This window comes from Streptomyces sp. NPDC050610 (assembly GCF_040654875.1).
GTDB lineage: Bacteria > Actinomycetota > Actinomycetes > Streptomycetales > Streptomycetaceae > Streptomyces.
The window spans coordinates 1-48,200 of record NZ_JBFAIV010000048.1; the positions used below are offsets into that span (position 1 = coordinate 1).

Genomic DNA, 48,200 nt, shown 5'->3' on the forward strand with positions numbered 1-48,200 from the left:
GCGCACGTCGGGGACGCCGGTGAGCAGCGGGCTGGGGCGGGCGGAGGTGAAGACGGCGGTGAACCGCTCCCAGTCGACGTCGGCGACGGCGACGGTGGTCTCGTCGTCGTCGAGGGCCTGCTGGAGGGCGGTGACGGCGCGGCCGGGGTCGATGCGGGGCAGGCCGTGCTCCTCCATTTTGAACAGGCCGGCGTCCTGTCCGGCGGCCCGGTCCTGCCAGGGGTTCTCGGCCTGCCAGACGCCCCAGTCCACGGTGGTGGCCCGCAGGCCGCGGGCGCGGCGGTGCTGGGCGAGGGCGCCGAGGTAGGCGTTGCCCGCGGCGTACGCGCCGTGGTCGCCGCTGCCCCAGACCCCGGCGATGGAGGAGAACAGCACGAAGGCGTCGAGGTCGCGGTCGAGGAGGGCGTCGAGGTGGGCGGCTCCGGCGGCCTTGGCGGCGACGATCTGCTCGAAGGCGGACAGCGGGTGGGTCTCCAGCGGGGCGAGCGCGATGAAGGCCGCCGCGTGCACGACGGCGGTGACCGGGTCGCCCTGGGCGTCGAGCGCGGCCAGCATCCCCTGGACGGCGTCACGGTCCGTCAGGTCACAGCTGGGCAGGGAGGCCCTGGTGCCGAACTCGGCGAGTTCCGCCGCGAGTTCGGCAGCTCCTGGGGCGTTCGGGCCGCGTCGTCCGGGCAGGACGACGTGTTCGGCGCCGCCCCGGGCCAGCCAGCGGGCGAGGTGGGGGCCGACCGCGCCGGTGCCGCCGGTGAGCAGGACCGTGCCGCGGGGCCGCCAGGGCTGCCCTCCGCCCGCGGCCCGGGGGGCCCGGGTGAGGCGGCGGGCGAGGAGGCCGCCGGCGCGGAGCGCGAGCTGGTCCTCGCCCTCGCCCGCGGCACCGGCCAGCGCGGCGCCGAGCCGGGTCCGGTCGCGGTCGTCGAGGCGGGGCGGCAGGTCGATGAGGCCGCCCCAGCGCGCGGGGAGCTCCAGGGCGGCCACCAGGCCGGTGCCCCAGACGAGGGCCTGGTGCGGGTCGGTGACGGGGTCGTGCGGGCCGGTCGACACGGCGCCGTGCGTGGCGCACCACAGGGGCGCGGTGACCTGGAGGTCGCCGAGGGCCTGTACGAGCGCGACGGTCAGGGCCGCGCCGCCGGGCAGCGCGGGGTGTTCGGGGTGCGGCCGCCCGTCGGCGGCGAGCAGGGACAGCACTCCCGCCGGGGCGCGCCCGGCCAGGGTCGCGGTCAGCTTGGCCGCGAGGGCGTCGCGCCGCACGTCGGCGGCGGCCAGTTCGACGGGCAGCACGTCGACGCCGAGCGCGGTCAGCGCCTGGAGGGGCCCTCGTACCCGCTCGTCCTCCTCATGGCCCGCCGGGAGGACCGCCAGCCAGCTGCCGTCCGGTGTCCGCCCGGGGGGTTCCGACAGGGGCTGCCAGTCGGTGCGATAGCGCCAGGAGTCGATGGCGGCCGCCTCGGTCCGTCGCTGCCGCCAGGTGCGCAGGGCGGGCAGCACCCGGTCCAGGGGTTCGGGGTCGACGGCGAGGCGGTCGGCGGTGCCGGCGAGGTCGCCGTCCTCGACCATCCGCCAGAAGTCGGTGTCGGCCGGGTCGGCGGCCGCCGTGCCGTGCCCGGGCTCCGCGCCGTCGTCCGGTTCGAGCCAGTAGCGCCGGGTCTGGAAGGGGTAGCCGGGCAGGCCGACCGTACGCGCGCCGGTGCGGGCGTAGACGGCGGCCCAGTCCACGGCGACGCCCGCGACCCACAGTTCGGCGGCCGAGGCGAGCGCCCGGCGCGGCCCGCCCTCGCCGCGCCGCAGGGTCCCGGCGACCACCGCGCCGCACGCGGGGGCCGAGGCGTCCGCGTCCTTCGCGACGTTCGCCGTGTCTGCGGGGGATGCGGTGGCTGCCGGGGCCGCGGCGCCTGCGGCGCTTTCGACGGTGTCCTGGATCGCCATGGTCAGCACGGGGTGCGGGGACGATTCGAGGAAGACGTCGAAGCCCTGCTCGGCGAGGGCGCGGACGGCGGTCTCGAAGCGCACGGTCTGCCGCAGGTTGCGGTACCAGTACCCGGCGTCCATGGCGGTGGTGTCCAGCCAGTCGCCGGTGACGGTGGAGAAGAGCGGCACCCGGCCGGGCAGCGGCCGTACGCCGGCCAGTTCGGTCATCAGCCGGTCCTCGATGCGCGCCACCTGGGCCGAGTGCGAGGCGTAGTCCACGGGGACGGCCCTGGCCCGTACGCCCCGCTGCTCGCAGTGGGCGAGGAGTTCGGTCAGGGCCGCGGCCTCGCCGGAGACGACGACGGCCGCGGGGCCGTTGACGGCGGCGACGGACAGCCGCTCGCCCCACGGCGCGATCTCGGCGCGGACCCGGTCCTGGGGCAGGGACACGGAGGCCATGCCGCCGTGGCCGGCGAGGGCGCGCAGCGCCCGGCTGCGCAGGGCGACCACTTTCGCGCCGTCGTCGAGGGTGAGGGCGCCGGAGACGACGGCGGCGGCGATCTCACCCTGGCTGTGGCCGACCACGGCGTCGGGCCGCACGCCCCAGGAGTCCCAGAGGGCGGCCAGGGACACCATCACCGCGAACAGCGCGGGCTGCACCACGTCGACCCGCTCCAGGGACGGCGCGCCGGGCTCCTCGCGCAGTACGGGCAGGAGCGGCCAGTCGGTGTGCGGGGCGAGGGCGGCGGCGCAGGCGTCGACGCGGTCGCGGAACGCCTGGTTGGAGTCGAGGAGTTCGCGGGCCATGCCCGCCCACTGGGAGCCCTGGCCGGGGAAGACCAGGGCGGTGCGCCCTTCGGCGGTCGGGCCGGCGCCGAGTACGAGGCCGGGTGCGGCGGCGGGGCCGGGGCGGGCGAGTGCGTCGAGCGCGTCGCGGATTTCGGGGAGGCCGTCGCCGAGCAGTACCGCCCGGTGCTCGAAGGCGGCGCGGGTGGTGGCGAGGGAGAGTCCGATGTCGGCGGGTTCCGGGTCATCGTCGGCGTCGAGGCGGCCGGCGAGCGCGGCCGCCTGGTCGCGGAGGGCGGCGGGGGTACGGCCGGAGAGCACCCAGGGCGTCGTCGGCAGCGGCGCGGCGGGCGCCTCGGGACCGGCAGCAGGGGCTTCGTCTAGCGCGGGCGCCTCTTCGTATACGGGCGCCTCTTCGAGGACGAGGTGGGCGTTGGTGCCGCTCATGCCGAAGGAGGAGACTCCGGCGCGGCGCGGGCGGCCGGTCTCCGGCCACGGCCGGGCGTCGGTGAGCAGTTCCACCCCGCCCGCGGACCAGTCGGCGTGCGGCGTCGGCGTGTCGACGTGCAGGGTGCGCGGCAGCACGCCGTGGCGCAGCGCGAGCACCGTCTTGATGACGCCCGCGACGCCCGCCGCGGCCTGGGTGTGGCCGATGTTGGACTTCAGCGATCCGAGCCACAACGGCCGCTCGGCGGACCGTTCCTGACCGTACGTCGCCAGCAGCGCGTCGACTTCGATCGGGTCGCCGAGGGTGGTGCCGGTGCCGTGCGCCTCGACGGCGTCGACGTCCGCCGCGGTGAGGCGGGCGTCGGCGAGCGCGGCGCGGATGACGCGCTGCTGGGAGGGGCCGTTGGGCGCGGTGAGACCGTTGCTCGCGCCGTCCTGGTTCATGGCGGAGCCGCGGAGGACGGCGAGTACGGGGTGGCCGTTGGTACGGGCGTCCGTCAGCCGTTCCAGTACCAGCATCCCGACGCCTTCGCCCCAGCCCGTGCCGTCGGCGGCGGCCGCGAAGGGCTTGCACCGGCCGTCGGGGGCCATGGCGCCCTGCCGGTTGAACTCCACGAACACGGCGGGCAGCGACATCACGCTGACGCCGCCGGCCAGGGCGAGGGAGCATTCGCCGGCGCGCAGGGCGCGGGCGGCGAGGTGCAGGGCGACCAGCGACGCCGAACAGGCGGTGTCGACCGTGACGGCCGGGCCTTCCAGGCCCAGCGCGTAGGAGACGCGTCCGGACATCACGCTCATCGAGTTGCCGGTCATCAGGAAGCCCTGGACGGCTTCGGACGCGTCGGCGCCGAGGGTCGCGTATCCCTGGTCGATGGCGGCGGCGAACACCCCGGTCCGGCTGCCGCGCAGCGACAGCGGGTCGATGCCGGCCTGTTCGACGGCTTCCCAGGCCGTCGTCAGCAGCAGCCGCTGCTGGGGGTCCATCGCCACGGCCTCGCGGGGCGAGATACCGAAGAACTCCGCGTCGAAGTCGGCGGCGTCCGCCAGGAACGCGCCCTGCGCGGGCACGCCGCCGGCCGCGAGGTCGGTGGTCGGCCAGCCCCGGTCGGCGGGCAGTCCGGTCACGGTGTCGCGCCCGGCGGCGAGGAGTTCCCACAGGTCGTCGGGGGTGCGGACGCCGCCGGGGAAGCGGCAGCTCATCGAGACGACCGCGATCGGCTCGTGGGCCCTGGACTCGGCGTCCTGGAGTCGCTGCCGCGTGTTCTGGAGGTCGATCGTCACACGGTTGAGGTAGTCGCGGAGCCTCTGATCGCTCACCGGGAACCGCCGCTTTCGTCGTTGATGCCGTCTCGCGGAGTCCGCGGAGCAGGGGAATGAGGGCGCTTACAGGGCGTAGAGGGGGCCGGGGGTCGAGAGGTGCGCGCGGGGCTCATGAGGCGCCCAGCTGCCGGTCGATGTACGCGAAGATCTCGTCGTCGCTCGCCGACTCGATCCGGTCGGCGAGCACCTCGGCGGCCGGTTCCGCCTCGATACCGGCGTCCGGCGCCAGCCGGGCCAGCGTCTCGCGGAGCCGCTCCGCCAGCTCATCCCGTACGGCCTCGTCCGGCGGCAGGCCGGTCATCAGCGCCTCCAGGCGGTCGAGTTCGGCAAGGACGGCCGCCGCCGGGGACGGGCGTTCCGCCGCTGTCCGCTCGGTCAGGTGGCGGGCCAGCGCCTCCGGGGTGGGGTGGTCGAAGACCAGGGCGGCCGGGAGCCGCAGCCCGGTGGACGAGGCCAGCCGGTTGCGCAGTTCGACTCCGGTGAGGGAGTCGAAGCCGATCTCCTTGAAGGGGCGGGCGGGCCGTACCAGGTCCGGCGAGGTGTGGCCGAGTACGGCCGCCGCGCTGCCGCGTACCAGGTCGAGCAGGACGCGGTGCGCCTCCGCCTCGGACAGCGCGGCGAGCTGCTCCGCCATGGACGCGACGTGCCGGGCCTGCGGCGCGGCGGCGGTCGCCGCCGTGCGCGGGGTACGGACCAGGCCGCGCAGCACGGGCGGCACCGGCTGCGCGCCGCGCAGGGCGGCGGGGTCGATCCTGGCGGCCAGCAGGTAGGGGTGCGCCGAGCCTAGGGCGGCGTCGAACAGGGCCAGGCCCTCGGCCGTGGTGAGCGCTCCCGCGCCGCCGCCCGCGACGCGCTGGAGACCGGCGGAGTTCAGCCCGGCCGTCATCGCGCTGCGCTCTTCCCACAGGCCCCAGCCGATGGACAGGCCGGGCAGCCCCTCGGCGCGGCGCTCGGCGGCGAGGGCGTCGAGCACGGCGTTGGCGGCGGCGTAGTTGCCCTGCCCAGCTCCGCCGAAGAGCGCGGCACCGGACGAGAACAGGACGAAGGCCGCCAGGTCGGCGTCCCGCGTCAGCTCGTCCAGCGCGAGCGCCGCGTCCGTCTTCGGCCTTAGTACAGCGTCGAGTTGATCGCTCGTCAGGTTGCCGGCCAGGGCGTCGTCGAGCGTCCCGGCGGCATGGACGACCCCGGTCAACGGGTGCGCCTCGGGAACCTGCGCCAGCAGCGCGGCGAGGGCTTCGCGGTCGGCGGCGTCGCAGGCGACGGCCCGCGCGTCGGCCCCCAGCCCGGCCAGCTCCGCCAGCAGCTCGGAAACCCCGTCGGCGGCCGGGCCCCGGCGGCCGGCCAGCAGCAGGTGGCGCACCCCGTGCTCGGCGACCAGATGGCGGGCCAGGAGCCGCCCCAGGGTGCCGGTGCCGCCGGTGATCAGTACGGTGCCGTCCGGGTCCAGCGGCGCGGGCAGCGTCAGCACGTTCTTGCCGACTCCGCTCGCCTGGCTGAGGAACCGTACGGCTTCGGGAGCGCGCCGCACGTCCCAGCCGCGGACCGGCAGCGGGGCGAGCGCCCCCTGCTCGAAGAGGCCGAGGACTTCGGCGAGCATTTCGCCGATGCGCCGCGGTCCGGCCTCCATCAGGTCGAACGCCCGGTAGCGGACGCCGGGGCAGCGCGCGGCGACCTCGTCGGCGTCGCGGACGTCCGTCTTGCCCATCTCCACGAACCGGCCGCCGCGCGGCAGTAGCCGGAGCGACGCGTCCACGAACTCACGGGCCAGGCTGTCGAGTACGAGATCCACGCCACGGCCCCCGGTGGCGGCGAGGAACCGGTCGGCGAACTCGACGGTCCGGGTGGACGCGATGTGCTCGTCGTCCAGTCCCCCGGCCCGCAGGACGTCCCACTTGCCGGGACTGGCCGTGCCGAACACCGTCGCCCCCGCGTGCCGGGCGAGCTGCGCCGCCGCCATGCCGACGCCCCCGGCGGCGGCGTGGACCAGCACGGACTCACCGGCCCGCAGGCCGCCGAGGTCGAACAGGCCGTAGTAGGCGGTGAGATACACGACGGGCACGGACGCGGCGCGGGCGAAGGACCAGCCGGCGGGGATGCACGCGACGGTCCGCCGGTCGGCGACGGCGATGGGTCCGAAGGAGCCGCCGAAGATCCCCATGACGCGGTCGCCGGGGGCCAGGTCGTCCACCCCCGGGCCGACCTCCAGGACGGTGCCCGCGCCCTCGCTGCCCAGCGTCTGCTGGTCCGGGTCGAGCCCGAGGGTGACCACGACGTCATGGAAGTTCAGCCCGGCGGCGCGCACCGCGATACGCACCTCGCCGTCGCCCAGCGGCGCCATGGCCTCGGGGGCGGGGACGAGCGCGAGGTCTTCCAGGGTGCCGGTGCCGGCGGTGCCGATCCGCCAGGCGCTCTCGCCCGGCGGGGGGCTCAGCACACCGTCCGCATGGTTGGCAGCGGCGAGTTGAGGTGTCATCAGCACCCCGGCCCGCACGGCGATTTGCGGCTCGTCGGCGGTCAGCGCGGCGTGGAGCGCGGGGTCGTCCGGTGCGGTGACCGGCTGGTCGAGGTCGATCAGGGCGAAGCGGTCCGGGTGCTCGGTCTGCACAGTGCGCAGCAGGCCCCACAGGGCTGCCTGCGCGAGGTCGGCGGGGCGGTCACCGCTGCCGGTGCGCACGGCGGACCTGGTGAGCAGCGCCAGCCGCGCCTCGGCCAGCCGCTCGTCGGCCAGCCAGCTCCGCACCAGGTCCAGGCAGGCTCGGGCGGTGGCGTGCACCCGGTCGGCCGGGTCGGCGAGGTCGGCGGTCGGGCAGGCCGCGACGATCAGACCGGGGAGCGGGGCCCCTGCGTCCAGGGCGGTGCGTAGTGCATCGACGTCCGGCCAGGAGGTGAGCCCGGGGACGGCGTCCCCGAGAGCGGCCCAGTCGAGGGGCGGGGCGCCGGTTTCGGAGATCGAGGTGGAGGCGCGGTCCCGTGACGCGCTGGTCTCGGAGTCCGTGGCGGACGCCCGGTCCGGTGGCGCACCGGTTTCGGAACCCGCGCTGGACGCCCGGTCCAGGGACGTACTGGTCTCGGCTCCGGCGACGGGTGTCCAGTCGAGGTGGAACAGCAGGTCCCGGGCGGCGCTCGTGGCGGCGGGCAGCGCGTCCGCCGTCAGGGGCCTGAGCGCCAACTGGTCGACGGACAGCACCTCTTGACCCGTCAGGTCGTAGACCGTCAGGCCGATGGCGTCGGGGCCGTCGGCGGTGAGGCGCACCCGGAGCGCGGTGGCTCCCGTGGCACGGCTGGTGACTCCGGTCCAGCTGAACGGCAGCCGGGCCTGTCCGTCCTGCCCCGGCAGCAGCGCCGCCGTCTGGAGGGCCGCGTCCAGCAGTGCCGGGTGCACGGCGCAGGCCGCCGCGTCGGCCTGCTGCCGTCCGTCGAGGACGACCTCGGCGAGGATCTCGCCCTCCCGCGACCAGGCGGCGCGGATGCCTTGGAACGCCGGGCCGTAGCCGTAGCCCGCTTCGGCGAAGCGGCCGTAGAGATCGCCCACCGGGATGGGCGCGGCGTCGGCCGGGGGCCACATCAGGAGGCCCGGACCGCTCGGCGCGGCGGCCGAGGCCGGCGCGAGGACGCCGGTGGCGTACGGGGCCCAGGGCCGGCCCTCGCCCCGGTGGGGCCGGGCGAACACGCTCAGCGCCCGGCGTCCGTCGTCGCCCGCTTCGGCCACGCGTACTTGCAGCAGTACCGCGCCTTCCTCGGGCAGCGCGAGGCGCGCCTGAAGGGTCAGCTCCTCGACCACGGGGCAATCGGCCTCGACGGCGGCCCGGAGGGCGAGTTCCAGCAGCGCCGTGCCGGGGAGCAGGGCGGTGCCGGACACCCGGTGGTCGCCGAGCCAGGGGTGGGTGCGCAACGAAAGCCGGCCGCTGAGCACCAGTTCCCCCGAGTCGGCGGCCTCCAAGGCCGCGCCGAGCAGCGGGTGCCCGGTGGCGCCGAGCCCGGCGGAGGCGACGTCCCAGCTCGTGGTCGGGACGTCGAGCCAGAAGCGTTCGCGCTGGAAGGGATAGGTCGGCAGGTCCACGCGGCGCGCACCCGGGTACGTGCCGGAGAAGTCCACCGGCAGCCCGCTCGCCCACGCCTGCCCGAGCGAGAGCAGCAGCCGGTCCCGGCCGCCGTCATCACGGCGCAGCGTCCCCAGCACCACCGCCTCGACCCCGGCGGCCTCCGCCGACTCCTGCACCCCCACCGCCAGCACCGGATGCGCACTCGGCTCCACAAAGAACCGGAACCCCTCCGCCAACAGCGCCCGCGTCGCCTCCTCGAAACGCACGGTCTGCCGCAGATTGCGGTACCAGTACTCGGCGTCGAGCATGGCGGGGTCGGCCCACGCCGCATCGACGGTCGAGAAGAACGGCACCTCGCCGGGCAGCGGGGCGACGACGGCCAGTTCCTTCGCCAGCCGCTCCTGGATCTCTTCCACGTGCGCGGAGTGCGAGGCGTAGTCGACAGGTACGCGCCGGGCCCGCACCTCCCGCGCCTCGGCCCGCTCCAGCAGCTCGTCCAACGCGCCCGCGTCACCCGACACGACAGTTGAGGCCGGGCCGTTCACGGCGGCGACCGACAGCTCGCCGTCCCAGTCGGCCAGCCACTCCCCCACCTCAGCGGCAGGCAGGGCTACAGACACCATGCCGCCACGCCCCGACAAGGCGCGCAGCGCCTTGCTGCGCAGCGCCACCACCCGCGCCGCGTCATCGAGCGACAGCGCCCCGGCAACGCAGGCGGCAGCGATCTCGCCCTGGGAGTGTCCGACGACAGCGGCCGGTTCCACGCCGTACGAACGCCACACCGCTGCCAGCGACACCATCACCGCGAACAACACCGGCTGCACCACGTCAACCCGATCCATTGACGGAGCGTCAACCCGCGCCCGTAGAACATCTTCCAACGACCAGTCGACGAAGGGCGACAGAGCCCGCTCGCACTCTGCGATGCGATCCGCGAACACCGGCTCTGTGTCAAGAAGTTGAGCGGCCATTCCTACCCACTGCGATCCCTGGCCGGGGAAGACGAACACCGCGCGGCCCGCGCCGGAGGCCGATCCTGTCGCCACGTTGCCCGCAGGGGTCCCTTGCGCCAGGGCGGCCAGCCCGGCGGCCAGGTCGTCCGGCGCGCCCACGACCACCGCGCGATGTCCGTGCGCGGCGCGTGTCGCGGCGAGTGAGTACCCGATGTCGAGCGGGTCTCCGCTGCCGGGCCCGTCCGCGTCGGGCTCCAGCGCGGCCAGCAGCGCCGCCGCCTGGGCCCGCAGGGCTTCCGGGCTCCTCGCCGACAGCGGCCAGGCCACGGGGCCGACCGCCGAAGGGCGACCGGAATCGGAGGCGGGCGCGGAATCGGAGGCAGGCGCGGGCTCGGGGGTGGCCGTGGGATCTGGAGCCTCTTCCAGCACGACGTGCGCGTTGGTGCCGCTCACGCCGAACGACGACACTCCCGCCCGGCGCGGGCGACCCGCGATATCCCACGGGCGGGACTCCGTCAGCAGTTCGACCGCACCCGCCGACCAGTCCACCTCCGGCGTCGGCCCGTCCACATGCAGCGTCTTCGGCATCACCGCGTGACGCATCGCCAGCACCGCCTTGATCACACCGCCCACACCGGCGGCGGCGCTGGTGTGCCCGATGTTCGACTTCAGCGACCCGATACGCAACGGACTGCCGTCTGGGCGTTCCTGACCGTACGTCGCGAGGAGCGCCTGCGCCTCGATCGGGTCGCCCAGTCGCGTCCCCGTGCCGTGCGCCTCCACCAGGTCGACATCCGCCGCACGCAACCCGGAATCCGCCAACGCCGCACGAATGACTCGCTGTTGCGATGGGCCATTGGGGGCCGTCAGACCATTGCTCGCACCGTCCTGGTTGACCGCGCTCCCCCGCACCACCGCCAGCACCGGATGCCCCAGCCGCCGTGCGTCCGACAGCCGCTCCAGCAGCAGCATCCCGACGCCCTCGCCGAATCCGGTGCCGTCGGCGCCGGCGGCGAAGGGCTTGCAGCGGCCGTCGGGTGCGAGGCCGCCCTGGCGGCTGAACTCGACGAACAGTTCGGGGCTGCACATCACGTTGACGCCGCCGGCCAGCGCCATGGAGCACTCGCCGGAGCGCAGGGCGCGGGCCGCGAGGTGCAGCGTCACCAGCGACGAGGAGCAGGCCGTGTCGACGGTGACGGCGGGGCCTTCGAGCCCGAAGACGTAGGCCAGGCGGCCGGAGACGATGCTGCCGGAGTTGCCCGTGCCGAGGAACCCTTCGACGTCGTCGGGGATGTACGGGAGCAGCCGGGCCGCGTAGTCCTGCTGCATCAGGCCGACGAAGACGCCCGCCGGGGCGCCGCGCAGCGACGCGGGGTCGATACCGGCCCGCTCGAAGACCTCCCAGCCCGTCTCCAGCAGCAGCCGCTGCTGCGGGTCCATGGCCAGGGCCTCGCGCGGGGAGATTCCGAAGAACTCGGCGTCGAACTCGGCCGCGTCGTAGAGGAATCCCCCCTGTCGGGTGATGGAGGTGCCGGTGCGGTCCGGGTCGGGGTCGTACAGCTCGTCGAGCGGCCACCCCCGGTCGGCCGGGAACTCCGAGACGCCGTCCCCGCCCGAGGCGACGAGCCGCCACAGGTCCTCGGGCGAGCGGACTCCGCCGGGGAACCGGCAGGCCATGGAGACGATCGCGATCGGGTCGTCGTCCTCCACCGCCGGCTTGAGCACGGGCGTTGCCGACGCGGCCGCTTGAGTCTCCGTCAGTTCCGCGATCAGGTAGCGCGCCAGCACCTCGGGGGTGGGGTGGTCGAACACCAGGCTCGCGGGGAGCCGCAGGCCGGTCACCGCGTTGAGCCGGTTGCGCAGCTCGACGGAGGCCAGCGAGTCGAAGCCGAGTTCGCGGAAGGCCCGGCTCGCGTCGAGCGCGTCGGGCGAGGGGTGGCCGAGGACGGCGGCGGCCTGGGTACGGACCTGGTCGAGCAGCAGGCGGGTCCGCCCCTGGCCGTCGAGAGCGGCGAGCCGCTGCTGGAAGGCTCCGCCGTCGGCCGTCTCGCCGCCGGACGCCACGGCCCGCCGGGTCCGTACGGGCACCAAGTGGCGCAGCAGCGGCGGCAGTTCCTCGGTCGCCGCCCGGGCCCGTACGGCGGCGGTGTCGAGCCGCATCAGCACCATGGTCGCCCGGTCGGCGGTGCGGGCGGTGTCGAAGAGGGACAGGCCCTGTTCGGTGGTCAGCGGCGGCATGCCGGAGCGGGCCAGGCGGCGTACGTCGGCGTCGGCGAGGTGGCCGGTCAGGGCGGACCGCTGGTCCCACAGGGTCCAGGCGAGGGACTGGGCGGGCAGCCCGGTGGCGCGGCGGCGCTGGGCGAGGGCGTCGAGGAAGGCGTTGGCCGCCGCGTAGTTGGCCTGGCCGGGGCCACCGAAGGTGCCGGCGGCGGAGGAGAAGAGCACGAAGGCCGACAGGTTCAAATGGCGGGTCAGTTCATGCAGGTTGAGGGCGGCGTCGGCCTTGGGGCGCAGGACGGTGTCCAGGCGCTCGGGGGTCAGCGCGGAGACGATCCCGTCGTCCAGTGCGCCCGCCGTGTGCACCACGGCGGTCAGGGGGTGTTCGGCGGGCAGATTGGCGAGTTGGGCGGCGAGCGCGTCGCGGTCGGCGGCGTCGCAGGCGGCGATGTCGGCCTCGGCGCCGAGCGCGGCCAGTTCGGCGCGCAGCTCGTCGACGCCCTCGGCCGCCGGGCCGCTGCGGGAGAGCAGCAGGAGGTGCCGGACGCCGTGCTCGGCCGCCAGGTGCCGGGCGATGTGCGAGCCGAGCAGCCCGGTGCCGCCGGTGATCAGCACCGTGCCGTCCGGGTCGAGGGCGGCGGGCCGCGAAGGTTCGTCGGCCGGCACCTTGGCGAGTCGGGGCGCGAGGATCTGGCCGTCGCGTACGGCGAGTTGGGGTTCTGCGGAGGCGAGCGCCGCAGCGATCGCCGCGGAGGTCTCGGGTTCCTCGTCGTCCAGGTCGAGGAGGACGAAGCGGCCGGGGTGCTCGGTCTGGGCGGAGCGCACCAGGCCCCACACGGCGCTGTGCGCGAGGTCCGGTACGTGCTCGTCGTCGGTCACGGCGACGGCGCCCCTGGTGAGGAAGGCGAGGCGCGAGTCCGCGAGCCGGTCGTCGGCGAGCCACGTCTGCACGGCCTGGAGCGCCCGGCACACGGCCGCCCGTACGGTGGCGGGCGTCTCGTCGCCGCAGCCGTCGCCTTCGGTGGGTGCGGCGAGAGAGCCCGGCCCACGGGAGAGCAGTACGACGTCCGGTACGGGCGCTCCGCCGTCGAGGGCCGCGATCAGCGACTCCAGATCCGTCCGGACAGCGGGCGGCGGCCCCGCGAGGGCGGTGGGGGCCGGGCGCGCGGGAGCCCATTCGACCTGGAACAGGTTTTCGTGGAAGCCCGTACGGCCGGTGGCGAGCTGCCCGGCGGCGGCCGGCCTGAGCGCCAGGGACTCGACCGTCGCGACGGGCCGCCCGGTCGGGTCGGCGGCCGTGAGCGAGACCGCGTCGCGCCCGTCCGGCGCGAGCCGGACCCGCAGGGCGGTGGCCCCCGAGGCGTGCAGCGTCACGCCCGTCCAGGAGAACGGCAACCGCCCCTCGGGGTGCTCTTGGGCGCCGGGCGAGCCGGGCAGGCCGGTGGCGTGCAGCGCCGCGTCCAGCAGCGCCGGGTGCAGCCCGAAGCGGTCGGCGTCCGGGCGCGGCCCGTCCGGCAGGGCCACCTCGGCGAACATCTCGTCACCGCGCCGCCAGGCGGCCCGCAGCCCCTGGAACGCCGGTCCGTAGACGAACCCGCCCTCGGCGAAGCGCTCGTACGTGCCGGCCACGCCGATCGGCTCCGCGCCGGCCGGCGGCCAGGAGCCCGGCTCGAAGCCGTCGAACACGTCGGCCGACTCCGCCGCCTCCGGAGCCAGGATGCCGGAGGCGTGGCGCACCCACTCGCCGTCGTCGCCGTCCGGCCCGTCCGGACGGGCGTGCAGGCTCAGCGGCCGGCGGCCCCGAACGTCCGGCGCGCCGACGGTCAGCCGCAGTACCGCCGCGCCGTGTTCGGGCAGCACCAGGGGCGCTTCCAGGGTGAGTTCATCGACGCGGGCGCAGCCGACGCGGTCGCCGGCCTGTACCGCGAGCTCCAGGAACGCGGTGCCCGGCAGCAGGATCGCGCCCCGCACTGCGTGTTCGGCCAGCCACGGGTGGCTCTGTACGGACAGCCGGCCGGTGAGGAGCAGACCGTCGGCGTCGGCCAGGGCGATGACGGCGCCGAGCAGCGGGTGGCCGGCGGGGGTCAGCCCCGCCGAGGTCACGTCGGCGGCCTCGGCCGCACCGTCCTCCAGCCAGTACCGCTCGCGCTGGAAGGGATACGTGGGGAGGTCCACGCGGCGGGGCGAGTGCCCGGCGAAGACGGTTTCCCAGTCCACCCGGACGCCGCGCAGGTGCAGTTCGGCCAGCGACTCCATCAGCCGGCGCCGCCCGCCGTCGTCGCGGCGCAGGGTGCCCACGGCCGTCGCGGCGCTCCCCGCGCCGTCGGCGGTCTCCTGCACGCCGACGGTGAGCACAGGGTGCGGGCTGGATTCGAGGAAGACCTGGTAGCCGTCGGCCAGCAGCGCGCGGGTGGCCTCTTCGAAGCGCACCGTCTGCCGCAGGTTGCGGTACCAGTACTCGGCGTCCAGGACCGTGGTGGACTCCAGCAGTTCTCCGGTGACCGTGGAGTAGAACGGCACGTCGGCCTGTCGGGGCGTCACATCCGCCAACTCGGAAAGGAGTTGTTCGCGAATGTCCTCGACATGGGAGGAGTGCGAGGCGTAGTCGACAGGTACGCGCCGGGCCCGTACTTCCCGCGCCTCGGCCCGCTCCAGCAACTCGTCCAACGCGCCCGCGCCACCCGACACCACAGTGGAAGCGGGACCGTTCACGGCGGCGACCGACAACTTGCCGTCCCAGTCGGCCAGCCACTCCCCCACTTCCCCCGCAGGCAGGGCGACGGACACCATCCCGCCACGCCCCGACAAGGCACGCAGCGCCTTGCTCCGCAGCGCCACCACCCGCGCCGCGTCATCGAGCGACAGCGCCCCGGCAACGCAGGCGGCAGCGATCTCACCCTGAGAGTGACCGACGACAGCGGCCGGTTCCACGCCGTACGAACGCCACACCGCTGCCAGCGACACCATCACCGCGAACAACACCGGCTGCACCACGTCAACCCGATCCATTGACGGAGCGTCAACCCGCGCCCGTAGAACATCTTCCAACGACCAGTCGACGAACGGCGACAGAGCCGACTCACACTCCGCCACCCGCGCCGCGAACACCGGCTCCGCGTCCAGCAGTTCGGCCGCCATCCCTGCCCACTGCGACCCCTGACCGGGGAAGATGAAAGCCACCTCGCCGGTTGCCGCGACCGTCCCCTGCACCAGGCCGGGGGCGGCCGAGGCCGTCGCAAGGGCCGCCAGGCCGTGCCGGAAGTCGTCCGGTTCCGCGCCGATCAGCACTGCCCGGTGCTCGTGCGCCGCCCGCCCCGTCGCCAGGGAGTAGCCCACGTCCGCCACGCGCGACCCGGCGTGGGCGTCGAGGTGGGCCCGGAGGCGTACGGCCTGGGCGCGCAGGGCTTCGGCGGTGCGGCCGGAGAGCACCCAGGGGAGTACGCCCTCGCCGTCGTCGCGTCCGTCCTCTACCAGCGCCTCGGCAGCTGGCGCCTCCTCCAGTACGACGTGGCCGTTGGTGCCGCTCACGCCGAACGAGGAGACGGCGGCGCGGCGCGGGCGGCCGGTCTTCGGCCAGGGCGCCTCCTCCGTCACGAGCCGCACCTGGCCCGTGGACCAGTCGATCTGGGGCGAGGGGTCCTCGGCGTGCAGGGTCGGCGGCACCACGCCGTGCCGCATGGCGAGCACGGTCTTGATCACACCGCCCACGCCGGCCGCCGCCTGCGTGTGGCCGATGTTCGACTTCAGCGAGCCGAGCAGCAGCGGCTGCCCGTCGGGCCGGTCGCGGCCGTACGTCGCCAGCAGCGCCTGCGCCTCGATCGGGTCGCCGAGCGGTGTGCCGGTGCCGTGCGCCTCGACGACGTCGACCTCGGACGGTGCGAGGCCCGCGTTGTCCAGCGCCTGGCGGATCACGCGCTGCTGGGCGGGGCCGTTCGGCGCGGTGAGCCTGCTGCTCGCGCCGTCCTGGTTGACGGCGGTGCCGCGGACCACGGCCAGCACGGGGTGGCCGTTGCGGCGGGCGTCCGAGAGCCGCTCCAGCAGCAGCATCCCCACGCCCTCGCCCCAGCCGGTGCCGTCCGCGCGGGCGGAGAAGGACTTGCAGCGGCCGTCCCGGGCGAGGCCGCCCTGGCGGCTCATCTCCACGAACGGCACCGGCGTGGACATCACCATCGCGCCGCCGGCCAGGGCCAGCGCGCAGTCGCCGAGGCGCAGCGCCTGGCAGGCGAAGTGCAGGGCGACCAGGGAGGAGGAGCAGGCGGTGTCCACGCTGACCGCGGGGCCCTCCAGGCCGAAGGTGTAGGCGACGCGGCCGGAGGCGACGCTGTCGGAGCTGCCGCTGCCGAGGTAGCCCGCGACGTCGTCGGGCGCGTGGCGCAGCCGCACGGCGTAGTCCTGGTACATGACGCCGGCGAAGACGCCGGTCCGGCTGCCGCGCAGTGTGGCGGGGTCGATGCCGGCCCGTTCGAACGACTCCCAGGTGGTCTCCAGCAGCAGCCGCTGCTGCGGGTCCATGGCCAGCGCCTCGCGGGGCGAGATGCCGAAGAAGCCGGGGTCGAACCGGCCGACGCCGTCGAGGAAGCCGCCGAGCGAGGCGTAGCTGGTGCCGGGGCGTTCCTGCCGGGGGTCGTCGAGCGCGTCCAGGTCCCAGCCGCGGTCGGCGGGGAAGGCGGTGATCGCGTCGGTGCCGGCGGCGACCAGCCGCCACAGGTCCTCGGGGCTCTCCACGCCGCCGGGGTAGCGGCAGCTCATCGCGACGATCGCGATGGGTTCGCGGTCCTTGGCCTCCGCGTCGCTGAGGCGCTGCCTGGTGCGGTGCAGGTCGGCGGTGACCCGCTTGAGGTAGTCGCGCAGCCGGTCGTCATTCACCATCGTCAGTCACCTTGCTCCGCTTGCTGGGCCGGGGTGGGGTCTGGTGCCTGGTCCGCGTCATGACGAGCCGAGTTCGTTGTCGATGAGGTCGAAGAGCTCGTCGTCCGTCGCGCCGTCCATCCGGTCCTCGATCGTCGTGCCCTTCTCGTTGTCGTTGCCGTTGCCGTTGCCGCCGTTCTCGCCATCACCGCTGCGTCCGTTGCTGCCGCCGCCGTCGCCGTAGGCGCCGCCGTCCGGGTCGAGCCCGCCGAGCAGCTTCCGCAGCCGTTCCGTGAGCGTGGCGCGGGCGGTGCCGTTGAGGTCGCCGCCGTCGATCGCGCGCTCCAGCTGGTCCAGTTCGGAGAGGCCGGGAACCGGGCCGGGTCCGGCGGCGGGGTCGGGTACGAACTCGGTGGCGAGGTGTCCGGCGATGGCCGTAGACGTCGGGTAGTCGAACAGCAGGGTGGCCGGGAGCCGGAGGCCGGTGGCGGCGCGGAGGCGGTTGCGCAGTTCGACGGCGGTCAGTGAGTCGAAGCCCATCTCCAGGAGGCCGCGGCCGGGTTCCACGGCGGCGGCGCCGGTGAAGCCGAGGACCATCGAGGCGTGCGAGCGGACGAGTTCGAGCAGGACGCGGTTGCGCTGCGCCTCGTTGAGCCCGCCGAGCCGCTTGCGGAGCGCCGCCGCCGTGTCGGGGCCGGTCTCGCCCTCGCCGCCGCTCGCGGCGCCGCGCCGGGCCGACGCCCTGACGAGGCCGCTCAGCAGCGGGGGCACGCCCTGGGTGTCGGCCTGGGCGCGTACGGCCCTGGTGTCGAGGCGCAGGGGCAGCAGTACCGGTTCGGCGACCGCGCCCGCCGCGTCGAACAGGGCCAGGCCCTCGGCGGGCGTGAACGCGACGATGCCGCCGCGGGCGATCCGCCGGAGGTCGGCCTCGCTCAGCCCGCCGGTCATGCCGCCGCCGTTGGCCCACAGGCCCCAGGCCAGGGAGGCGCCGGGGAGCCCTTGGGCCCGCCGCCGGTGGGCGAGGGCGTCGAGGAAGGAGTTGGCCGCCGCGTAGTTGCCCTGGCCCATGCCCCCGAAGACGCCGGCGATCGAGGAGAACAGGACGAACTCGGAGAGGTCGAGGCCGGCGGTGAGTTCGTGGAGGTTGATCGCGGCGTCCACCTTGGGGCGCAGCGCGGTGTCGAGCTGTGCGGGCGTCATGGTGGCGAGGACCGAGTCGGCGAGGGCGCCCGCCGCGTGCACCACGCCGGTGAGGGGGTGGTTCGGGTCGATGCCGGCCAGCAGTGCGGCGAGCGCGTCGCGGTCGGCGGCGTCGCAGGCGGCGACCTCGGCCTCGGCGCCGAGTGCGGCCAGTTCGGTCAGGAGGTCGGCCGCGCCCTCGGCGGTCGGGCCGGTGCGGCTGGTGAGCAGAAGGTGCCGCACGCCGTGTTCGGTGACGAGGTGGCGGGCGAGGTGGGAGCCGATGGCGCCGGTGCCGCCGGTGATCAGTACGGTGCCCTGCGGATCCCAGCCGGGGCGGCGTTCGGGCGCGGACAGCGGTACGCGCGCCAGCCGGGCGGCGTGCGCGGTCCCGGCGCGTACGGCGAGCTGCGGTTCGCCCGAGGCCAGGGCCCCGGCGAGGGCGGCCGGCGAGGCGTCGTGGGCGTCGACGTCCACCAGCACGAACCGGTCGGGATGCTCGGTCTGCGCGGTGCGCACCAGTCCCCATACGGCCGCCTGCGCGAGGTCGCGGACGTCGTCCCCGGCGTCGACGGCGACCGCTCCGCAGGTGACCACGGCGAGCTTGGCGGTGGCGAACCGTTCGTCGGCGAGCCACTCCTGGAGCAGCGCGAGGACGTCGGCGACGGCGGTCCGTACGGCGTCCGCGCTGTCGGCCGCCGACGGCGGGGAGGTCGCCAGGACGAGGCGGGGCGCGGGTTCACCGGCGTCGGTCTGCGCCGCGAGTGCGGCGAGGCCGGCGGCGGTACGGACCGGGGTGTGCTGCCACCAGGGGGCGCGGGCGCCGAGCGCGGTCCAGTCGGCGGTGGACTCGGACGCGTCGGGCCGCTGGGGCAGGGCGTGCCATTCGGGGCGGAACAGTTCCTCGTGGTGGCCGCTGCGGGCCGCCTTGACCTGGTCGGCGGAGACGGGCCGCAGGACGAGGGAGGCGGCGGAGAGGACGGGGCGGCCGGTGGGGTCGGCCGCCGTCACGGCGACGGTGTCGCGGCCCGCCGGGGTCAGCCGGATCCGGAGGGTGTTCGCGCCCGAGGCGTGCAGCCGCGCTCCGTTCCAGGAGAACGGCAGCCAGCCCTTGGCCGGGCCTTCGAGCACGTCGAATACGAGCGCGTGGAGGGCCGCGTCGAGGAGCGCGGGGTGCAGTCCGAACCGTCCGGCGTCCGGTTGCTGCGCGGCGGGCAGGGCCGCCTCGGCGAAGACCTCGTCGCCGCGCCGCCAGGCGGCGCGCAGCCCCTGGAACGCGGGTCCGTAGGCGAATCCGCCCTCGGCGAACCGTGCGTAGAGCCCGTCCGCGTCCAGCGGCACGGCGTCGGCCGGCGGCCAGAGCGCGAAGTCCTCGGCGCGGTCGGCTGTGCGGTCCGGTGCGTTGTCCGGTGCGCCGTCCGGTGCGTGCTTGTCCGTCGCGGGCTCGTCCGCTTCGGCCAGCAGGCCGCTGGCGTGGCGGGTCCAGGGGTCGTCGGGCAGGGCGTCGTCGGGCCTGGCGTGGACGGTGACCGGGCGGGTTCCGGAGCCGTCGGGCGGGCCCACGGCGAGTTGCAGCGCGATGGCGCCGGTCTCGGGGAGCAGCAGCGGCGCTTCGAGGGTGAGTTCCTCCACGACGGCGCCGCCGACCTGGTCGGCGGCGTGCAGGGCGAGTTCCAGGAAGGCGGTGGCGGGGAAGAGGACGCCTTCGTAGACGCCGTGGTCGGCGAGCCAGGGGTGGCTGCGGACCGAGAGCCGGGTGGTGAACAGGGAGGTGCCGGAGTCGGCGAGCCGGCAGGCCGCGCCGAGCAGCGGGTGTTCGGCGGGGCGCAGTCCGGCGGCCGGCAGGTCGGCGGTCGCGGCCGTGGCGGCGAGCCAGTAGGGCAGGCGCTGGAAGGCGTAGGTGGGCAGCGCGGTGGGGCGGGCGCCGCTGTCCGCGAAGACGGCGGGCCAGTCGACGGCTGCGCCGTGTACGTGCAGCCGGGCGAGGGCGGTGGTGAGGGCGGCGGGCTCGGGGCGGTCCTTGCGGAGCAGCGGCACCAGCACCGTGCCGTCGGAGGCGTCGCCCAGGCAGTCCTGGCCCATGCTGCTCAGCGCGCCGTCGGGGCCGAGTTCCAGGTAGCTCGTGACGCCTCGGCGCTCCAGGTGGCGCAGGCCGTCGAGGAACCGGACGGTGCCGCGTACGTGGTCGGCCCAGTACTGCGGGGAGCCGAGCTGTTCGTCGGTGGCCGTGGTTCCGGTCAGGTCGGAGACGATGGGGACGGCCGCCCGCCCGTACTCGACGCGGGCGGCGACCTCGCGGAACTCGGCGAGCATCGGTTCCATGCGCGGGGAGTGGAAGGCGTGGCTGACGCGCAGCCGCTTGGTCTTGCGGCCGAGCGCCTCCGCCTGCGCGGCGATCTCCATGACGGCCTGCTCGTCCCCTGAGATCACGGTGGAGGCGGGGCCGTTGACGGCGGCGACGCTGACCTCTTCCTCCCGGCCGGCCAGCAGCGGCAGCAGGTCCGCTTCGGAGGCGGTGAGGGAGACCATCGCGCCGCCGGGCGGCAGCGCCTCCATCAGCCGGCCCCGGGCCGCTACGAGCGCGGCGGCGTCGGGCAGCGTGAGGACCCCGGCGACGTGGGCCGCGGCCAGCTCGCCGACGGAGTGGCCGAGGAGCTGGTCGGGGGTGATGCCCCAGTGCTCGACCAGCCGGTAGAGGGCGACTCCGAGGGCGAACAGGGCGGGCTGGGTGTAGGCCGTACGGTCCAGCAGTCCGGCGTCGGGGCTGTCCGGGGCCGCGTTGATCACGTCGCGGAGGGGGCGGTCGAGCAGCGGGTCGAGTTCCGCGCAGACCGCGTCGAAGGCGTCGGCGAACACCGGGTGGCGCGCGTACAGCCCGGCGCCCATACCGGTGCGCTGGCTGCCCTGCCCGGGGAAGAGGAAGGCCGTCTTGCCCGCGCCGCCGGTGACGCCCCGCACCAGGTCAGGCGACGGCTCGCCGGCGGCGAGCGCGGCCAGGGCGGCGAGCAGCGCGGGCCGGCTCTCGCCGGTGAGGACCGCGCGGTGCTCGAAGGCGCTGCGGTGCGCGGCGAGAGAGTAGCCGAGATCGGCGGGGTCGGCGGAGTGCGTGCGGGTGTGCTGGAGGAGGCGTCCGGCCTGGGCCTGGAGGGCTTCGGCGCTCCGGCCGGACAGCAGCCAGGGCAGGACGGCGCGCTGCGGGTCCCCGCCCTCGGGGCCGTCGGCTGGGGAATCGGGGGCGGCGGCCGGTTCCGGGGCCGGGACGTGTTCGAGGATGGTGTGGGCGTTGGTGCCGCTGACGCCGAAGGAGGAGACGCCCGCCCGGCGCGGGCGGCCGGTCTCGGGCCACGCGGTGCGTTCGGTCAGCAGGTGTACGGACCCGGCCGACCAGTCCACGTAGGGCGTCGGCTCGTCGATGTGCAGGGTGTGCGGCAGTTCGCCGTGCTGCATCGCGAGGACCATCTTGATGATGCCCGCGACCCCGGCGGCGGCCTGACTGTGACCGATGTTGGATTTCAGCGAGCCGAGGAGCAACGGCCGTTCCGTGGGCCGGTTCTGACCGTATGTCGCCAAGAGCGCCTGCGCCTCGATGGGGTCGCCGAGCTTGGTGCCGGTGCCGTGCGCCTCGACGGCGTCCACGTCGGCGGCGGACAGCCCCGAGCCTGCGAGGGCCTGGCGGATCACGCGTTGTTGGGAGGGCCCGTTGGGCGCGGTGAGGCCGTTGCTGGCGCCGTCCTGGTTGACGGCGGAGCCGCGCACCAGCGCAAGCACGGGGTGGCCGTTGCGGCGGGCGTCCGAGAGCCGCTCCAGGACCAGCAGTCCGGCGCCCTCGGCCCAGGAAGTGCCATCGGCGGCGGCCGCGAAGGGCTTGCAGCGCCCGTCCGCGGCCAGCACCCGCTGCCTGCTGAACTCGACGAACGCGCCGGGCGTCGACATCACGGTCACGCCCCCGGCCAGGGCCAGCACGCACTCGCCCGCGCGCAGCGCCTGCGCGGCGAGGTGCACCGCGACCAGCGACGAGGAGCACGCCGTGTCGACGGTGACGGCGGGGCCCTCCAAGCCGAGGCTGTAGGAGATGCGGCCGGAGGCCACGCTGCCCGCGCTGCCGATGCCGAGGTAGCCCTCGGACTCCTCGGAGGGTTCGGCGACCCGTGAGCCGTAGTCGTGGTGGCTGCATCCGACGAAGACGCCGCTCGCACTGCCCTTGAGGGCCAGCGGGTCGATGCCCGCGCGCTCGACGGCCTCCCAGGAGAGTTCCAGGAGCAGCCGCTGCTGGGGGTCGATGGTCAGGGCCTCGCGCGGGGAGATCCCGAAGAAGGCCGGGTCGAAGTGGTCGGCGTCGTGCAGGAAGCCGCCCTCCTGCGCGTAGGTGCTGCCGACCCGGTCCGGGTCGGGGTCGTAGAGCCCTTCGAGGTCCCAGCCCCGGCCGGTGGGGAAGCCGGTGATGGCGTCACCGCCGGAGGTGAGGAGCGTCCACAGCTCCTCGGGGGTGGCGACGCCGCCGGGGAAGCGGCAGCTCATCGCGACGACGGCGATCGGGTCGTCGCCACTCGCTTCGTCCGGTGCGGCGTCGGGCCGCTCATCGGGCGCGGTGGGCTGCTCTTCGGCCTCAGGTGCGCCGAAGGCTCCGAGCAGTTCGGTGCGCAGGTGCCCGGCCAGTACGGTCGCGGTCGGGTAGTCGAAGGCCAGGGTGACCGAGAGCCGCAGCCCGGTGGCCTCGGCGAGGCGGTTGCGCAGGTCGACGGCGGTCAGCGAGTCGAAGCCGATGTCCTTGAAGGCCCGGTCGGGGTCGACCGCCTCCGGCCCGGGATGGCCGAGCACCTCGGCCACCTCGGTGCGTACGAGGTCGAGGAGGGCGCGGTCGCGGTCCGCGGCGGGCAGTCCGGCCAGCCGCCGGGCCGGAGATTCGGTTCCCGGGTCCCCGCCGCCGGAGGGCCGCGCTTTGTCCATCACCCGTCGTACGTCCGGGAGTTCGCTGATGGCGGGGCTGGGGCGCAGGGCGGTGAACGCCCGTACGAAGCGGTCCCAGGCGAAGTCGGCGATGAGGACGCGGGTGTCGTCGTGGTCCAGGGCCTGCTGGAGGGCGGCGGTCGCCAGTTCGGGGTCCATCGCGGGCAGTCCGTTGCGTACGAGCCGCTCGCCGACGGCCCCGGCGGCGAGGCTGTCCCCGGCCCACAGGCCCCAGGCCACGGAGGTGCCCGGCAGGCCCCGGTCGCGGCGCTGCTGGGCGAGGGCGTCGAGGTAGGCGTTGGCCGCGGCGTAGCTGCCCTGCCCGGTGCCGCCGAGGGTGCCGGCGAGCGAGGAGAACAGTACGAACGCGGTCAGGTCCAGGTCGCGGGTGAGTTCGTCGAGGTGGTGGGCGGCGTCCAGCTTGGGCCGCAGGACGCCGGCGGCCCGCTCGGGGGTGATCGAGTCGATCACCCCGTCGTCCAGGACGCCCGCCGCGTGCACGACGGCCCGCAGCGGCTGCCCGGCCGGGATGTCCGCCAGGAGCCGGGCCAGGGCGTCCCGGTCCGCGGCGTCGCAGGCGGCCACCGTCACCTCGGCGCCGAGCTGCTCCAGTTCGGCGAGCAGATCGTCCAGGCCGGGGGTGCCGGCGCCGCGGCGGCTGGTGAGCAGCAGGTGGGGGGCGCCGTTGCGGGCGAGGTGGCGGGCGACTTGGGCGCCGAGGCCGCGGGTGCCGCCGGTGATGAGTGTCGTGCCGTCAGGGGTCCAGGTGCGGGCGGGTGTTGTGTCGCCGAGGGCGGCGGGGGCGAGCCGACGGCCGAACACTCCGGAGGCGCGGAGCGCGAGCTGGTCCTCGCCGTCGATGCCGTACTTGATCCCGTCCTTGCCGCGCTTGAGGCTGTCCTTGCCGTAGTTGAGGCGGTCCTTCCCGTACCTGGAACCGGCCTTCGGGCCGGTTCCGGTGCCGGACAGCACTTCGGCGAGCCGGGTCTGTGCCCGGTCGTCCAGGTGCTCGGGGAGGTCGATCAGCCCGGCCCAGCGCTGCGGGTACTCGACCCCGGCGACCCCGCCGAGCCCCCAGGCGAGGGCCTGCGTGGCGCTGCGCAGCCGGTCGGACTTGCCGATGGACACCGCGCCCTGAGTCGCGCACCAGACGGGCGCGTCGAATCCGGCGTCGCCGAGCGCCTGGAGCAGGGCGACGGTGAGGACGAGCCCGGTCGGCGTTCCGGAGCCCTCGGCGTAGGGCGATTCGTCCTGTGCCAGCAGGGAGAGGACCCCGGCGGGGACCTCGGACGACATGTCGTCCGGCAGCAGTTCGGCGAAACGGCCGCGGTCGGCGGCGTCCCGGCCCGCTTCGATCAGGACCGGCGCGGCCCCGTGCGCGCTCAGGGCCCGTACGCAGGCCGTCGCGGTGGGGCCGTCGGCGGTTCCGGCGGGTACGGCGATGAGCCAGGTGCCGTGGAGGGCGGGCGCGCCCTCCGTCGGCAGGGGCTTCCAGGTGACGCGGTAGCGCCAGCCGCCGATGGTGGAGTGGCCGCGGCGCTCGCGGAGCCAGTCGGAGAGCGCGGGGACGACGCCGGCCAGGGAGGAGCGCAGTTCCGCGTCGTCGACGCGGAGCGTGTCGGCGAGGGCGTCGAGGTCTTCCCGTTCGACGGCGTCCCAGAATCCGCTGTCGAGGGCGGGTGCGTCCTGATCGCCGCCGGAATCCGACGCGGCGGGTGCGGCGGTGAACCAGTACTGCTGCTGCTGGAACGCGTAGGTGGGCAGCGGCCGTACGCGCGCTCCGGAACCCGCGAAGACGGACTCCCAGTCCACCGGTGCGCCGAGAACGTGAAGTTGGGCTAGGGAGGCGAGGAACCTGCCCATGCCACCCTCGTCCTGACGCAGCGTCATGACGACACCGCCGCTGGCTCCGGCGGCCTCGATCGCCTCCTGGAGCCAGACCGCGAGGGCGGGGTGGGTACTGCATTCGACGAACACCCCGTGCCCGTCGGCGAGCAGCGCGTCCACGGTCCGCGCGAACTCCACGGGCTGCCGCAGGTTGCGGTACCAGTACTCGGCGTCCATGGCCGCGGTGTCGATCAGCCCGCCGGTGACCGTGGAGTAGAACGGGACCTGGGAGGGGCGCGGCCGGACCTCGGCAAGGATGGTCAGCAGTTCCTGGCGGATCTCCTCGACCTGGACGGAATGCCCGGCGAAGTCCACGCCGGGGATCGGCCAGCACAGCACGCCGTCGGCGGAGAGCGCGTCCTGGAGTTCGGCGAGGGCCGCCGGGTCGCCGGAGACCGTCGCGGAGGTCGGCCCGTTGACGGCGGCGACGCCGAGCACGCCGTCCCAGGCGGTCAGCCGCTCGCGGAGGCGTTCGGCGGGGAGCGGCACGAAGAGCATGCCGCCGCGCCCGGTCAGCGCGCGGAGCGCCTTGCTGCGCAGCGCGACGATCCTCGCGGCGTCCTCCAGGGACAGGGCGCCCGCGACGCAGGCGGCGGCGATCTCGCCCTGCGAGTGGCCGATGACGGCGTCGGGGACGACCCCGTACGAGCGCCACAGGTCGGCCAGCGACACCATCACCGCGAACAGCACCGGCTGCACCACGTCCACCCGGTCCAGCGGCGGCGCGTCCGGCGCGTCCCGAAGGACGTCCATCAGCGACCAGTCGAGGTGCGGGGCCAGGGCCCGTTCGCAGGCGGCGATCCGCTCCACGAAGGCCGGGGCGCGATCGAGGAGTTCGCGCGCCATGCCGGTCCACTGCGAGCCCTGGCCGGGGAAGACGAACACCGTCCGGTCCGACCGGGCCACCGTGCCGCTGACCACGCCGGGGGCGCGTTCCCCGGCCGCCAGGGCGGCGAGCCCGCCCAGCAGCGCCTCACGGTCGTCCCCGACGACGGCCGCGCGGTGCTCGAAGGCGGTCCTGGTGGTGGCGAGGGAGTATCCGGCGTCCTGCACTGAGATCGCGGGACGCTCCGTCAGATAGGAGTGCAGCCGGGCCGCTTGGGCCGCGAGCGCGTCGGGGGTACGGCCGGACAGGACCCAGGGGACGGTGTCGGAGGCGGTGTCGGAGACAGCCTCGGATTCGGACACTGGGCCCGCCCCAGAAACCGGCTGCGATTCCGGCTCCGGCTCCAGCACCGATCCCGGCACCGATCCCGGCATCGATTCCGGCTGCTCCACGATGATGTGCGCGTTGGTGCCGCTGAGGCCGAAGGAGGACACCCCGGCCCGGCGGGGCCGGCCGGCCTCCGGCCACGAGGCGGCCTCGGTCAGCAGCGAGACGGAGCCGGTGGTCCAGTCGACGTTGGGGGTCGGCTCGTCGATGTGCAGGGTGCGGGGCAGCACGCCGTGCTCCATCGCGAGCACCATCTTCATGATGCCCGCGACCCCGGCGGCGGCCTGGCTGTGACCGATGTTGGACTTCAGCGACCCGAGGAGCAACGGCCGCTCGGCGGGCCGGTCCTGACCGTACGTCGCCAGCAGCGCGTCGGCCTCGATGGGGTCGCCGAGCCGGGTGCCGGTGCCGTGCGCCTCGACGGCGTCCACGTCGGCGGCGGACAGCCCGGCGTCGGCGAGGGCTCCACGGATCACCCGTTGCTGCGCCAGCCCGCTCGGCGCGGTCAGGCCGTTGCTGGCGCCGTCCTGGTTGACGGCGGAGCCGCGCACCAGCGCGAGCACCGGGTGGCCGTTGCGGCGGGCGTCCGAGAGCCGCTCCAGGACCAGCAGTCCGACGCCCTCGGCCATGCCGAAGCCGTCCGCCGAGGCGGCGAAGGACTTGCAGCGGCCGTCCTCGGCGAGCCCGCGCTGGCGGCTGAAGCCGGTGAAGGACAGGGGGGTGCCGATGACGGTGGCGCCGCCGGCCAGGGCCAGCGTGCACTCGCCCGCGCGCAGCGCGCGGGCCGCCAGGTGCACGGCGACCAGCGACGAGGAGCAGGCGGTGTCCACGGTGATCGCGGGCCCCTGGAGACCCAGTTGGTAGGCGACCCGGCCGGACAGGACGCTGGTGGAGATGCCCGCGATGAACAGGCCCTCCAGCTCGTCGGGCACGTCGCGCATGCTGCCGCCGTAGCCCTGGTACGAGGCGCCCGCGAAGATGCCCGTGCGGGTGCCGTGCAGGGTGGCGGGGTCGATGCCCGCGCGCTCGACGGCCTCCCAGGAGGTCTCCAGGAGCAGCCGCTGCTGCGGGTCCATGGCCAGGGCCTCGCGCGGGGAGATCCCGAAGAACGCGGGGTCGAACCGCCCGGCGTCGTGCACGAAGCCGCCCGCCGCCGCGTAGCTCTTGCCGGGGCGGTCGGGGTCGGCGTCATAGAGGTCGTCGAGGTCCCAGCCGCGGTCGGCGGGCAGCTCGGTGACGGCGTCCCGCCCCTCCGCCACCAGGCGCCACAGGTCCTCTGGGGTCCGTACGCCGCCGGGATAGCGGCAGCTCATGGCGACGATGGCGATCGGGTCGTCGTCCACCGCCGGGGCCGCCGGTACGGGCAGGGCCCCGGCGGTATCGGCAGCCGTCCCCTGCCCCGCGATCTCCTCGCCCGAGCCCCCATCCCCCAGGAGCAGCGTCCCCAGGTGGCGGGCGAGGGCGGTGGCCGAGGAGTAGTCGAAGACGACGGTGACGGGCAGCTTGAGGCCGGTGGCGGCGCCCAGCCTGTTGCGCATGTCGACGGCGGTCAGCGAGTCGAAGCCCAGTTCGCGGAAGGCGCGGCCCGGCGTGACGGCGTCCGGCGAGTCGTGGCCGAGCACGCCGGCCGCGTGCGTACGGACCAGGTCGGCCAGCGTCCGGTGGCGCTCGGCCGCCGACTGGGCCAGCAGTCTGGTCCGCAGCGCGGCGGTCGCCCCGACCTCGGCCGACCCTTCCTCCTGAGCTTCCGTCAAAATAGCGCGTACTTCCGGCAGTTCGCTGATGAGCGGACTGGGCCTGGCCGAGGTGAAGACGGGGGCGAAGCGGTCCCAGTCGACGTCGGCGACGAGCACCACGGTCTCGTCGTGGTCCAGCACCTGCTGCAAGCCGGTGATGGCCACCGGGGGCGGCATGAAGAGGATGCCGTGCCCGCGCAGTTCCTCCTCGACGAGGTTGGCGGCCATGCCGCCGCCGTCCTCGGGGCTCCAGATGCCCCACACCACGGAGGTTCCGGCCAGGTCGCGGGCGCGGCGGCGCTCGGCCAGCCCGTCGAGGTAGGCGTTGGCGGCGGCGTACGCGCCGTGGATGGCGCTGCCCCACACTCCGGAGATCGAGGAGAACAGCACGAACGCGTCGAGCGAGTCCCCGTCGAAGAGCAGGTCCAGGTTGCGGGCCCCGCCGACCTTCGCGTGCAGCGTCTCGGCGAACTCGTCCAGGTCGGTGTCGGGCAGCGGCACCAGCGACCCGCCGCCCGCGGCGTGCAGGACGGTGCGGATCTCACAGCCGTCCCGCTCCAGGCCCTCCTTCAGGGAGCGCAGCGCGTCCAGGTCGGCGACGTCGCAGGAGGCGAGGGTGGTACGGGCGCCGAGGCCGGTCAGTTCCTCGGACAGTTCGGCGGCGCCGGGCGCGTCGGGGCCGCCCCGGCTGACCAGCACGATGTGCTCCGCGCCGCGTCGCGCCAGCCAGCGGGCGATCTGGGCGCCGATGCCGCCCGTACCGCCGGTGATGAGGGTGGTGCCGCGGGGGCGCCAGTCGCGGGGCGCGGGGGCGTCGCCCAGCGGGGCCCGTACCAGGCGGCGGCCGTGGCAGCCCGACGCGCGCACGGCCACCTGGTCCTCGTCGCCGAGGCCGCCGGCCAGGGTCCGGCAGAGTCGAGCGGCGGTGGCGTCGTCCAGGGTTTCGGGGAGGTCGACGAGGCCGCCCCAGCGGCGGGGGTACTCCAGGGCGGCCACCCGGCCGAGGCCCCAGAGCAGGTTCGCGGCGGCGCTGACCGGTCCGTCGTCGGGGCCGGTCGCGACGGCCCCGCGGGTGGCCCACCACAGGGGCGCCTCGACTGCGGCGTCGCCGAGGGCCTGTGCCAGGGCCAGGTTCAGCGCGGTGCCCATGGGGACGGCGGGGTGGACGGGGTGGGGGCTCTCGTCCAGGCCCAGCAGGGACAGCACTCCCGCGACGGGACCGCCGACCGGACCGCCGACCGAGACGTCAATCGAGCCGTTGGTCGCGTCCATCGCGTCCACGGTGTCGGCGAGGCGCGCGGCGAGGGTCGCGCGGTCGGTGTCGGCGAGGCGCGCGGCGAGGGTCGCGCGGTCGGTGTCCGCTTCGGTGAGGAAGAGGCGCACGGTGGTGGCCCCGGCCGCTTCCAGGGCGCGTACGCAGTCGGCCGAGCGCGCGTCCTCGGCGTGGGCGGCCGACGACAGGACCAGCCAGGTACCGGACAGTGCGGCGGGCGCGCCCTCGGGCAGGGCCCTCCAGTCCAGCCGGTAGCGCCAGGAGTCCACCACGGACCGCTCCTGACGCCGCGTCCGCCAGTCGGTCAGGGCGGGCAGCACGACGCTCAGGGGGTCGTTCGGGGCGACGCCGATGGTCGAGGTCAGCCGGTCGAGGTCGCCGCCGCCGATCGCTTCCCAGAAACCGTCCTGGTCCGCTCCGCCGGCTTCGGCCGTCCCGCCGCGCGCGCCGCCGTCGGGGTCCCGCAGCCAGTACGGCTTGCGCTGGAAGGCGTACGTCGGCAGCGCCACGTGCCCGCCGCCGGAGCCGGGGAACACCCGTCCCCAGTCGGGCGACAGCCCGTTGGCCCACGCCTCCCCGAGCGAGAGCAGCATCCGGTCCCGGCCGCCGTCGTCCCGCCGCAGTGTGCCGAGCGCGACGGCGGGCCCCTGCCCGGAGTCGGCGACGCCCGCGGCGTCGGCGGTCTCCTGCACGCCGAAGGTGAGGACGGGGTGCGCGCTGGGCTCCACGAAGAACCGGAACCCGGCGTCGAACAGGGTGCGCGTCGTCTTCTCGAACTCGACGGTCCGGCGGAGATTGCGGTACCAGTACTCGGCGTCGAGGGCCGTGGTGTCGAGCAGGTCTCCGGTGACCGTGGAGTAGAACGGGACGTCGGACCGTCGGGGCGTCAGTTCCGCCAGCTCGGACAGGAGTTGCTGGTGAATGTCCTCGACGTGCGCGGAGTGCGAGGCGTAGTCCACCGGTACGCGACGGGCCCGTACTTCCCTTGCCTCGGCCCGTTCCAGCAGCTCGCCCAACGCGTCCGCGTCACCCGACACGACGGTGGAGGCGGGGCCGTTGACGGCGGCGACGGACAGCTTGCCGTCCCAGTCGGCGATCCACTCCCCCACCTCCGCGGCGGGAAGGGACACGGACACCATGCCGCCGCGCCCCGACAGGGCGCGCAGCGCCTTGCTCCGCAGCGCCACGACGCGCGCGGCGTCATCGAGCGACAGGGCTCCGGCGACGCAGGCGGCGGCGATCTCGCCCTGGGAGTGCCCGACCACGGCGCCCGGCTCGATGCCGTACGAGCGCCACAGCGCGGCCAGCGACACCATCACGGCGAACAGCACCGGCTGCACGACGTCGACCCGCTCCAGCGACGGGGCGTCAGGCCGCGTGCGCAGCACGGCTTCCAGCGACCAGTCGACGAACGGCGACAGTGCCCGCTCGCACTCCGCGATGCGATCCGCGAACACCGGCTCCGCGTCGAGCAGTTCGGCGGCCATCCCGGCCCACTGGGAACCCTGGCCGGGGAAGACGAACACGGTGCGGCCGGTCGTCTCGACGCCTGCCTGAACGAGGTGCGGTGCGGGTGCGCCGTCGGCCAGCGCCCGTACCCCGGCCGTCAGCTCGGCGGTGTCCGCGCCCACGACGGCGGCCCGGTGCTTCAAGGACGCGCGGGTGGTGGCGAGAGCGCGGCCGATCTCCTCGGGCCGCGTCGGCGCGGTGCCGTCCAGGTGGCTCAGCAGCCGCCGCGCCTGGTCGCGCAGGGCCTCTTCGCTCCTGGCGGAGAGCACCCACGGGAGGTTCGCCGCTACGGTCGCGGCGTCACCTGGGGCGCCCGAGGCAGCGTCGGGGGTGTCGGGCCCGGTGATGTCCGCTGTGCCGAGCGCGGTGACGTCCGCCGTGCCGCGCCCTTCGCCGTCCGCCGTGCCGGGCGCGGCGGCCGCAGCGGGCTCGGGGGGCTGTTCCAGGATCAGGTGGGCATTGGTGCCGCTGACGCCGAACGCGGAGACGCCCGCCCGCCTCGGGCGGCCGGTCTCCGGCCACGGCTCCGCCCGGGTGAGCACCCGGACCCCGCCCGCCGTCCAGTCGACCATGGGCGTCGGCTCGGCGGCGTGCAGGGTCGGCGGCAGCTCGCCGTGGGTCATGGCCAGTACGGTCTTGATCACACCGCCCACACCGGCGGCGGCGGAGGTGTGGCCGATGTTGGACTTCAGCGAACCCAACCACAACGGCCGCTCGGCCGGGCGGTCCTGACCGTACGTCGCCAGCAGCGCCCGCGCCTCGATCGGGTCGCCCAGCCGGGTCCCCGTACCGTGCGCCTCCACCGCGTCGACGTCTGCGGCGGACAGCCCCGCGTCCGCGAGCGCGGCCCGGATCACCTGTCGCTGGGCGGGGCCGCTGGGCGCGGTGAGGCCGTTGCTCGCGCCGTCCTGGTTGACGGCGGAGCCGCGGACCACGGCCAGTACGGGATGGCCGTTGCGGGTCGCGTCCGAGAGCCGTTCCAGCAGCAGCACTCCGGCGCCCTCGGACCAGCCGGTGCCGTCCGCGCCCGCGCCGAAAGCCTTGCAGCGGCCGTCCGCGGACAGCGCCCGCTGCCGGCTGAAGGCGACGAAGGCGTCGGGGGTGGCCATCACCGCCACGCCGCCGGCCAGGGCGAGCGAGCAGTCGCCCGCCCGCAGCGCCCGGATCGCCAGGTGCAGGGCGACCAGGGAGGAGGAGCAGGCGGTGTCCACACTCACCGCGGGCCCTTCGAGGCCCAGGGTGTAGGCGACGCGTCCGGAGACCACACTGCTGGCCGTTCCGGTGTCCAACAGCCCTTGTACTTCCGGTAGTTGACGGGACGTCGCACCGTAGTCGTTGCCCATGGCGCCGAGGAAGACGCCGGTCGGGGTGGAGCGCAGCGAGGTCGGGTCGACCCCGGCCCGTTCCACGGTCTCCCAGGCGGTCTCCAGGATCAGCCGCTGCTGCGGGTCCATGGCCAGGGCCTCGCGCGGCGAGATTCCGAAGAACTCGGCGTCGAACTCCGAGGCGTCGTGGAGGAAGCCGCCGTGCCGGGTGTAGGAGGTGCCGGGCCGCTCGGGGTCGGGGTCGTACAGGGCCTCGGTGTCCCAGCCCCGGTCGACCGGCCATCGTGTGATGGCGTCGCGGCCGCCGGCGACGAGGTCCCAGAGCCGCTCGGGCGTGTCGGCGCCGCCCGGATAGCGGCAGCCCATGGCGACGATGGCGATCGGCTCGTGCCGGGCCTCCTCGGCGTCCCGCAGCCGCCGCTTGGCCTCGCCGAGGTCGGCGGTGGCGCGCCTGAGGTAGTCGAGCAGCTTCTTGTCGTCCAGTTTCTGGGCGTCGGACATCGGTGTCAGCTCTCTCTCAGCTCTCAGGCCATGCCGAAGTTGTCGTCGAGCAGTGCGAACAGTTCGTCCGCCGAGGCCGTGGCCGTCTCGTCGGCAGGGTGGCCGGCGGCCGTCTCCAACGGGCCGCCGCCGGAGCCGCCGGGCCCGGCGGCCGGGCCGACGCGCCGCGTCCACTCGCGCAGCAGGTCGTTCAGCCGGTCGCCGATCCCCTCGGTGCCGGGCGCGCCCGGCGTCAGGGCGGCGAGCTTGGCGGCCAGGTCGTCCAGCTCGGTCAGCCGGGCCGGCGCGGGGGCGGCGACGGCGCTCAGTTCGTCGTGGAGGTGGTCGGCGAGCGCGGCGGGCGTGGGGTGTTCGAAGACGACCGTCGGGGGGATGGACAGCCCGGTGGCCGTGCACAGTTGGCTGCGGAACCGCATCGCGAGCATCGAGTCGAAGCCGACCTCGGAGAAGGCGCGGTCCGGCGGCACGGCGCCGGCGCCCGGGTGGCCGAGCACCGCGGCGGCGTGCCGGGTGACCAGGTCGAGGACCGCTTGGCGGCGTCCCGGCCCGTCGAGCGACGCCAGCCGGGCCGCGAGCCGGGCGGCGGGCGGCTCCTCTTCGTCGGCCGCCGACGCGTGCTCCGGCGAGGGGGCCGAGGTGCTGGGGACTGCCGCGCTGGGGACCGACGTGCTGGGGGCTGCCGCGAGGCCCGCCGCACGGTCGGCCGGGGAGGCCTTGACAGCCGGGGAAGCCTGAGGAGCCTCGGCAGTCTTGGCAGCCGAGGCCGAGGGGGTGGAGGAGGCTGAGGGGGCTGAAGCGGCCGACGGGTCGGCAGGCACCGGCTCGGGGGCGGCGGAGATGCCGCTGCGGCCCGGTGTGGGCAGCCAGTAGCGGTCCCGCTGGAAGGGATAGGTCGGCAGCGGTACGGGCCGGGCCTCTGCGCCCTCATCATCCTCACCGGCCTCGGGCAGCAGCGCGGCCCGGTCGACCGGGGCGCCGGCCGCCCACGCCTCCGCCGAGGAGGCCAGCAGCCGGTCCCGGCCGCCGTCGTCGCGGCGCAGCGTCCCCACGCCCGCCATCGCCCGGCCGGACTCCTCGGCGACCCTCTCGGCCGCGGCGAGCAGCACCGGGTGCGGGCTCACCTCGATGAGCAGGTCGTGCCCCGCCGCCAGAAGGGCACGGGTGGCACCCGCGAAGTCGACGGGCTCGCGCAGGTTCCGGTACCAGTAGTCGGCGTTCAGCAGGGAGCCTTCGATGGGCCCGCCGGTGACCGCGGAGTACAGCGGCACGACGCAGGAGCGCGGGCACACCGGGGCCAGTTTAGTCAGCAACTCACCCTTGATCTCTGCGACTTGATCGGAGTGGGCGGCGTAGTCGACGGGGATGCGCCGGGCCCGCAGACCGTGTTGTACGCAGGCGGCCAGCAGCGCGGCGAGCCCGTCCGGCTCGCCCGCGACGACCACGGCCTCCGGACCGTTCACCGCGGCGACGCAGCTCCCGTCACCGTCCGAGAGCAGGCCGCGGACGCGCTCCTCCGGCGCGGCGACGGACACCATGCCGCCCCGGCCCGCCAGGCGGAGCAGCGCCTTGCTGCGGAGCGCCACCACCATGGCCGCGTCCTGGAGCGAGAGCGCGCCCGCGATACAGGCGGCGGCGATCTCGCCCTGGCTGTGGCCGATCACGGCGTCGGGCCGGACGCCGATGGCGCGCCAGTACTCGGCCAACGCGACCATCACGGCGAACAGCGTCGGCTGCACGACATCGACCCGGTCGAGTGACGGAGCGTCAGGGTCGTTCCGCAGCACCTGCGTCAGCGACCAGTCCGTATAGGGGGCGAGGGCTTCCGCGCACCTCTCGATGGAGTCCGTGAACACCGGTTCGTCACCCAGCAGTTGGGAGGCCATGCCCGCCCACTGGGACCCTTGTCCGGGGAACACGAAGGCTGTCCGGCCGCCCCTGGACCGGCGGCCCTGCACCGCACCGGTCGCGGGCGCCCCCTCGGCGAGCGCGCCGAGCCAGTCCAGCAGCTCCTCCCGGCCGGCGCCGACGGAAGCAGCCCGGCAGGGGAAGGCCGTACGGGTCGTGGCGAGCGCCCTGGCGAGTTCGGCGGGCCGCACGTCCGGGTCGGCCTCGACCCGGGCCAGCAGCTGCCGCGCCTGGCGTCGCAGCGCGCCGGGGGTACGGGCGGAGAGCAGCCACGGGACGGCGGCGGGAAGCGCCGGGGCGGGCGTAACGGTGTGTCCTGCGTCCAAGGCAGAGGCTGCGGCATCGACGCGAGACGCAGGCAAGGCACCGCCGTGCGGAAGCGGTACCGGCACAGCCGCACCGTCCAGGACCGGCACAGCCGCGTCACGCGCGACCGGCGCGGCCTCGGGCGCCTGTTCCAGCACGGCGTGGGCGTTGGTGCCGCTCATCCCGAAGGCGGAGACGCCGGCCCTGCGCGGCTGGTCCCCGGCGTCCCACGGGCGGGACTCGGCGAGCAGCCGGACCGCGCCCGCGGACCAGTCCACCCGGCTCGACGCCTCCTCGGCGTGCAGCGTGCGCGGCAGCACCCCGTGCCGCAGGGCCATGACGGTCTTGATGACGCCTGCGACGCCCGCGGCGGCCTGCGTGTGACCGATGTTCGACTTCAGGGACCCGAGCCACAACGGCCGTTCTGCTGGCCGCTCCTGACCATACGTCGCCAGCAGCGCCTGCGCCTCGATGGGGTCGCCCAGCGTCGTGCCGGTGCCGTGCGCTTCCACGAGGTCGATCTGCGAGCCGGACAGTCCGGCGCCCGCGAGCGCCGCGTTGATGGCCCGCTGCTGGGCGGGGCCGCTGGGCGCGGTCAGGCCGTTGCTCGCGCCGTCCTGGTTGACGGCGGTGCCGCGTACGAGCGCCAGTACCGGGTGGCCCAGGCGCCGCGCGTCGGACAGCCGCTCGACGAGCAGTACGCCCACGCCCTCGCCCCAGCCCGTACCGTTCGCCGACTGGGCGAAGGACCGGCAGCGGCCGTCGGGTGACAGCCCCTGCTGGCGGCTGAACTCCACGAAGACGTCCGGGCTGGCCATCACCGCGGCCCCGCCGACCAGCGCGAACGAGCAGTCCCCGGACCGCAGCGCCTGCCCCGCGAGGTGGAGGGCCACCAGGGAGGAGGAGCAGGCCGTCTCCACGGTCACGGCGGGCCCCTCCAGGCCCAGGGTGTAGGAGATCCGGCCGGACGCCACGCTGGTGACGGTGCCGCTGAGCAGGTGCCCTTCGACGTCGGCCGCCGGGTCGTGCGGCCCGGTCCCGTACCCCTGGGAGGCCACGCCCACGTAGACGCCGCCCTGGTCGCCGCGTACGGAGGCCGGGTCGATCCCGGCCCGTTCCAGCGCCTCCCAGCCGGTCTCCAGCAGCAGCCGCTGCTGCGGGTCCATCGCCAGGGCCTCGCGCGGCGAGACTCCGAAGAACTCGGCGTCGAACTCGCCCGCGCCGTCCAGGAATCCGCCGCCCGTGGCGTAGAACGTGCCCTGCCGCTCGGGGTCCGGGTCGTACAGCTCGGCCAGCGGCCAGCCACGGTCGGCCGGGAGGTCCCCGATGGCGTCGACGCCGTCGGTCACCAGGCGCCACAGGTCCTCGGGCGAGCGGACGCCGCCGGGGAAGCGGCAGGCCATCGAGACGATGGCGAGCGGTTCGCCGGCCGGTGCGGGCGGCGTGGACAGTACGGGTGACGTGGTTGGGACATGGAGCGGCGGCGCGGCGCCGGTCAGTTCGGCGAGCAGGTGGTCGCCGAGCGCGGTGGCCGTCGGGTGGTCGAAGACCGTGGTCAGCGGCAGTGGCAGGCCCGTGGCTGCGATCAGCCGGTTGCGCAGTTCGACGGCGGTCAGCGAGTCGAAACCCGCGTCACGGAACGGCCGGTCGGCCGCGATGGAGCCGGTCGTGTCGTGGCCGAGCACCTCCGCCGCCTCGGCGCGTACGAGTTCGCGCAGCCGGTGCCCGCGCTCGGTCTCGGGCAGCTCCGCCAGTTCCCGCCGCCACACGTCGTGGGCGTCCGATCCGGGGCCCTCGGTACGGTCCTCAGGGCGGTCGTCGGCCGGAGCGGCGTCCGGCAGGCGGCGCAGCAGCGCGCTGGGGCGGGCCGACAGGAACGTCGGCGTGAAGCTCTGCCAGTCCATGTCGGCGACGACCAGTTCGCTCTCGCCGAACGTCAGCGCCCGCTGGAGCGCGGCCAGCGCCGCCGCCGGCTCCATCGGCACCAGGCCGTGCCGCCGCAACTGCCGGCCGACGTCGCCGTGCGCCATGCCCGCGCCGGACCAGGGGCCCCAGGCGACGGAGGTCGCCGCGAGCCCGCGGGCGCGCCGCGCGGCGGCCAGGGCGTCGAGGTGGGCGTTGGCCGCCGCGTAGGCGGCCTGGCCGCCGCTGCCCCAGGTCGCGGAGATCGAGGAGAAGAGGACGAAGGCGTCCAGCGACGGCCCGTCGAACAGGGCGTCCAGGTTGTCCGCGCCGCGCGTCTTGGCGGCGGTCTCCCGGACCACGTCGTCGAGGGTGCAGTGCTCGATCCTGGTGTCCGAGGTGAGTCCCGCCGTGTGCACGACGGCCCGTACGGTCTCGTGCTCCGCCCGCAGCCCCTCCACTACCCGCGTCAGCTCGGCGCGGTCGGCGACGTCGCAGGCCAGGACGGTGCTACGGGCGCCGAGCGCCGACAGTTCGGCGGCGAGTTCGGCCGCGCCCGGCGACCGCGGGCCGCGCCTGCTCAGCAGTACGAGGTGCTCGGCGCCGTCCGCCGCCAGTCGCCGTGCCACGTGGGCGCCGAGGCCGCCCGTACCGCCGGTGACGAGCACGGTGCCGCGCGGCTTCCAGCGCTCGGCGGCAGGTCCGGCGGGGACCGGCGCCCGGTCCAGCCGACGACCGAAGAGCCCTACGGCGCGGACAGCCACCTGGTCCTCGCCGTCCAGCACGGCCAGCACGGCGCACAGCCCGTCCAGCGCGGCGTCGTTCAACGCACCGGGGAGGTCGGCCAGGCCGCCCCAGCGGTCCGGGTGTTCCAGCGCGGCGACTCGGCCGAGGCCCCAGAGCTGGGCTTGTACGGGGTTGACGGGGGGTGGTTCGTACGGTGCGGGGGTGCCGTCCGGTGTCGCAGCCCCGTCCAACGTCACGGCCCCGCTCGTGACACACCACAGCGGCGCGATCACCTCACGGTCGCCCAGCGCCTGGATGAGCAGAAGCGTCGCCGCCAGGGCAGCGCTCGGCGCGCCCGGGTCCGGGTCCGGGTTGGGGTCCGGACGGCCGTCGTCGGCGAAAGCGAGCAGGGAGAGTACGCCCGTGATGTCGGCCGCCTTGTCCGTCGGCAGCAGCCCGGCCAGTTCCGCGCGCCCGGTCCCGGCCGCGACCCTCAGGACCGTGACCTCGGCACCGTGCCGAGCGAGGGCGTGTTCGCAGGCGAGGGCGTGTTCCGTGCCGCCCGGCCCGTCCGCCGGGGTGACGAGCAGCCAGGTGCCGGAGAGGCGGGTGGCGTCGGCCGGTGCGGGGAGCGGCTGCCAGCCGACGCGGTAGCGCAGGCGGTCGGCGGCGGCATCGGCGGCGCGTCGCGACCGACGGGACGCGAGGGCCCGTGGTACGTCCTCCAGCGCCGCGCCCTCGTCCAGACCGAGTTCGGCGGCGAAGGCCCGTACGCCGTCGGGCCCGTCGAGCCCATCGAGCAGGTTCCACAGTTCGTCGGGCGCCGTCCCGGCTGCCGTGGGCGCGGGCGCGGGTTCGGGCCAGAAGCGCTTGCGCTGGAAGGCGTAGGTGGGGAGGGTGACGCGGCGTACGTCCATGCCGCGCCAGCCGGTCGGCCAGTCGACCGGTACGCCGCGCACATGCAGCCCCGCCAGCGCGCCCCGTACAGCAGCCGTCTCAGGCCGGCCCTCGCGCAGCATCGGCAGCGTCTCGCAGCCGTCGGCGTGCTCCAGGCAGCCGTGCAGCATGCCGGAGAGCACCCCGCCCGGCCCCAGTTCCAGGAACGTCGTCGCGCCCTCGGCCCGCAGCCGCCGGGCGCCGTCCAGGAACCGCACGGTGCCGCGGACGTGCCGTACCCAGTAGTCGGGGGAGCACAGTTCTTCCGCGGCGGCCGGCTCGCCGGTCAGGTTGGAGACCACGGCGATCCGGGGCGCGGAGTACGTCAGGCCCTCGGCGACGCGTCGGAACTCGTCCAGCATCCCGTCCATCCGCGCGGAGTGGAAGGCGTGGCTGACGGCCAGTCGCTTGGTGCGGCGGCCACGGGAGCGGAACTCCTCGGCCAGCCGCAGCACCGCTTCCGCGTCACCGGACACCACGGTGGAGTCGGGCCCGTTGACGGCGGCGATGTCCGCCGGGGCAAGGTCACTTGACGATCCGGCAGCGATCGTCTCCCGGACTTCCGCCTCCTCGGCCTCGATCGCCGCCATCGCACCGCCCTCGGGCAGCGCGTCCATCAGCCGGCCGCGTGCGGCGACGAGCGCGCAGGCGTCGCGCAGGTCCAGGACGCCCGCGGCGTGTGCGGCGGCCACCTCGCCGATCGAATGCCCCATCAGCAGATCGGGCCGTACGCCCCAGTGCCGTACGAGCCGGAACAGCGCGGTCTCCAGCGCGAACAGCGCGGGCTGGGTGTAGCGGGTCCGCTCCAGCAGCTCCGCTTCGGGCATGCCGTCCTCGGCGAACAGGACGTCGCGCAACGGCACTTCGAGGTGCGGGTCGAGTTCGGTGAGCACCTCGTCGAGCGCGTCGGCGAAGACGGGGTCGCGGCGGTAGAGCTGTGCGCCGGCGCCCGCGCGCTGGCTGCCCTGCCCGGGGAAGAGGAAGGCCGTGCGCCCGGGCAGGCCCGCCGAGCCGGTGAGCACCGAAGCCGGGCGGCCTCCGTCGGCGTACGCCCGCAGCGACCGCAGCACGGACTCCGGCTCCGTGCCGAGGACCGCCGCGCGGTGCTCCAGCGCGGCCCGGCCGGAGGCGAGCGAGTAGGCGACGTCCGCCAGGTCTGCGTCCGGTCGGTCGGCGAGGTGGGCGTGGAGGCATGCCGCCTGGGCCCGGAGCGCCTGCGGGGTCGCGGCGGAGAGCAGCAGCGGTACGGGCAGGGGCCGGGGAGCCGGGCGGTCGCCGCCCTCGGCGGCGGTGGCGGCGGCATCGGCATCGGCATCCTCGTGAAGGCTGCTGCCGGACGAGCCTCCGAGGCTACGGGCGGGTGCGCTGTCGCCCGTACCCGCCGGGGCCTGTTCCAGGACCACGTGGACATTGGTCCCGCTGATGCCGAAGGAGGAGACGCCCGCGCGGCGCGTACCGCCGCTCTCCGGCCAGGGCGTCCGCTGGGCGAGCAGCCGGATTCCGCCCGCGGACCAGTCGACGTGCGGGTTGGGGTCGCCGAGATGCAGGGTGCTGGGCAATTCGCCGTTGCGGATCGCCAGCACCATCTTCATGACGCCCGCGACGCCCGCCGCCGCCTGTGTGTGCCCGATGTTGGACTTGACGGAACCGAGCCACAGCGGCCGGTCCGCGGGCCGCCGCGCTCCGTAGACGGCTTGCAGCGCCTGCGCTTCGATGGGGTCGCCGAGCCGGGTCCCGGTGCCGTGCGCCTCGACCGCGTCGACCTCCTCCGGCCGCAGTCCGGCGTCGACGAGGGCGGCGCGGATGACGTTCTGCTGGGCGGGCCCGTTGGGCGCGCTGAGTCCGTTGCTCGCCCCGTCCTGGTTCACGGCGGTGCCGCTGACCACCGCGAGCACGGGGTGGCCGTGGCGCCGGGCGGCGGACAGCCGCTCCAGCAGCAGCACGCCCGCCCCTTCGCCCCAGCCTGTGCCGTCGGCGTCCGCGGAGAACGCCTTGCACCGCCCGTCGGGCGCGAGTCCGCGCTGGCGGCTGAACTCCACGAAGAGCTTGGGCGTGCTCATCACGGTGACGCCGCCCGCGAGCGCCTGCTCGCAGTCGCCGCGGCGCAGCGCCTGCACCGCCAGGTGGAGGGCGACGAGGGAGGACGAGCACGCCGTGTCGAGGGTGAGCGCGGGCCCTTCCAGACCGAGGACGTAGGAGACCCGGCCGGAGAGGACGCTGGCGGTGTTGCCGGTGAGGAAATGCCCTTCGGACGCGCCCGGAGCGCCCTCCAACTGGGCCAGGTAGTCCTGTCCGTTGGTGCCGAAGTACACGCCGACCTGACGCCCCCTCAGCGCGGTCGGGTCCTGCCCGGCCCCCTCAATGGCTTCCCAGGAGGTTTCCAGCAGCAGCCGCTGCTGCGGGTCCATGGCGAGGGCTTCACGCGGCGAGATCCCGAAGAACTCGGCGTCGAAGCCGCCGGCGTCGGCTATGAAGGCGCCCTGATCGCTGTAGGTGGTGCCCGGGTGGTCGGGGTCGGGGTCGTACAGCCCCTCGGCGTCCCAGCCCCGGTCCAGTGGCCAGTCCCCCACCGCGTCGATCCCGTCGGCGAGCAACGCCCAGAAGTCCTCCGGGCGTTCGACGTTCCCGGGGAACCGGCAGCCCATGCCGACGATGACTACGGGGTCGTCGTGGTACGGGCGTTCCGGCGCGGTCCCATCCTTCGCCACCGGGCCGGGCTTGGAGCGGGCGGCGGCGTCGGTCCCGCTCAACTCACCAAGGGCGGCCAGTTCGCTGATGATCCGTTCGGCGAGCGCGCTCGGTGTGGGGTGGTCGAACACCACGGTGGCGGGCAGCTTGAGGCCGGTCGCGACGCCGAGCCGATTGCGGAGTTCCACCGCTGTCAGGGAGTCGAGGCCCAGCGCGGCGAACGCCTCGGCGGGCCGTACCGCGTCGGCCGTACGGTGCCGCAGCACGGCGGCCGTGTGAGTGCGCACCAGGTCGGTGGCGCACTGGATTCGGTCCTCAGCACTCGCCGGCGCGACCAGCCGCGCCCGCACGGAACCGCCGCCCGTAACGTCCCGGCCACCCGGAGCGGCCCCGACCGCCGCCTCCGGCGCGCCCGTCTCCGCCCCCGGGTCCGGCAGCTCGGCCAGCAGTGCGCTGGAGCGCAGCCCCGTCCCCTCGGCGAACCGCCGCCAGTCGACGTCGGCCACCAGGACGAGCCCGTCGTCCTCCGCCACGGCCCGGTCGATCGCGGTGACGGCCGACTCCGGGTCCATCACCGGCATCCCGAAGTCCCGCAGCCGTGCGGCGACTTCGTCGTCGAGCATCCCCGCAACGGCCCACGCGCCCCAGGCGATGGAGGTGCCAGGGAGGCCGTCGGCACGGCGGAGCGCGATCAGGGCGTCCATCGCGGCGTTCGCCGCCGCGTAGTTGCCCTGTCCGGCGTTGCCGACGACACCCATCACCGAGGAGAAGACGACGAACGCGGAGAGGTCGAGGTGCGCCGTGACCTCGTGCAGGTTCTGAGCGGCTGTCAGCTTGGCCCGCAGCGAAACGGCGAGCCGCCCGGGGGTCAGCGCGTCGAGCAGCCCGTCGTCCAGCACGCCCGCAGCGTGGAAGACACCGGTCAACGGGGCGTCGGCCGGGATGCCCTCGACCAGCGCCGCCAGCGCCTCCCGGTCCGCGATGTCGCAGGCCGCGATGTCAACTGCCACACCCAGCTCGGCGAGTTCCGCGCGCAGTTCCTCCGCGCCGGGGGCTTCGGCGCCGCGGCGGCTGGCCAGGAGGAGCCGTTCGGCGCCCTGCGCCGCGAGTCGGCGGGCGGTGTACGAGCCGACGCCGCCGGTACCGCCGGTCACCAGGGCCGTACCGCCCCGCTCCCAGCGCCCGCCGGTCGCGTACGGTCGCGGGGGCGCGGCCAGCAGCCGCCGCCCGTGCACTCCGGTGGAGCGCACCGCCACCTGCTCCTCGCCGGCCGCCGCGCCGGCCAGCACCGCGCACAGCCGGAGGGCCGCGCGCTCGTCGAGCGCCGCCGGCAGGTCGGCGAGCCCGCCCCACCGCTGGGGGTGTTCGAGCGCCACCGTACGACCGAGGGCGGCGACTGCGGCGTGAGCGGGCGCGCCGGGCCGCTCGGCCCCGCCCACGACCGCCGTACCGTGGGTCAGCAGCCACAGCGGGGCATCGATTCCGGCGTCCCCGAGCGCCTGCGCCAGAGCGAGAGTGAGCGACAACGCACCGGGCAATTCCGGGAGTTCGGGATGCGGCCGCTCCTCCCAGGCGAGGAGCGAGAGCACTCCGGCGATCGGCCGTTCGTCGGGGGCGTCGGGTGTGTCGGGTGCGTCGGCCGGAGGAGCGTCCGTCGGGGGCACGTCGGCCGGGGACGCGCCCGCCGGGGCCGCCGCATTCGTCGCGGATACGTCGGCCGGACCAGGGCCCGTCCGGGCCGCTTCCGTCAGTGCGGCGGACAGTTCCTCCCGTGTCGCGCCCGGACCGGCGGCGGTGACCAGGGTCAGTTCGACACCGACGCCGGTGAGCGCGTCGAGGACCCCGGCCACGGCATCGCTCGCGGGAGCGCCGGGGAGTTCGGGGACCACCGCCAGCCAACGGCCGGCGAGCGGGGCACCGGGCGGGACCGGCACCGGACGCCAGCCGACGTGATAGCGCCACGAGTCCGCGCGCCGCTCGCGCGTCTGCACGGAACGCCAGGCGGACAGGGCGGGAAGCACCTCGCCCAGGGCTTCGAGGCTGACCCCGAGCGTCTTGGACAGCTGCGCGGGGTCCTGCCGCTCCAGCCCCTCGAAGAGGTCATCAGCGGAAGCCGCGGAGGCGGAGACAGAGGCAGAGGCAGGAGCCGACGAGGACGAGGCCGAGGACAGCCAGAAGCGTTCGCGCTGGAAGGGATAGGTCGGCAGGTCCACGCGGCGCGCACCCGGGTACGTGCCGGAGAAGTCCACCGGCAGCCCGCTCGCCCACGCCTGCCCGAGCGACAGCAGCAGCCGATCCCGGCCGCCGTCATCACGGCGCAGCGTCCCCAGCACCACCGCCTCGACCCCGGCCGCCTCCGCCGACTCCTGCACCCCCACCGCCAGCACCGGATGCGCACTCGGCTCCACAAAGAACCGGAACCCTTCCGCCAGCAGGGCCCGCGTCGCCTCCTCGAAACGCACCGTCTGCCGCAGGTTGCGATACCAGTACTCGGCGTCCAGGACTGTGGTGGACTCCAGCAGTTCTCCGGTGACCGTGGAGTAGAACGGAACGTCGGTCTGCTGGGGCATCACATCAGCAAGCTCCAAAAGGAGTTGGTCATGAATGTCCTCAACATGAGAGGAGTGCGAGGCGTAATCCACCGGCACGCGCCGGGCCCGCACCTCCCGCACCTCGGCCCGCTCCAGCAGCTCGTCCAACGCGCCCGCGTCACCCGACACGACGGTGGAGGCAGGGCCGTTGACTGCCGCGACGGACAGCTTGCCGTCCCAGTCGGCCAGCCACTCCCCCACCTCAGCAGCAGGCAACGCCACAGACACCATCCCGCCACGCCCCGACAAGGCGCGCAGCGCCTTGCTCCGCAGCGCAACCACCCGAGCCGCATCATCGAGCGACAGCGCCCCGGCAACGCAGGCGGCAGCGATCTCCCCCTGAGAGTGACCGACGACAGCGGCCGGCTCCACGCCGTACGAACGCCACACCGCTGCCAGCGACACCATCACCGCGAACAACACCGGCTGCACCACGTCAACCCGCTCAAGCGACGGAGCGCCAGCCCGCGCCCGTAGAACATCCTCCAACGACCAGTCGACGAACGACGACAGAGCCAACTCACACTCCGCCACCCGAGCAGCGAACACCGGCTCCACGTCCAGCAGTTCGGCCGCCATCCCCACCCACTGCGAACCCTGACCAGGGAAGACGAAAGCCACCTCGCCGCTCGCCGCGACCGTCCCCTGCACGAGTCCGGGGACGCCGGAGCCCGCCGCCAAGGCGTTCAGGCCCTGCCGGAAGTCGTGCGCGTCCGCGCCGACCAGTACCGCCCGGTGCTGGTGAGCCGCTCTTCCCGTCGCCAGGGAGTAGCCCACGTCCGCGACGCTCAACCCGGCCTGGGCTTCGAGCAGTCGGTGCGCCTGGTCGCGCAACGCCTGCTCGCTCTTGGCGGACAGGGTCCACGCCAGAGTCGACGCGCCGCACGGCGCCCCGTCCCTCTCCGCGCCCAGCACCGCCTCGTCGGACGCCGTCTCATCCGGCACCGTCTCGTCGGCCGCGATCTCGTCGGGCTCCGGCGGTGCCTCTTCGAGGATGACGTGCGCGTTGGTGCCGCTCACGCCGAACGACGACACCCCCGCCCGACGCGGACGACCAGCCGACTCCTCCCGCGAATTCAGCGAATTCAGCGAATTCAGCGAATTCCATGAATCCCACGGCCGGGACTCCGTCAGCAGCTCCACCGCGCCCGCCGACCAGTCCACTTCCGGCGTCGGCCCGTCCACATGGAGCGTCTTCGGCATCACCGCGTGACGCATCGCCAGCACCGCCTTGATCACACCGCCCACACCGGCCGCCGCCTGCGTGTGGCCGATGTTCGACTTGAGCGACCCGAGCATCAACGGCCGTTCGGGCGAGCGGTTCTGACCGTACGTCGCCAGCAGTGCCTGCGCCTCGATCGGATCACCCAGCCGGGTCCCCGTACCGTGCGCCTCCACCAGATCCACATCCGCCGCACGCAGCCCGGAATCCGCCAACGCGGCACGGATGACTCGCTGTTGAGAAGGCCCATTGGGAGCTGTCAGACCGTTGCTCGCGCCGTCCTGATTGACCGCGCTCCCCCGCACCACCGCCAGCACCGGATGCCCCGACCGCCGCGCGTCCGACAGCCGCTCCAGCAGCAGCATCCCCACACCCTCGGCCAGGCCGAACCCGTCGGCGTCCGCCGCGAACGCCTTGCAGCGGCCGTCCGGCGCGAGGCCGCCCTGGCGGCTGAACTCGACGAACATGCCCACGGTGGACATCACGGTCGCGCCGCCGGCCAGTGCCATCGCGCACTCGCCGGAGCTGATGGCGCGGGCCGCGAGGTGCAGGGCCACCAGCGACGAGGAGCAGGCCGTGTCGACGGTGATCGCGGCGCCTTCCAGGCCGAGGGTGTAGGCCAGTCGGCCGGACGCGACGCTTCCGGTGTTGCCGGTGAGCAGGTGTCCGCCGACTTCGCCGCCGTCCTGGAGGCGGGGCCCGTAGTCCATGGTCATCGCGCCGACGAACACTCCGGTCCGGCTGCCGCGCAGCGTGGCGGGGTCGATGCCGGCCCGTTCGAACGACTCCCAGGCAGTCTCCAGCAGCAGCCGCTGCTGCGGGTCCATGGCCAGGGCCTCACGGGGCGAGATGCCGAAGAAGCGGGCGTCGAATTCGGCCGCGTCGTGCAGGAAGCCCGCTTCGCGCTGGTAATAGCGGCCGGGCTGCCCCGGTTCGGGGTCGTAGTGGGCCGCGGTGTCCCAGTCCCGGTCGGTCGGGAAGGGCGTCACGGCGTCGGCGCCGTCGGACACCAGCTGCCACAGTTCGTCGGGGGTGCCGGCGCCGCCGGGATAGCGGCATGCCATCCCCACGATCACGACGGGGTCGTCCTCGTCGGAGGCCCCGAGAGTCGTCAGCTCCGCCGCCTCGGCGGCGGCATCGGCGACACCAGCATGGTCACCGTCCAGTTCGACGCGGAGCGCCTCGGCCAGGGCGCCGGGTGTCGGGTGGTCGAAGACCGCGGTGGCCGGTACCCGCAGCCCGGTGGCCGCGCTCAGCCGGTTGCGCAGTTCCACGGCCGTGACGGAGTCGAAGCCGAGGTCGAGGAACGGCTGGTCCGCCGGTACGGGCCCGGTCCGGCCCATGAGTCCGGCGACCTCGCGGCCGATGAGCTTGAGCAGCGCCGCGCGCCGCCCGGCCGCCGGGAGCGCCGCCAACTCGGCGCGGAGTCCACTCCCCGGAGCGTCGACGGCCACCCGCGCACGATTGGTCCCCTCGCCGCCCGGCCCCTCGCCATCCGGTCCCTCGCCGTCCAATTCCTCGCTGGCCGGTTCGCCAAGGTGTCGGGGGAGTTCGGCGGCCCGGGCGTCGTGGCCGGCGTACACCGCCTGCCAGTCGGGCGCGACGCCGTGCGCGTACAGCTCGCCCAGCGAGGTCAGGAACCTCTTGAGGTCCCCTTGTTCGCGCCGGAGCGTCCCCATGACGTGTGCGTCGGCGCCGCTCTCCTCGGCGCTGCCCTGCATGGCGGAGGTGAGCACAGTGTGCGGGCTGACCTCCAGCAGCGTCCCGTAGCCGTCGGCGAGCAGGGCGCGGGTGGCCGAGGCGAAGTCGACGCGGCCGCGCAGGTTGCGGCACCAGTAGTCGGCGTCCAGGACCGGGGTCTCCAGGAGGCCGCCGGTCAGTGCGGAGTAGTAGGGAAGCCTGGCGGGGCGGGGCCGGATGGGCGCGAGGTCCGTACGCATCCGGGGGATGATCTCGTCGATGTGCGCGGAGTGGGCGGCGAGCCCCACGGCGACCTTCCGAGCGTGCACACCGGCCCGCGCGAGGTCCGTGAGCAGTTCTTCGGCGGCGTCGGCGTCGCCGGAGACGATCGCGGAGCGGGGGCCGTTCACCGCGGCGACGACCAGTCGGCCGGACCACCGTTCCAGCCTCGGGGCCAGTTCCTCCGCCGCCGCCATGACGGAGACCATCTCGCCCCGGCCGGCCAGCGTCGCCTGGGCCTGGCTCCACAGCGCGACGACCCGTGCCGCGTCGTCCAGGGACAGCGCGTCGGCCACGGCGGCGGAGGTGATCTCGCCGACGCTGTGGCCGAGCACCGCGCCGGGCTCCACTCCGTACGAGCGCCAGAGCTCCGTCAGCGACAGCGTCATCGCGAACAGCACGGGCTGCACGACGTCCGCGCGGCCGAGGTCCGGCGCGTCGGGCGCGCCGCGCAGCAGGTCGATCAGGGACCAGTCGGTGAAGGTTTCCAGCGCCTGGGCGCAGTCGTCCATCCGGCGCCGGAAGACCGGGGAGGTCTCCAGCAGCCGGGCCGCCATGCCGGGCCACTGGGCGCCCTGGCCCGGATAGACGAACGCCGTCCCGCGCCCCGCACGCCCACCCCCGCCCTCGACCTCGGCCAGTCCGGGCGCGCCCCGGCCGTCGGCGAGCGCCTCCAGGAGGTCCAGGAATCCGGTCCGGTCGTCCGCGACCAGTGCGGCGTGCCGCCTTCCGGTGAGCGCGGTACCGGCGAGGGCGAGCCCGATATCGGCCGGGCGCCAGTCCTCCCGGCCGCGGAGGTGTTCGCGCAGGCGCCGTGCCCGGGCCGCCAGCGACTCCCTGCCGCTGCCGCTGCCGCTCAGCATCCACAACAGGGGCGAGCCGGAACCGGTTCCATGCACCATCGCGCCTCAGGGCTCCTTCGCAGCGAGTCGGGCCATAAGTTCGGTGCTCTCAGCGGGTGCTCAAGAGCGCGCCGGTCACCTGCGGACTGATCTACGCCCTTTGGCAGCCGCTACGGGACGTGCAGTTGAGATCGTGCCGGGCCGGTGTAGCAACCCGATATCGCAAGGCGCGACAGCGGCGGACGGTGTGGCCGGATGCCGCTCGGGTACGTGGTCCAAGGCGAGGCGAGTGAGGCGACCGGTGAGCGCGGGAGGAGCGGTTGGGACACGCCGGCGAGGTGGCCGGAGAACGATCGCCGTCGCTGATCGCCCGTAGGGATCACACCAGAAGGGGTACGGAGCTCATGATGAAGCGCATCTTCGCGACCACGGCGACGGCCGGGCTGCTGCTGCTCACACCGCTCGGCAGCGCCGCGGCGTCGGCCGACGCGCCCGGCGGCGGCGTACTGGGGCCGAACGGCTACAAGAGCCTCCATCTCGGGCAATCCGAGCATGAGGCGGAACAGACCGGCCTGCTGGTGGACAAGCAGAGCGGCGGCGGTTGCGCCATTTACCATTTGCGCCCCGCCGAGGGGAAGCCGAATCCCGGCGGCGGCGTTTTCATCGAATCCCGCAAGGGCGTAGCGATGATCACGGGGACCCATCTGATCCGCACACCAGAGGGGGTCACCATGGGCACCGGTCTGGACCGGGTCAAGGCCGCCTATCCCCGGCTGAAGAAAATCGACGACTGGATCTTCGAGACGCCCGCTCCGGGCGGTGAACACGGCGAGCGCTACCGCATCGCCTTCGACGACCGGGACAAGGTGTCCGACTTCGCGCTGGAGGCCGCGGACCGGGGCCGCTGCGACAGCTGAGGCCGTCACATGGATGACCCGGCCGACGCGTCGAGACGGCCGGGCTCGCCGTACTGCTCTCCGGCTTTCCCGTCGCGCACCTCATCACGCTGGTCATCGACCTGTACGGCGTGC

Annotated in this window: 5 protein-coding genes; 1 reads left to right on the top strand and 4 read right to left on the bottom strand. The window is 74.8% G+C overall.

What is annotated here, in order from left to right; genetic code table 11:
- From AB0I22_RS35945 to AB0I22_RS35960, 4 genes are all read right to left on the bottom strand, one after another.
- On the bottom strand, positions 1 to 4,458 hold a 4,458-nt coding region (locus AB0I22_RS35945; protein WP_363135226.1), incomplete at its 3' end, for a type I polyketide synthase.
- A 112-nt stretch (positions 4,459 to 4,570) separates the two neighbouring features.
- Positions 4,571 to 16,543 (bottom strand): SDR family NAD(P)-dependent oxidoreductase, encoded by an 11,973-nt coding sequence (locus AB0I22_RS35950; protein ID WP_363135227.1) that lies wholly within the window; start codon positions 16,541 to 16,543, stop codon positions 4,571 to 4,573.
- A gap of 57 nt (positions 16,544 to 16,600) precedes the next feature.
- On the bottom strand, positions 16,601 to 32,092 hold the full coding sequence (locus AB0I22_RS35955) for a type I polyketide synthase (protein WP_363135228.1): 15,492 nt from the start codon (positions 32,090 to 32,092) through the stop codon (positions 16,601 to 16,603).
- Between the two features lie 23 nt (positions 32,093 to 32,115).
- Positions 32,116 to 47,229, bottom strand: a complete 15,114-nt coding sequence (locus AB0I22_RS35960; protein ID WP_363135229.1) for a type I polyketide synthase — start codon at positions 47,227 to 47,229, stop codon at positions 32,116 to 32,118.
- A 344-nt stretch (positions 47,230 to 47,573) separates the two neighbouring features.
- Here AB0I22_RS35960 and AB0I22_RS35965 point away from each other — a divergent pair, with 344 nt between their 5' ends.
- Positions 47,574 to 48,086 carry a hypothetical protein gene (locus AB0I22_RS35965; RefSeq protein ID WP_363135230.1) on the top strand — a complete coding sequence of 171 codons (513 nt, stop codon included), beginning with the start codon at positions 47,574 to 47,576 and terminating at the stop codon, positions 48,084 to 48,086.
- The last annotated feature ends 114 nt before the right edge of the window (positions 48,087 to 48,200 follow it).

Coding starts and splice junctions, on each gene's coding strand:
- AB0I22_RS35950 (WP_363135227.1), bottom strand. CDS start 16,543: ATGGTGAATGACGACCGGCTGCGCGACTACCTCAAGCGGGTCACCGCC.
- AB0I22_RS35955 (WP_363135228.1), bottom strand. CDS start 32,092: ATGTCCGACGCCCAGAAACTGGACGACAAGAAGCTGCTCGACTACCTC.
- AB0I22_RS35960 (WP_363135229.1), bottom strand. CDS start 47,229: ATGGTGCATGGAACCGGTTCCGGCTCGCCCCTGTTGTGGATGCTGAGC.
- AB0I22_RS35965 (WP_363135230.1), top strand. CDS start 47,574: ATGATGAAGCGCATCTTCGCGACCACGGCGACGGCCGGGCTGCTGCTG.